Origin of the sequence: Pseudohaliea rubra DSM 19751 (assembly GCF_000764025.1) — a bacterium.
Classification (GTDB): Bacteria; Pseudomonadota; Gammaproteobacteria; order Pseudomonadales; family Halieaceae; genus Pseudohaliea; species Pseudohaliea rubra.
This window is the reverse complement of the sequence record NZ_KN234761.1, coordinates 1-57671: the sequence shown is the minus strand read 5'-3', so window position 1 is coordinate 57671 and position 57671 is coordinate 1. Positions and strand designations below refer to the sequence as shown.

Below are 57671 nucleotides of genomic sequence, written 5' to 3'. Positions count from 1 at the left end.
GCATCTCGATCCGGCGATTTCCTACGCCTCGGACGAAGCGCTGTTTCTGATGCAGATCTACGAGCCACCCCTCGGTTATCATTTCCTCAAGCGTCCCTACGAGCTTGAGCCCCTGGGCGTCGAGCGCATGCCTGCCGTGAGCTACCTGGACGCAACGGGTAAGCCACTGCCGGCAGAGCGCGTCGACGAGGCCGCCTTCACGCGCTATCACCTCACGGTCCGCGCCGACGCTCGCTACCAGCCGCACCCCGCCTTCGCTGTCGCCGAAAACGGCGGGGCGCGCTATCACTTCGACGATCCGGCCGAAGGTCGCCGCTACCGCCAGATCACGGACTTTGCGCACACCGACGCGCGACCGGTGCGCGCAGAGGACTACGCCTATGCCATCAAGCGCCTCGCAGATCCGCGGGCCGGATCGCCCATGATCGGCTTCATGGGACGGTACATCGTCGGCATGGAGACACTTTCTGCGGAGCTGGACGCAGTTTCGCGGGACGGCTGGCTGGACCTGCGTGAGTTCGATCTCGCCGGTGTGGACGTCCTCGATGAGCGCAACTACACCATCACCATCAACGGCCGCTATCCGCAGTTCGTTTACTGGCTGGCTATGCATTTCTTCTCACCGGTACCAGCTGAGGTGGACCGTTTCTACCACAATCCGGGCTTCGCCGAGAGCAACCTCACCCTCGACTGGTGGCCCGTCGGCTCCGGCCCGTTCATGATGGTCAGGAACGATCCAAACAGCGAGATCGTGCTTGAGCGCAACCCGAACTACCACGGCGACGTGTACCCGAGCGAGGGTGCGCCCGGCGACCGGGAGCGAGGTTTCCTGGAGGATGCTGGCAGGCCCATTCCCTTCATCGACCGCGCAGAGTTCCGTCTGGAAAAGGCCGTACTGCCGCTCTGGACCAAATTCCTCCAGGGCTACTACGACCGCTCCGGCGAGGTCCACGGCAATACCAACAGCGTCTTTGACCGCGCCTTCGTCGTCGGCCCCGAGGGCCTCGAGCTCGCCGATGATCTCGCCGACCACGGCATCACGCTCTCGCCGGATGTAAAGCCGGGCATTTACTACTACGGCTTCAATATGCGCGACCCGGTGCTCGGTGGCTACACGGAGGAGCGGCGCAAGCTGCGCCGCGCGCTGCAGATCGCCTTCGACGTCGAGGAGTATCTGAACATCTTCTACAAGGGCAACGGCATCGTGGCCCATTCGCCAATCCCGCCCGGTATCCCGGGGCACAAGGGAGGAGCCGAGGGCATCAACCCCTACACCCATGACTGGGTAGACGGCGAGGCCCGGCGCAAGCCGATCGAGGAAGCCCGCCAGCTCATGGTCGAGGCCGGCTACCCGAACGGGCGCGATGCGCGCACCGGTGAGCCGCTGAAGATCTTCATCGATGTACAAAGCCAGGCCATTTCCACCACCAGCATGAACTGGATCGACCGCGCTTTCTCGCGCATCGGTGTACAGGTGGAATTCCGCCCCGCGGACTGGAACCGCACCCGCGAGAAGCTGCTCACGGGCAACACCCAGATCTTCTCGCACGGCTGGCTGGCGGACTATCCGGACCCGGAGAACTTCCTGTTTCTGCTTTACGGACCGGAGAGCCCTCTCCTGTGCAACTGCGACGGCGCGAACAACGCCAGCTACGAGCGCCCGGAATACGACGAACTGTTCGAGGCCATGCGGGTAGCTCCCCCGGGGCCTGCTCGCGCGGCCATGGTCAAACGCATGGTTGAGCTCTACCGGGAGGACGCGGTCTGGCTTTTCGCTTACTACCCGAAGGATGTGTATCTGAATAACGCCTGGGTGCACAACACCAAGCGCCACGGCATTTCCAAGAACACCCTGAAGTATCTGCGCATCAATCCCGCACTGCGGGAACAGAAGCGCCGGGCATGGAACCAGCCGGTGACCTGGCCGCTCTATGCCGGCGCGGCCCTGATCACCGCCCTGCTCCTCCCCGCTGTCATCGCCTACCGGCGGCGGCAGCGGGCGACGGCGCGCTAGCGGAGTAACCGACATGTTCGCCTACATCATCCGGCGCCTGCTCTACGCGATCCCGATTCTTATCGGCGTGAACCTGCTCACCTTCGTTCTGTTCTTCGTGGTCAACTCGCCGGACGATATGGCCGTCTCCCAGCTCGGGGCCAAGTACGTCACACCGGAAGCCATCGAAAACTGGAAGGCAAAAAACGGCTACGACAAGCCACTGTTCTACAACGCCGGCGCCGACGGCCTGGAGACCGTCACCGAGACCATCTTTTTCGCTAAATCGGTACGCCTCTTCGCCTTCGACTTCGGCCGTTCTGAAAGCGGTCGCGATATCAGCACAGACGTGCGCCGGCGCATGGGGCCCAGTCTGGCCGTGGTCCTGCCTACCTTCCTTGTGGGGATCGGTGTCAATATCTGCGTAGCCCTCATGGTGGTCATGTTCCATGCCAGCCGCCTGGACCGCGCGGCGGTGATCGTGTTCGTGGCGCTGATGTCCATTTCCTACCTCTTCTACATCATCGGCGGCCAGTACCTGGTGGCCAAGACCTGGCGCCTCGTGCCCATCAGCGGCTTTCTGAGCGGTGCGGAGGTCTGGAAGTTTCTGCTGCTGCCGGTACTCGTCGGCGTGGTCGCCGGTATCGGCGCCGGTGCTCGCTGGTATCGCACACTCTTCCTCGAGGAAGCCAACCAGGACTATGTGCGCACGGCGCGGGCCAAGGGCTGCAGCGAACTCGCGGTGCTGTTCCGGCACATCCTTCCCAACGCGCTTATTCCCATCCTCACCGGGGTAGTCGTGCTCGTACCGATGCTGTTCATGGGCAGCCTGCTTATCGAGTCCTTCTTCGGTATCCCGGGGCTTGGCTCCTACATGCTCGACGCCATCAACGCCCAGGACTTCGCCATCGTTCGCAGCATGGTGTTTATCGGCTCCATTCTCTATATCGTAGGCCTGATCCTAACCGACATCTCCTATACCTGGGCCGACCCCCGGGTCCGCCTGTCCTAGGAAACGGCGAAGTCCATGAAACCCGTCATACTCTGGTCCGATGCGCTGATCTTCCTGCTTGTGGCGGCCCTGGTGCTGTTCTTCTGGCGTCTGCGCCGGGATCCGCAGACGCGGGATCGCTGGCGCCAGGTCTTTGCCTCCCGCCTCGGCATGGCCGCCTTTACGGTTATCCTCGCCTACGTCGGCGTCGCCCTCCTCGACTCACTGCATTTCCGCAGGGCGCTGCCGCCGCCGGATGGAGTCAGCACCGGGGAGGTCTTTTACGACAATCAGGTCAGCAGCGTTCTCGATACGCTTACCGCGGGCATGGGTGAGCGCTTCGAGCGCACCTACTCGGCGCCCTTCGCCCTGCGCTCCTTCGAAAAACAGACCCTCAAAGACGAGGCCGGCAACACCGTGCGCGACTTCCCGCCGCTGCGCCACGCCGGCGCGCAGCTCGCCGACCCTACAGAAAAGTGGGCCGACGTGGTCCGGCGCAGCGCGCCGGCCCTGGGCGGGGGGCTCGCCCTCGCTGTATTGCTGATCCTGCCGCAGTGGTGGCTGCTACGCGGCAGCAGCCTGCCCTGGGCCAGTAGCTGGTTGGTGCAGGGTATCCTCGCCTGCACTGCGGTGTGGCTGGTGAGCATCAGCCGCCATTACCACGTCCTCGGCACGGATCTCGGCGGCGCCGACGTGCTCTACCAGTCGCTAAAGGGGGTCCGCACCGGGGTACTGATCGGCGCCCTGTCCACCCTGATCATGCTGCCGATCGCCGTCACCCTCGGCGTCTGTGCAGGCTATTTCAAGGGCTGGGTGGATGATGCGGTGCAGTACCTGTACACCACGCTGAGCTCCATACCGGGCATTCTCCTCATTGCCGCGGCGGTGCTCCTGTTCCAGGTCTACATCGACCTGAACCCCGATGCCTTCCCGACGGGCCTTGAGAAAGCGGACGCCAAGTTCATCGCCCTATGCTTCATCCTCGGCGTTACCAGCTGGTCTACCCTCTGCCGGCTGATCCGTGCCGAGACCCTGAAGATCAGCCAACTCGGCTACGTGCAGGCCGCCCACGCGTTCGGCGTAAGCCATGGGCGCATCCTCCTTCGCCACATCCTGCCGAACACCGTGCACATCATCCTTATTACTTTCGTGCTGGACTTCAGCGCCCTGGTGCTCGCAGAGGCCGTGCTCTCCTACATCGGCGTCGGCGTGGACCCGAGCATGGGCAGCTGGGGCAATATGATCAACGGCGCGCGTTCGGAGCTCTCCCGGGAACCGGCAATCTGGTGGACCCTGAGCGGTGCCTTCCTGTTCATGTTCCTCCTCGTGCTCTCTGCCAACCTGTTCGCGGACCTGGTCCGCGACGCCTTCGACCCGCGCACGCGGCTCGGACCGGAGGCCGCATGAACACGGAAGCCGATACGCTGACCCTTGAGGGCCTTTCCGTAATATTGACGGAAACGGCCGAGGCCCTGGTCAAGGATGTCGCCATCCACCTGCGCGCCGGCGAGATCTTCGCCCTGGTCGGTGAATCCGGCAGTGGCAAATCCATTACTTCCCTCGCCGGCATGCGCCTGCTGCCGGAGGCGCTCCATATCGGCAGCGGTCGCGCCCTTATGGGCGCTACGGACCTCTTTGCCCTGCCGGAAGCGCGCATGCAGACTATTCGCGGTCGGCGCATGGCGATGATCTTCCAGAATCCCATGAGTGCCCTGAACCCGGTAAAGACCGTGTTCCGTCAGGTCGCGGAGACGCTCCGGCTGCACACGAAGCTGCGTGGAGCGGCGCTCCGCGACCGGGTCACCTCGCTCCTTGAGGAGGTGGGCATCCCGGACCCCCGGCAGCGCATGGATTTTTACCCGCACCAGCTCTCCGGTGGCCAGCAGCAGCGAATCATGATCGCCATGGCCCTGGCCTGCGAACCGGAGGTGCTCATCGCCGACGAGCCGACCACGGCCCTCGACGTGACCATCCAGAAGCAGGTCCTCGAGCTGATCCAGAAACTTGCACGCTCGCGGCGCCTCGCGGTACTGCTCATCACCCACGACATGGGCGTGGTGCGCCAGAGCGCAGACCGTGTCGGGGTCATGTATCGCGGGCGCATTATCGAGGAGGCCAGCGTTGCGGCCTTCTTCGCGGCGCCGAAGGAAGCCTACAGCCGGCGCCTGATCGACGCCCTGCCCCGTCAAGACACCTATCGGGCGCCGATCCAGGCGCCGCCGCTGCTGTCGGTGACGGAGCTCCGGGTACACTTCCCCGTGCGCGGTGGACTCCTGCGACGGGTTCAGGACGTCACCCGGGCCGTGAATGGTGTCTCCCTGACCCTGGCCCGCGGTGAGACTTTTGCCCTCGTCGGCGAATCCGGGAGCGGCAAGTCAACCCTGGGCCGGGCGATCCTCGGCCTCGAGCACGCCAGCAGCGGCGAGATCCACTTCGACGGCACCCGCATCGACGGCCTGGCACACAAGGCGAGGCAGGCCTACCGGCGGCGCATCCAGGTGATTTTCCAGAACCCCTACAGCTCCATGAACCCACGCATGGCTATCGGCGCGATCATCGCCGAGGGCATGCTCAGCCTGGGCGTGGAAACCTCCGAGCATCGGCGCGAGGCACGGGTGGCCTCGCTCCTCGAGCGCGTGCGGCTCCCGGCCGACTGTGCGCGGCGCTATCCTCATGAGCTGTCCGGCGGGCAGCTGCAGCGTGTCGCCATCGCCCGCGCTCTGGCCGTGGAGCCGGAACTGATCATCTGCGACGAACCCACCAGCGCTCTCGACGTCTCCATCCGCGCCGACGTGCTCGACCTCCTGGCTGAACTGCAGCGGGAAGACGACGTGGCCATGCTCTTCATCACCCACGATCTGTCGATCGTACCGGGGCTAGCCCACCGCGTCGGCGTCATGCGCAATGGTGAACTCGTGGAAACCGGCAGCACAGAGCAGATACTGGGGGCGCCGGAGCATCCGTATACGCAGGCACTGCTGGCCGCCGTACCCCGCGCCGGCGACTGAGAACAGCGCAACAATCGGACGCCGGACATTGCCGGCGTGGCACCGGTGTGCCGATAATGACGCCATGTTCGACGTTCTCACGCGCCAGCTCTTCGCCACCCCCCCGCGGGAAACGCTCTACCACTACACGTCGCTGGCGGGCGTGCTCGGCATCGTCGGCAGCGCCGAGCTGCGCGCCAGCGACATACGCTACATGAACGATTCCACGGAGCTGCGGCACACCCTGGACCTGCTCGGCAGACAGGTAACCCGCCGGATTCTCGCCGGCGTCGACAACCCCGCCCTGCTCAATGCCTTCCTGGAATGGCTGTCGCACCGGGTGGTCAGCGGCCCCATGCTCTTCGGCGCCTCTTTCCGCGCCAACGGTAACCTGCTCAGCCAGTGGCGCGGCTACAGTGTCCATGGCAAGGGGGTGAGCCTGGGCATGGCCCCGGCGCATATCCTGGCCTCCGCCGAGGCCCAGGACTTCCAGGTGGGGCGCTGCATTTATGCGCCGAGCGAGCAGGACCGGCTCATAGGAAACATCATCGATGCGGTGGAACAGCTCGGTGCCGCCTTTGCCGGCGAGGAGCGCGGTGAAAACCCCTGGTTGCCCCTGTTCCAACGCATCGAGGGCGACCTGCTGCGCATTGCCGCGGTGCTCAAGCACCCCGCCTTCGAAGAAGAACAGGAATGGCGCATCGTCTCACCGGTAATCACCGATGTGGCGTCGGACCGGGTGGCCTTCCGCGAGGGGAGTTCCATGCTCATCCCCTACTATCCCTTCGACCTGCGCGACGACGACGGCCGGCTGTCGCTGGAGCACTGCTACCTCGGCCCCACCGGCAACATCGACCTGTCCATGAATTCCCTGCGGCTCTACCTTGACGGCCAGGGCGCGCGGCCGCGCCGGGGAATCACCTATTGCGACATCCCCTATCGGAAGCGCTAAGGCCCCGGCTCAGCCACGCCGTGACCAGGGAAAGAGCACCGGCGTGCGTTCCAGGTAACGGCGGTAAGCCGGATCGTCGCCCCAGCGCTCCCGGCCGCGCTTCTCCAGGAGGGGCACACCGCTGACCCGGGTCAGCAGCAGGTAGACGAACAGCGGCGACACCAGCGTCACCAGCTGCCACCCCGAGAGCAGCGGCAATGCCGCCACGGCCACGCCAAGCCAGAGCAGGATTTCGCCGGCGTAGTTCGGATGGCGGGAATAGCGCCAAAGGCCCTCTTCAACAAAAATCCCGGCTCCCGCCCGACGCCTGAAGGCACGTTTCTGTGCATCAGCAACGACCTCCAGCGTAAAACCGGCCAGCCAGAGCCCGGCACCGCACAGCGTCACGGGATCGAGCGTACCGGGGGCGGCGCTGCCAAGGGCCGCCCAGGCTGCGCCGGCGGTCACCAGCACCCAGAGCCCCTGCAGCGTCCAGGTGAAGAAAAAGCGCGGTCCGTTCTGTTTGATACGGTCAAAGCGACCGTCGCCGCCATCCTGGCGCACGCGGCGGAAGAGGAAGGTGCCCAGGCGCAGGGCCCAGAGCAGGACCATGGCTGCCAGCAGCAGCCGTGCCGGCCCGCCGGGGCCCGCGAGGTAGGCAACCACCGTCAACAGCAGGTAGGTGCAGCTCCCGGTCAGGTCATAGAAATGTTCCGTGCGCGCCAGAAAGGACGGCACGAACACCAGCCACTGGATAAGGAACGCGCCGGCGGCACAGAGCGCGAACACCGGCAGGCCCAGGGTGCTCGCCCCCTGCCAGCTGCCGGCAACGGCAAGGCCTCCGGCAAGGACAAGAACGACGAGCAGGGCAGCCGCGAGGCGCATCATCGCTGCGGGCTAATCAGGAACTTCTGCCCCGTGGCCTGACGTCCATAGACCGCGAGCGCCTCGAGAGAAAGTGCCTCAGCCAGGGAAACGCGGGCCGTGTAGTGACTGGCAAAGGTACTCGTCAACTCATCGGCCACGCGCCGCTGCATACGCTGCATGCGCTCGCCGCCGGCGCGTTGCAGAAAGTTCGGCAGCAGCCAGCCACCCAACGCCCAGGCGAAACCGAAATTGCGATTGAGCGTGGTGGGGGAGAAATCCAGGGCCCCATAGACGTAGACCTGCTTGAAAACGTCGGAGCCGTAGCGACTGTAGGCCCCCATCTGCTCCACGGCAACGGCTTCCATGCAGCCCAGGATCGTGCTCGCCAGACGGCCGCCGCCAATGGCATCGAAGGCCAGGGTCGCGCCCGTTTCGCGCAGCGCGGCCGTGAGGTCATCAACAAAGCTGTCGGCGCTGCTGTTGACCACGTGGCGCGCACCGAGTTCGCGCAGCAGTGCCGCCTGCTCGGCCTTGCGCACGATATTGACGAGCGGAACACCGTCGGCAAGGCAGATCCGATTGAGCATCTGGCCCAGGTTCGATGCCGCCGCGGTATGCACCAGCGCCTTGTGCCCCTCCATGGTCATGGTCTCAACCATGCCCAGGGCCGTCATCGGATTCACGAAACAGGAGGCGCCCTGCTCTGCCGTTGTACCCTCGTGCAGGGGCAGGCACTGCGATGCCTTCACGCAGCGGTACTGGCTGTAAAGTTCCCCGCCGAAGACGCCAACGGTCCTCCCGAGCAGCGCCTGCGCCGCCCCGTCGTCGCCGGCCGCAACCACCGTGCCGGCTCCCTCGTTGCCGACGGGCAGCGCCTGGCCGAGGCGACCGGCCATCATGTGCATGGCGCTCGCCGGTACATCGGCCTCGATGACGGGCAGCTCCGCCGTACCCGTGGCGCGGGCGGTGCTCATGTCAGCGGCGCCGAAGAGCAGACCCAGGTCCGACGGATTGATCGGTGCCGCCTCGACGCGCACAAGCACCTCGTCCGCTGCAGGCGTGGGCACGGGCACCTCGGCCAGGCGCACCTCAAGCACCTGGTCTTCACGCAGCAGGGACTGGATCTGCAGGGCCTTATCAGTCATGGTCTTGTCTCTCGGTTCCCGGGGAAGATCGCTGGACTTTAGCCGACTTCGCCGCGCCCGTGAAGCCGCCCTGCGCGCCGCGCCCTGCCCGGCTATACTCCGCCGTCAGCCCCGAAGGAGCGCAGGCAATGCTGCCCCACCAACTTCTGGCCACCGACAACGAACCCCTGGCCGACGCCGAGGCCCGCCGTCGGCACGTCGAGCGCGCCCTCTCCGTTCGCCCGGCCGGCGGCTGGGAGCTGGCGCTGGCCTACCGCTGCATGCAGCAGTGGTTCAGCCCCATCGTAGTCGGTGCCGAGCGGCTCCCGGAAGAGCCCTGCCTGTTCGTGGGTAATCACGGGCTCTTCGCCGTCGATGGCCTGGTCGTGCTGCCGCTCATGCTCCACGACTACGGCCGCTTCCTCAGACCCATGGGTGACAAATTCCTGTTCACGGCGCCGCGCCTCGCCGATTTCCTGGTCAGCCGCGGCGCGACCATGGGACACCCGGAGGTCTGCAGCGCTCTCATGGCCGCGCGCCAGGACATCCTCGTCTTCCCCGGCGGCGCCCACGAAGCGGTCAAGAGCAAAGCCGAGAAGTACCGGCTGCAATGGAAGGACCGGCTCGGCTTCGTACGGCTGGCGGCGCGGCACGGCTACCGCATTGTTCCCTTCGGGCTGGTCGGCCCCGACGATTTTTACGCACACCTCGTCGAGGGCGAAAGCCTCGCGGAAAGTTTCCCGGCCCGCTGGCTCTCGGCCCGGGGTCTCTTGCCAAAGGACCTGCGCCGGGACCTCGTGCCACCGCTGGCGCGGGGTAGTCTCGGCACCCTGCTGCCCCGGCCGCAGCGCTGCTATCTGGGCTTTGCTGAAGCGCTTGACCTCTCGGCGCTGCGCGGCAAACGGGTCGGCAGGGCGCGACTGGAAGCGCTGCGCGATGAGGTTGCCGGGCGCATCGAGGTACAGCTGGAAGGGCTGCTCGCTGCCCGGGAGCAGGACCGCGGCCAGGAAGGGTTGCTGCGGCGGGTGCTGAATCTCTAGTGATCCGGTGCAGTGACAGCCGGGACACTGACAAGCGCCTGCGGGGCTATTCCGCCAGGGCGCGGGCCAGCCGGTCCGGGTGACGCCAGTAGCCGCCGACTACGCGCCAGCCGTAAAGCACCGCATTGACGATGAGTGTGGCGACGAAACCCCACCAGCTCACCAGCGGGCTTACCGCGAGTCCCAGGATCAACCAGAACTGCAACGCCAGCATCACCAGGTGCACGACGATGGAGGTGCCCATCATCCAGCGCGTGTCTCCGGCGCCGCGCAGGGTGCCACCGCAGACCAGAATCACCGCGTCAGCCATCACGTAACAGGCCATACCCACCATCATCGGCTGACCGATGGCCAGGATCGGCGCGAAGTCTGCACCGGGGGTTGCGAACACCTCGAGTAGCGGCACGCGGAACAGCAGGAAGCACAGCGCCAGCACCCCGGAATAGCCGAGGCCGAGCAGCAGCCCGGCGCTGATCACCTGGGTGGCCCGGGACAGATCCCGGGCGCCGACATAGCGTCCGATCAGACTCATTACGGCGATATTCAGGCCCATGAGCGGGACAAAAGAGAGCATGTCCCAATTGAACACAATGGCCATCGCCGCCCCCTCCGCGACGCCGTAGGACTGGTACAGAAGGAGGAAGAGATTGAAGGTGCCGACGCCGATGAACACCTCCAGCCCCGACGGGAAGCCCAGGCGCAGGAAGCGGCGGAGGATGCGGGCATCGTAGCGGAAGGACTCGTAGACGCGGAACTGCGCTGCGTGCACGGCGTTGAAGTAAAAGAGCGCGTAGAGTCCGATCGTGAAAGCGCCGGCGATCACCGTGCCCAGCGCTGCGCCGGCAATCCCCAGGGCCGGCAGCCCCAGCTTGCCGAAAATGAACAGGTAGGACAGGGGAATGTTCAGGCAGACACCGGTCACATCGCAGATCATGACCACGCGCGTGCGCCCGATACCTGAGAAATAAGAGGCCAGGGCATTCTTGAGGAGAAACAGGAAGGCACCGGCGAGCAGGGTCAGAAAATAGCGCCGCTCCAATTCCGCAAGCGCAGGTTCGTGGCCCATCCACAGGAACAGGTCGCCGAGGAGAAGCGCGGCGAGCAGGATCAGCGGCTGGCTGCCCAGGGCAATCAGGGCTCCCTGGGTCACAACCCGAGGGCAGCGCTCCAGCTGACGCTGGCCGTAATACTGAGCGACAAGGGCGTTGCCGTAAGACAGGATGCCGTTAAAGAAGCAGACCGTGAGGAAGAAGGTCACACCGCCGCCAAGCGACGCGGCCACGTGGGTGGCGTCGATACGCGACAGGAAAAAGCGGTCCGCGAACATCATCAGGGCAAAGGCGCCCTGGGACACAACCATCGGCAGTGCCAGGCGAAACAGCTCCCTGAGCGTGGCAAACGAGAACACGAAACCCCCCGGTCTTCAAGAGGCCGCGTATTCTACGCCGTTGCCGCGCCGGCGCTAGTACAGCGCCGGCGCTCGGATCACTGCCGGGGCACACCCAGGGTCTCGAGGCGGGCGATCATGTCCTCCGCCGAGGTGCTCGGCCGCACGGAGCGGTCGATAAAGGCGATCTTTCCGTCGCGATCGATATAGAAAGTATGTCGCTTGGCAAAGCCCATGGTGTAGACCCCGTAGGCCCGGGCCACGTCCCCCTCCGGGTCGGACAGCAGCGGAAAGTCGGCCTCCGTCTCCTCGGCAAAAGCCGCATTCTTCTCCACCGGGTCCGTGCTCGCCATGAAGTAGCTGACATCAAAGCGGCGAAGCGCACCGCCGCTACGCGCCAGGGACTTGCACTCGACGGTGCACCCGGAAGTAAAAGCCCGCGGGAACCAGGCCAGCACCACCGGCTGCTCGCCGCGGAAATCGGCAAGGCGGTAGGTCCGGCCATCGGAGGCCTGGAGCTCGAAGTCCGGCGCCGGGTCGCCCACGGCGAGCTCCGCGCTGGCGGCGGCGGGCCGCAGCAGGACCAGCACGGCCAGGAAAATGATGGCGGCCGGCAACCGCAGGGACCTGGTCAGGGTGCCGGGTGGCGTCCCGGGCAGAGTCGTGGGTAGAGTCATGACGGTTTCCTCTCAGGGGCTGTGGGTAAGCTACGCACCGGGTCGGCTTCGGATCACGGGGTGGGGGACGGTCCTTTACCCGTCCGGCCTTTCGTTATAGCCTCCTCTGACGGTTGGCGGGTTCACCGCCCCGGCGTGGCGCAGTGTAGTGATCCGTGCCCGCGATCGACAACACAATCGACAACGGACATTCAAGGAAGGGGATAGCGAGATGAACGCGAAAACCGTACTGGGCGCACTGCTGGTATCCACCCTGGCCCTCGCTGGCTGCAGCAAGGACGACGTGGACAGCGCGACCAACAGCATGAAGGAAACCGCGGACAAGGTCGGCGAGTCCACCAAGAGCGCGATGGACAAGGCCGGCGACACGACCAGGGAAGCCATGGATGAGGCCGGTGAAGCGGCCAGGGAAACCATGGCCGAGGCCGAGGACATGGCCGGCGCTATGACGGGCGAGGCCGAGGAAGGTGCAGAGGAAGCCGGCGACGCCATGGAAGAGATGGCCGAGGATGCCAAGGCGGGTGCCGAGGAAGCCGCTGACGAGGCCGAAGCCGCGATGGATGACGCCATGAACGGCTGATCCGCCGCCGCGACGAGCCGCCGCCGGGCCCCTGCCCCGCGGCGGTTTTTTTGGCTATTCGCAAGAGACCCGGGCGAGTGCGGGATAGTCCCTTAGCGTTGCCTGGGCGGGACCCCCGACGTTTTCATCATCGCAAATTTCCGGGCCGACGGCCGGGGGATGCCCCCAGTCGCTCCCCGATACACGCTTGGTGGGGGCATCCCCCAGCCGCCGACCCTACCGCTCTGGAAGAGCAACCCGGCGGAAAGTAAGCAGGGCTTCAGGGGCGAGTGCGGGAACCTTCGCTCACAAAGCGTGTATCGGGGAGCGACTGAGCGAAGGTTCCCGCACTCGCCCCGGAACTGTGCGACATAGAGATCTCAGCCCCCGCGACAAAGACAGGCACCCCGCCCCTCACGTTGATCCGTGTCAATTTAAGTTGCCAATGTCATGTGTTAACTTTAATTGACAGTCAGAGGGAGGTACGGGCCCATGCGAATCGTTTTTGTCCATCCCAACTACCGCTCCGGCGGTGCGGAAATCGCCGGCAGCTGGCCCCCCGCGTGGGTCGCCTACCTCTCCGGACACCTGCGCAAGGCCGGCTTCAACGACATTCACTTCATCGACGCAATGACCCACAACCTTGAGGAAGACGAGGTCGTGCGGCGCCTGGTGGAACTGCAGCCGGATGTCATCGGCACCACGGCCATCACCCCGTCGATCTACATGGCCGAGCGGCTCCTCGAGCTCGCCCGGGAACATGTGCCCCAGGCCCTGCGGGTTCTCGGCGGCATCCATGCGACCTTCATGTTCAAGCAGGTCCTCTCCGAAGCGCCCTGGGTCGACGTGATCGTCCGTGGCGAAGGTGAAGAGATCTTCACCAACCTCATGGAAGCGGTGAACCGCGGCGAATACCTGCAGACCCGGGACCAGATCCGCGGTATCGCCTACCGGGATGGCAACGAGATTGTTGCAACACCGGCGGCGCCCACCATCAAGGACCTGGATGCCCTCGATCCCGACTGGTCTCTCCTTGAGTGGGACAAGTACATCTACATCCCGCTCAACACCAAGGTCGCTATTCCCAACATGGCGCGGGGCTGCCCCTTCACCTGCTCCTTCTGCTCCCAATGGAAGTTCTGGCGGGACTACCGCGTGCGTGACCCGATCAAGGTAGTGGACGAGATCGAGAAACTCGTCAACGAACAGGGCGTGGGCTTCTTCATCCTCGCGGATGAGGAGCCGACCATCAACCGCAAGAAGTTCATTCAGTTCTGCGAGGAACTTATCGCCCGGGGCCTGCCCGATAAGGTCAAGTGGGGCATCAACACCCGGGTGACGGATATTCTCCGGGACGAAGAACTCCTGCCACTGTACCGTCGCGCAGGACTGGTGCACGTCAGCCTCGGGACCGAGGCGGCCGCGCAGATGAAACTCGACCAGTTCAACAAGGAAACCAAGGTCGAGGACAACCGGCGGGCCATTGAACTGCTGCGCAACGCCGATATCTTCATCGAGGCGCAGTTCATCGTCGGCCTCGACAACGAGACCGCCGAGACCCTTGAAGAAACCTACCGCATGGCCTGGGACTGGCAGCCGGACCTGGCCAACTGGGCCATGTACACGCCCTGGCCCTTCACGCCGCTGTTCCAGGACCTCGGCGACAAGGTCGAGGTGTTCGACTTCTCCAAATACAACTTCGTGACGCCGATCATGAAGCCTGAGGCCATGGACCGGGGGGAGCTCCTCGACCGGGTCATGAACAACTATCGTCGCTTTTACATCAAGAAAGCGTTGTTCCACTATCCCTGGCGCGGCACCGGTTTTCGCCGGCGCTACCTCCTCGGCTGCCTGAAAGCCTTCGCCAAGGCCGGCTTTGCACGCACCTTCTACGACCTGGGCAAGGCGGGCTACTGGGGGCCCCAGTCCAAGAACAAGGTGGACTTCCATTTCGATACCACACGGAAGATTGCCAAGGCCCAGCTCGACGACTGGCAGTCCATGCAGGATCGCGCCGCTCAGGCGCGGGCTCGCAAACAGGCCGAGCAGACAGATGCCTATGACATGCTGGCGACAGACGCCGTAGTCGCAGACAGTGCCATCAAGGCCTGCGGCGGCGGCGACGAGCAGCTCAGCGAGGCAGAGATGGATGCGGCAGGGCGCGCTTGAGGTGGCGGCCCCCCGGGGAGCCGGCAACGCCGGCGCCGGTGGCGCCCGCATCGGTCCGAACAGCGTTCTGCAGCTTGTGCCCGTGCTGGATGCACAGCTTGGCCCCCTTGCCAGGCATCGACTGCTGGCCAGCGCGGGACTCAGGGAGCTGCCCCCGGACGATGGATTGATGCCTGAGGAGCCGGCGGCGGCGCTGCACCAGGCGCTGCGGCGTCAGTACCCGGCCCAGGCCGCAGAGCTCGCCCGGGAGGCCGGTGAGCGCACCGGCGACTACATCCTGGCGCACCGCATACCGCCCATTGCCCGGCAAGTCATCCGCAAGATGCCCTCCTGGCTCGCGGCACCGATCCTTGCCAGCTCGATTGAAAAGCATGCCTGGACCTTCGCGGGCTCGGGCCGCTTCCGGGTGGTGTCGCGACAGCCTCTGGTCTTCGAGCTGGTCGACAACCCCGTGGTGCGGGGTGAGCACGCCGACCGCCCGCTCTGCGACTGGCACGCGGCGGTGTTTCAGCGTCTCTTCAATGTGCTCGTGGACAAACACATGAAGTGCGTCGAAACCCAGTGCTGCGCCACGGGCGCAGAGAGCTGCCGCTTCACGCTCACCTGAGCAGCGCTTGCATTCCCCCGCGGGCCCCGTATGCTCGCGGAAAATCACCGCCTCGAGGTCACCGATGGGCAGTCACCGGGACGGCGCCTGGCCTTTTCGCTGGGACCTGCTGCTACGCTACCGCTACATCGAGATCATCACCCTGTGGGAAGGGCGCCTGACGACCCGCCACCTCTGCGAGACTTTCGGCATCGGGCGCCAGCAGGCCAGCAAGGACATCAACAGCTACCGGCGGGAAGTGGCCCCGGACAACATCGAGTACGACAAGCACCTCAAGGGCTACATCCCCTCCCCCACCTTCACGCCCCGGGTGACCGCCGGGCTTGCCGATGAGTACCTTCAGCTGGCGGCCCGCAACAATGAACTCGCCAACGTCTTCGAGTCACTATCCCTGGGCCTCGACAACATCGAAGTACTGGGGCTGCCCGTGCGCGATGTGCAGGCCGCCACGCTGCGTCCCATTCTGCAGGCTGCGCGGCAGCAGCGACGCATCGACGTCGACTATGTCTCCGTGAACAACCCGGACCGGGAGGGCCGCATCATCGTGCCGCACACGCTGGTCTACACGGGCCTGCGCTGGCACGTGCGCGCCTGGTGCGAAAAGAACGCCGGCTACCGGGACTTCGTACTCAGTCGCTTCCGCGGCGAGCCCGACATGATGGACAGCTCCCCCCGGGGCGCCGCCGGAGACGAAGCCTGGCAGAAACGGGTGCAGCTGCGGCTGTGTCCGGACCCCCGGCTCTCGGCGGCGCAACAGACCGTGGTCGCAACGGACTACGGCATGACGCACGGTGAACTGGTCATCGAGACCCGGGGCTGCCTTGTACCCTACGTACTGCAACGGCTGCAGCTGGACCCGGGCCGGGAGCCTGCAGCGCCGACAGCGCAGCAGGTGGTGATCAGCGACCCCACCACGATCCGCCGCTGGCTCTTTCCGGGGGAACGGGCGTGACCGATCGTCCCACGCTGCGCCAGCTCGAGTATTTCATGGCCGTCGCCCGCTGCGGCAGCCTGCGCCGCGCCGCCGACGAGCTCGCCATCAGCCAGCCGACCCTGACCGCGCAGATCGCCCGGGCGGAAGCCACCCTGGGGGTGACGCTGTTCGAGCGCACCCGCAGCGGGGCCCGCCTGACACCCACAGGCCGGCGGCTGGAACCGCATGCCCGACGGGTCCTTGAGGCCGCCGAGGAACTCGCCAGTGCCGCCGACGCCTCCCGCGGCGGTGCCGCAGGCACCTACCGCCTGGGCGTGAAGTCCACCCTCGGGCCCTATCTGCTGCCGCGGATTCTGCCCCGGCTGCATGAACGGTACGAAGACCTGAAGCTCTACGTGCGTGAGGATTCCGTGCGCCGCCTCGAAGAAGGACTGGAACGCGGAGAATACGACATGATCGTGACCGCCCTGCCGATCAACTCGCGGGACCTGCAGTCCGAAACGCTCCTGCGCGAGGACATCCGCCTGGTCATGCCGGTCGATCACCCTCTGGCACAGAAGCCACGTCTGATCGGCAGGGACCTCGCCGGGCAACAGATCCTGACCACAGAACAGGGACATCTGTTCTCGCAACTTGTGGAACAGGCCTGCGCACGCCTCGGCGCTGAGCTGCTGCGCGATTATCAGGGAACGAGCCTTGACGCGCTGCGGGTCATGGTGGTCATGGGTATGGGCCTGGCGTTCCTGCCCGCACTCTACATCGCCTCGGAAATCGACGACGACACGGGGCTTGCGGTTCGCGATATCGAGGGCGAGGGCATAGCCCGTATTCTCGTGCTCGCCTGGCGCAGCGGCTCCCCGGCACGGGCCTTCTATCGGCGCCTGGCCGCCGATATCCGGGAGCTGACCCGGGAAGAGGTAGGCGATGTGGTGCAGGTCATGGACGGCGCCTGACGGCCGCAGCAGCTGCAGCCGACGCTGCGACGTCCTCTTTCAAGAAGTCCGCGGGTGATAGCTATTTACTATATTAATTACTCAGTATTTATGTCAGGTATTAGCCTCCGCCGTGGCATAGTCAGAGCTCGACACATGCAGTGAGCATGACATCCAGTTTCCGGCCCCAGGGCCGACACAGTCCCTCCCCTCGGCGCTACCCCCCCCCCCCCCTTTTGGTAGCGCCTTTTTTTTGTTTTCGTACAGCGGCTGTCCACACATTCCTCGCGCCGCACCCGCTCCCTACCCTGTGCTGGCGGGCTCCCCACGCACGCCGCGACGGCTGATCGCCACAGCGCCAGCCTGAGGCCCGGGTGTTGGGAGCTTGCCGGGGAAACTGCGCTATCATCACGCGCTCCCGCTATTCCGGAGCAACACCATGACAGTCGCCGAAGCACCGGCCCAGGCGCTCGTTTTCGGCGCCAGCGGCTATATCGGCAGTAACCTTGTACCCTACCTGGCCCGCGCCGGCGTCCCCGTGCGTGCCGCCGCGCGCAGCTACGAGGTGCTCGCGGCCCGAGGCTGGCGCGACGTGGAGCTGGTGCAGGCCGATGCACTGCAGCCGGCGACGCTGCGCGCGGCGGTGGCGGGCGTGGATACGGCCTACTACCTGGTTCACTCCATGGCGGCGGGGAGCGCCTTCACGCGCCTAGACCTTGAGGCGGCAGCGAACTTCGCAGCCGCCGCCGCGGAGGCCGGCGTACGTCGCATTGTCTATCTGGGCGGGCTCCTGCCGGAGGAAGCGAGTGGCGCCCACCTGGCCTCCCGCCGCGAAACCGGCGAGGAGCTGCGCCGGGGCACGGTGCCGGTAACGGAATTACGTGCCGGCATTATTATCGGTGCCGGCTCCGCGGCCTTCGAGGTCATGCGTGACCTGACCCTGAACCTCCCGGTGATGCTCACGCCGCGCTGGGTGCGCGCCAAGTCGCCGCCCATCGCGCTGGACAATCTCCTCGAGTACCTCCTGCAGGTGCCGCGCTTTGAGGAAACGTCCGGTGCGATCCTCGATGCCGCCGGTCCCGATGTCCTCAGCTACACTGATATGATGCGCCTGGTCGCAGACGTGGCCGGCAAGCCGCGCCCGCGGATCATCCCCGTGCCGCTGCTCACCCCGCAGCTCTCCTCTTACTGGCTCGGGCTCACCACCGCCGTCCCCGTAGATATCGCACGGGCGCTCATAGGCGGTCTCCGGCACGACTTTCACGCCGACGACAATACACTGCGCCGCCTGATACCGCAGCGCCTCCTGGGCGTACGGGCAGCCATCGAGGCCGCCTTTGCCGCAGAGCGGCGCCACGCCGTCGCGGCGCGCTGGACCGAGGGCGTCTTTGCCCACCGGGGCTACCGCCATGACACGGCCTTCTACGCCAAGCGCGCTGGCGGCTCGGCCCTCGCCGCGGCGCCTCCGGCGGCCGTCTGGGCGCAGTTGATCCGCCTCGGCGGCCACAATCGCTACTACTACATGAACTGGCTGTGGACCCTGCGCGAACTTGTCGACTGGCTGGCCGGCGGCGCCGGCTTCAGCCGCGGCCGGCGCGATCCCGATGACCTCCGCCTCGGCGACGTCATCGACTACTGGACCGTGATCGGCATCGATCCGCCGCGGCACCTCACACTCTACTTCGGCCTGAAAGCCCCCGGAGCCGGCGTGCTGGAATTCGAGCTCAAGCCGGAGGGAGACGGCCGGACGCGGCTGTCGGTCAACGCCTACTGGCACCCCCGGGGCGTCTGGGGCCTTCTTTACTGGTATTCGCTGGTACCGGCTCACCTGTTCCTGTTCCGCGGCTGGACCCGGGTCATCGCCCGGCGCGCGGAGACCGCCGGGGCTGCCTGAGGCCTCTGTCCACAGCACTGCCTTCCGGTACACTGCCCCGCAGATGCTCCCGCTACCGAGGAGGCCCCATGGCCAGCACCTTGTTTTTTGCGCTGCATGCCCTCGCCCTGCTGGCCCTTTACGCCGCGGGCCTTGATCGACTGTTCACCTGGCTCCTCTTCCTGCTGCTCCTGGGGACCTTCGGCCTCGGTCTATACGACCTTACGCAGAGGGAGCACAGCCTTCGGCGCAACTTTCCCCTCTTTGCCCGGGCCCGCTGGCTGGCCGAGTATCTCCGTCCCTTCGTGCGCCAGTACCTGCTGGAATCGGACATGGACGGCGCACCGATCAACCGCATGTTCCGCTCCATCGTCTACCAGCGCGCCAAGGGCGATCTCGACACCATTCCCTTCGGTACCCGCGTCGACACCCACCACGAGGGCTACGAATGGATCGGGCACTCCATTGCCGCCCTTAATCTGGCGGACCTCGACAAAAACCCCCGGGTCCGCATCGGCGGCCCGGACTGCACACGGCCCTATGAAGCCTCGCTGCTCAACGTTTCCGCCATGAGCTACGGCGCGCTGTCGGCAAACGCCGTCCGGGCGCTGAACAAGGGCTCACAGCTCGGCGGTTTTTATCAGAACACCGGCGAGGGCGGGCTCTCCGACTACCACAGGGCCTACGACGGTGACCTCACCTGGCAGATCGGCACCGGCTACTTCGGCTGCCGCAACCCTGACGGCAGTTTCTCATCGGAGCGCTTCGCCGACACGGCAGCCCTAGACGCGGTGCGCATGATCGAGGTGAAACTCTCTCAGGGCGCCAAACCCGGCCATGGCGGTATCCTGCCGGCGAGCAAGAATGGTCAGATCATCGCCCGCATCCGCGGCGTCGAGCCGCACACGGAGGTGGTGTCGCCGTCCGCTCATACGGCCTTCGACTCGCCCCGGGGGCTGCTTGAATTCATCGCGCAGCTGCGCACCCTGGCCGCGGGCAAGCCCGTGGGCTTCAAGCTTTGCGTCGGCCGGGAGAGCGAGTTCATCGCCATCTGCAAGGCCATGGTGGAAACGGGTATCAAGCCGGACTTCATTACCGTAGACGGCGGCGAAGGCGGCACCGGAGCCGCGCCCCTGGAATACAGCAACTCCGTTGGCATGCCCCTCCGCGACGGGCTGGCCTTCGTGGTCGACTGTCTCATCGGCTTCGGCCTGCGCGACGACATCCGTGTCATCGCCTCCGGCAAGCTAATCACCGCCTTTCATCTCGCCAAGGCGCTGGCCCTGGGGGCGGACCTCTGCAACAGCGCCCGGGGCATGATGCTGGCCCTGGGCTGCGTGCAGTCCCTGGTCTGCAATACCAATCGCTGCCCCACGGGAGTCACCACCCAGGACCCGCGGCTGACCCGCGGCCTGGACGTGGAAGACAAGGGTGAACGCGTCGCACGCTACCAGCGCGAGACCGTTCACGCGCTCCTGGACATGGTCTCTTCGGCAGGGCTGCGCAAGCCTGGGGAGCTGAACCGGTCGCACATCTACCGACGCGTCGATGCGGAGCGCGTGGCCCGCTACGATGCCCTTTACCCTTACCCGGGCACCGGCGACTTCCTTCACCACACGGTCTCCGGCCCCTACGCGCCTTTTATCGAGGAGGCCAGCAGCGACTGCTTCCTGCCGCGCAGTTACGTGTTCGCCAGCGAGGCCTGAGCATGTCGGAGCTGCACCGGCTCAGCGCCCGGATCGCGCAGGTCTTCTCCGCGAGCTGCACCCCGGGGAGTGAGGGTGTAACCGGCCCCCTCGCGAACGGCCCGGACCCCGGGTAATGCTGTGGCGCAGTGCCGCCATTCCGGTACACTGCTGGCAAACGTATAAGAGCAACGAGGCGAGGAGCACCCATGCGCCGCATTGACCTGACCAGTGCCGGCTTCCTCCTCCTGGAGAAGCGCGAGACCCCTATGCACGTGGGCGGCATCAACCTGTTCACGCTGCCCGGCGGCGCCTCGGAGCGCGAGTTCCTCGGCGATTTGCGCGAGTTGCTCCGCGGTACCACCGCGTTCAGAAAGCCCTTCGGCGAGTACGTGGTCACCGGCAGGACCGGGCTGCACTGGGAGAAAGATGAGCACATCGACCTCGACTATCACGTGCGCCACTCGGCACTGCCGGCACCGGGTCGCTACCGGGAGCTATTCGCCCTCGCCTCCCGGCTGCACACCACCCTCCTCGACCGCACCCGACCGCTCTGGGAGCTGCACCTCATCGAAGGCCTGCAAAACCGCCAGTTCGCCGTTTACAACAAGATTCACCACGCCGCCATCGACGGCGTGGGCGCCATGCACCTGACGCGCAGTATGTGCGCTGAGGATCCGAACGAGCGCATCGACTACGGTCCCTTTTCCCTTGAGGCCTATGAGCTCTACAAAGAGCAGCGCTTCGGTTCGCGGAGCAAGCCGGCTCCGCCGAAGCAGGCAGAGTTGCGCAACGTGATCGAGGCCGTAAAGCATCAGTACGATTCCTCCATGCACCTGGTCACGGCCATGCGTCGCTTCGGCGCTGCCTTCGTCGGCCGGGGCGGCAACCTCGCCGTGCCCTGGCACAATGTCCCCAAAACCACGCTCAACACCCGCGTCTCCGGCGCCCGCCGCTTTGTCGCTCAGTCTTTCGACTTCCATCGCGTGCGCGCGGTGAGCAAGGCCATGGATGCCACGGTGAACGACGTTGTCCTGGCCATGTGCTCCGGCGCCCTGCGCCGGTATCTGCTGACCCGCGACGAGCTGCCCCGCCACTCCCTCAAGGCCATGGCGCCGGTCTCCCTGCGCGAGGAGACGGACCTCGACTCTACCAACGCCGTCGGCTTTATCACCGCAGACCTGGCCACGAACGTCTACGACCCGGAGAAGCGCCTGCGCACAATCCAGAACTCCATGCGCGCCGGCAAGGACCTGCTGCGCTCCCTGTCCCCCCGGGAGGCGGCACTGTTCATGCAGCTCACTCAGCTACCAGCCCTGCTGACCTCCGTACTCGGCCTCGCATCCCGCTACCCGGCCTTCAGCACCGTAGTCTCGAATGTCCCGGGGCCGCGGGAACGCCTCTACTGGAATGGCGCGCGCCTCGACGGCATCTACCCTGCCTCTATCGTCTTCGACGGCTTCGCCATGAATATCACCATGGTCAGCTACGTTGATAAGCTCGACTTCGGCATCGTCGCCTGCCGCCGCTCGCTGCCGCAGGTCCAGCGCATGATTGACCATCTCGAGGAGGCCCTTGTCGAGCTGGAGGTGGTCGCAGGGACCGCGCCGGCACCGGCACGCAGCCGCCGTGCCGGGGTCCCCAGGAGCGGCCGTCCGGCGCGAAGAACCGGCGCCGGTGCGGAGAGCAAGCCCAAGCTGCCAGTCGGCCGCAAGGCGGCGCCCACGCAGAAATCCGGACCTGGAAAGAAAGCGCCGGGGAAGAAAGCCCCAGGGAAGAAAGTCACACCCGGGAAAGCCGCCGCGAAGAAAAAACCGGCACCGAAAAAAACGGCGCCCGGGACAACTGCCGGCGCAGGCAACGACCTTTAGCCTCAGCGGCGCTTCGGCGCCGGCAGCATGTTCGAACGCGGGTAGCGCGGCCGCTTGCCGGTGGCCAGGTAGCGCTGGATCGCCTCCTGGGAGCGCAGGGCCGCCGATTTTTTCCGTCTTGTGACGAACTCGTTCTTCTGCAGCGGATCGATGATCCGCGCCTTCTGATTGTCGTGCCACTGGATATCAAGGACATCCTGCAGCACACGCTGCGCCCCGGCGTCGAAGATCGGCACCAGAACTTCCACCCGGAAGTCGAGATTGCGGGTCATGAGGTCAGCCGAACCGAGGAAATAACGCGGCTTGCCGCGGTTGTAGAATACGTAGACCCGCGGGTGCTCGAGGTAGCGATCGACAATGCTGATACCAGCGATATGGTCCGAGCGGCCGGGCACGCCGGGCAGAAGCGAGCACATGCCGCGGATGATCAGGCGCACTTCTACTCCGGCCTCGCTGGCCTCATAGAGCTTCAGGGACAATTGCTTGTCGACGAGATTGTTGCACTTCAGGGTGATCGCCGCGCGGTAACCCTTGCGCGCATTGCGGATCTCCGTGTCGATCATGTCGAGAATCGCGGGCCGCGTGGAATGCGGTGAGACGAGCAGCAGCCGGTACTCGGGGCGCTTGTAAGTGTACTTCAGGAAATCGAAGACATTGGCCACGTCCTCGCCGATGGTCTGGTCGTAGGTGAGCAGCGTGAAGTCCGTGTAGAGCCGTGCTGTCTTCTCGTTGAAGTTGCCGGTGCCGATATGGCTGTAGTAGCGCAGGCCACCCTGCTCCCGACGCTCAATGAGCAGCAGCTTACTGTGCACCTTGAGGCCGGGGATTCCGAAGATGACCTCGATGCCCCCCTCCGTGAGGCGCTGCGCCCAGTTGATGTTCGCCGCCTCGTCGAAGCGCGCCGCCAACTCCACCACCGCCCGTACCCGCTTGCCGTTGGCAACCGCGTTGAGCAGCGCATCCACGACCCGGGACTCGCTGGCCACCCGGTAAAGGCAGATCCTGATGGACTCGACCGCCGGATCCAGGGCCGCGGTCTTCAGCAGGTCGATCACGTAATCGAAGGGATGGTAGGGATAGTAGAGCAGAATATCCTTCTCGCGGATGTTCTCGAAGATGCTGTTAGCTGCATCGAGCTCGGGCACGCGAACCGGCGACAGCGGCTTGAGTTCAAGATATTTCGGCCCTATCCGGGGAAAGCTCATGAAGTCCTTGGAATTGTGATAGCGGCCGCCGGGGATGAGACTGTCGTACTTCCCCAGATCGAAGCGCGCCACCAGAAAATCGAGCAGGTGCCGGGGCATGCTGCCGTCGTAGACGAAACGCACCGGGTCCGCCCGCTGGCGCTGCTTCAGGCTGGTCGCCATCTTCTCGATAAGACTCTCGGTAATGCCGGCGTCGAGCTCAATTTCGGCGTCGCGGGAAAACTTGAAGCAGAAAGCGGAGGCCTCTTCGATCGACAGGATCCCGCGGAACATCTGCGGCAGACAGGCGCGGATCGCATTATCGAGGGCGATGAAAACGCGGCCGCTCTTGCCCTTTCGCCGGGGGATCTCGACAAAGCGGTTAAGCCGATCCGTGGGTACCTCGACCACCGCGTAGGTATGGCGCTTTTCCGCCACGAGATCGATGGCGAGGTACAGGGACTCGTCATTGAGCACGGGGATAGACTGACCCTCGTAGAAGAGAATCGGGTCCAGCTCCGGCAGGATTGTGCTGGTGAAATACTGCTGCACGAACTCGGCCTGGTTTGGCTCCAGCTGACGCTCGTTGACCATGTAGATCCGTCGGCGCTGCAGGGCCTTCATGACCTCGTTGTAAACGCGCTCGAAATCACGCTGGGAGGCGACCACCGAATCCTGGATCGCAGCGAGGAGGTCCTTGGCCTGCTGCCGGGTCGAACCGCGGGAGACGGAGATCAACCGACGCACCTCGGCCACGCGCACACGGAAGAACTCATCGAGGTTGTTGGAGAATATGCCGAGGTAACGCAGCCGCTGGATTTCCGGCACCGATGGATCCGCCGCCTCCTGTAGCACGCGATCATTAAAGCGGAGCCAGGACAGCTCCCGAGGCATGAAAAGCGTCTCGTCAAGGTCCGCAAGGCGCGGCTGGATGGGGCTGGTCATGGTGCTCCTGTCCTGCTGCCACCGGGCCCGTCCCGGTATCGCAGGCCAATATGACAGGAACGGCGCGGCCCTTCCACCGCGTCATCGTGACGGACCTCAACAGCCGGGCTTGAGTGCCAGCACGTCGGTGTTCAGGGTCTGCAGCACAGCCTCGGCAGTGTTGCCGAGAAGCCTGGCCTTCACACCGGAGCGCCCGACGGTGCCCATCACCACAAGCTGTGCTCCCGAACGCGCTGCCTCGGCGGTGATCACCTTGGCAACCGGGCCGCGCTTGGTGCGGAAAGTCCTTTCCGCCAGGCCGTACTGAGCGGCGAGCCGGTCGATACGCGGTTGCATCGCCTCACGCTGCTCCTTCGCATAACCATCGGCATCGACGATAGTGAGGTCCGCGAGCAGGGTCGGGAGCTCGATGGCACCAATGATACGCAGTTCGACGCCAAGGGCACCGGCGTAGGCCTGCGCACGGGCGAGCACCGCTGCGTTCAGCGCCTGCTTTACCCGCGAGCGGCTGCCCAGATCGAGAGCGGCAAGGACGGGTTTTGTCCGGCTCCATTGCTTCTCGCTGGCAATGAGCACCGGTGCCGGGCACTCACGAAGCAGGTGCCAGTCTGTTGAGGTATAGGTGAAGGTGCCGCTGCGGTTAACGGTCTTTACCACCAGCTCGTAGCTGCCGCTGGCGCAGCGCTTCCTGATCCAGTCGTGAATATCCTTCATCCAGATCACACGCAGGGACACGTCCTGGCCCGGCCTGGCGTACCTGTCGATACGCTCGCGGAGCGCCAGCTCACGTCGATCAAGAAGCTGGCGTTTGAGCATCTCCTGCTCTGCCCTGTCGCCCGTGAGCCGGCGCAGGGACGCGTAGGTAAAGGCGACCACATCGACCCGGTGGCCCAGCTTGTGCGCCAATTCAAGCCCCCGCGCCGTGGCGACGCACTTATCGTCAAGATCGGCAATGACCAGCAACTTACCCACGATGACCTCATACCCTCACTTTGCGCCGATTATAGACCGGGCACGGGTTGGAACCAGCCTCAGACCTTCACCCGCGACAGATAATCGAGCACTCGCTGTGCGGCCGGGGCCGGATGCTCCAGCGGAAACAGGTGTCCGCCGGGGCTCCGGTGCAGCTCCGCCCGCCGCTGCAGACGCCCCCAGCGAAGAAACATAGCGGCCGTAAGCGTGTCGGAATGCTCCCCGCGCAGGCCCAGGGTGGGCAGCCGCAGGCCCGCAAGCTGAGGCCAGACAAGCGGCGCACTGGCGTAGATGGCCGCCTCCCAGGCCGCGGGAAAAGCGAGTTCGACGCCGCCGGCGGCAGCGGGCCGGCAGCTTGCCGCGACGTAATCAGCGAGCGCTTCATCATCGAAGGCGCTGAAGGCGCGCTTTCCGCGATAAAAGGCGAAGGCCTCATCCCGGTCGGTGAAATGCTGCGGCCGCGCCAGGGTCCGGCGGATCATGGGCATGCGCTCAAGACGCCGCCGCGGCGCGAGGCTCGAGGCCAGCACGAAGCGCGCGGGCAGAAAAACCGGGTCCAGGAGCAGCAGCCCGCGGAAGCGCTCTGGCGCCTGTCGGGCGGCGAGGAGGCCGATGGTGCCTCCCATGGAGTGACCCAGCAGCCAGGGACGTTCGAGTCCGGTGCCTTCGAGAGCCTCCAGCAGATCACCGGCGAAGGTGGACCAGCGCAGGCGACCCGCCGGTGGCTCCGGCGCACCCCAGAGGGGCCGGTGGCGCACGGCGAACACCCGGCAGACCGTCGTCAGGCGCTGCAGAAACCGGCGGTAGCTGGCCGGCGGGTAGCCGTTGGCATGGGCAAAAAGAACCGGTATCCCCTCGCCGCCGAAATCCTCAATGCGTTCGTTCATGAGCCCTCCCTCGATTGCGGAGCAAGGGTACTCGAAGCGCAGCTGCCAGGGCAGCCCTCGAAATCACTCGCCGGCTGCGTATACTGCCGCGACAACCAGCAGACACAATACCGCTGCGACCCACCGCAAGGAGATCACCATGGCCCTGGAAACCCTCGCCGCCAGCCGCTGTTTCGATGGTGAGCAATTGCGCCTTCGCCACGCCGCCACCACTGTTGACTGCACCATGACGTTTTCCGTCTTCCTGCCGCCGCAGGCGCGCCAGGGGCCGGTACCGGTGCTCTACTGGCTCTCGGGACTGACCTGCACGGACGAGAACTTCGTCACCAAGGCCGGCGCCCAGCGTTATGCCGCCGAGGCCGGCATCGCTCTGGTCGCTGCGGACACCAGCCCCCGCGGCGACGCGGTTCCCGATGACCCGGAGGGGGCCTGGGACTTCGGCCTCGGGGCCGGCTTCTACGTCAACGCCACGGAAGCCCCCTGGCGCGACCACTACCGCATGTATGACTACGTGGTGCACGAATTGCCGGCCCTGGTGACGGCGGAGTTTCCCCTGCGCGACGGGCAGGCAGCTATTGCCGGTCATTCCATGGGCGGCCATGGTGCCCTGGTGGCAGGCCTTCGCAATCCGGATCGCTATGCGAGCATCTCGGCCTTCGCGCCCATCAGCGCGCCGTCGCAATGCCCCTGGGGCCGCAAGGCCTTAGGCCACTATCTCGGCCCGGACCCCACCCGATGGCGCGCCTGGGACGCGGAGGCCCTGCTCCGCGACGGCGCGAGCGCCCGCCCCCTGCTGGTGGATCAAGGCGGGGCCGACGGGTTTCTGGAAGAACAGTTAATGCCAGAGCGGCTGGCCGCTGCCTGTGCCGACGCCGGTGTAGAAGCGACGCTGCGTCAGCAACCGGGCTACGACCACAGCTACTATTTCATCGCCAGCTTCATAGGCGAGCACATTGCTTTTCACGCAGAACGACTCGGGGCCGCCTGATCCGCCAGCGGCAGGCTTGTCACCCCCTGCCCGGGCCGCCGCCATCGAAGCCAGCTCAGGCGGGAGGGGCGCGGGCAGGGTTCTTCTCTCACAAAGCGAATATCGTGGAGCGACTGATAGAAGAACCCTGCCCGCGCCCCGGCGCTAACTGAGAAAAGAGCCTTGCCCGCGCCCCGGACTATTCACAGGCGGGATAAAGCAGCCGGGACCAGTCCCGGGGCAGGAAAGGCCGCCAGTCGTCGACAGGCTGCGCCAGGCGCTCGGCGACGAGAAACCAGATCGCCGGGTTGAGGGTCATGCCGCAGTGGCTGCCGCGCACCTGAATGCTCTGAGCACAGGGATGCGCCGCCTCCACGGCCTGCCGCGCTGTGCGCCAGTTGCAGATGCCGTCGCCCTTGGAATAGATGGCCGTGGTCGGTACCGGGGGCGCCGTCGGCAGCAGCGCCTCCGCAATCGGCAGGTCGTCCCGGGGGTTGAGACTGGCGAACAGGCGCGCCGGGTAGGAACCGCTCCAGCGACCCTCGCCGAAGGGACTGCCGAGGGAAATCACCTGGCGAACCCGCGCCGGCACTTCCCGGGCCAGCTCCCGGGCAAAAATACCGCCGAGGCTGTGGCCGATCAGGGAGATGGGGCCGCCATAACGCGAGCCGAGGAACTCCACGCGCTCCACCAGGGCCTCCAGCACACCCTCCCGGGGCCCCAGGTTGCGGCCCTGGGCCCAGCCATGGACCGCGTAGCCCTGTCGGGCGAGGTAGCGGCGGAAAGCTGCGCTGTAGCCATCGGAGCCGAGGAACCCCGGCAGGATCATCACCGCATGGCCGTCGCCGGCAGGGGCGTTGGCAAGCAGCCCGCGGGCCAGGCGCAGTGACAGCACCTCAAGGACTACGCGATGCGCCTCGGTGAGCGCCAGCAGCGGGTGCGGCGGCGGCACCTCGGAATCGGTGAGTGGCCGGACCCGGTCCTCGACCGGTCGGGCCCCGGCAAGCGCCTGGTTCAGCCTGGACCTCCTGCACAGAGTGCGGGGCGCTTCTTGCGGGAAGCGGGTAATCGTGATGAGACGGGAGCATAGCGCACGCCGGCCGGCCGGGAAAGACGCCGGCCGGCCTGCGGCTTTCCTCAAAGGCAGGAAAAGGCCTTGTTCAAACGGTAGCGCCGGGAGGTCACATAGCGCTCCATAGCCTCGACCCGGCGCAGGGCGCCCTCCAGGCGCTCCTGGGCCCGCTCGAGGCGGACGCTGGCACTTTCGCTGTAGCGAAAAGGGCTCTGCGGTCGGAAATCATGGCGTCGCTCGTCGTACTCCATGGGCCGGTGCAGCGCCGCTTGCGCTCCCCCATCGAGGCTTTCCCCCCGCGGCCGGGGCGCCAGCAGCAGCCAGCCCGCCAGATAAGTCCAGAGGGCCAGGGTCCCAGTGAACAGGAATGCGGCGATGAACAGCAGCCGCACCACCCAGTGGGCGACGTCCCAATAGTCGGCAATGCCGGCGCAGACGCCGGCCAGGCGACTGCGCCGGGTGTTGCGGTAAAGGCCCATACCCCAGCCCTCGCGCCTGCGCGCAGCAAAGCTGCGCTGGTGACTATGACTCATGATGGAACCTCCTCACTGCGACTGCGGCCGTCCTGCTGCCGCCAGTCGGGGTGTTCGTCATCCAGGATCGACTCAAGGGTGCCGATACGCTCCGTCAGCCGGTCTACGGTTACCAGCATATCCTCGATACGCAGCCGGTCGCCTTCAGGCTGCGGCTGGAGCGGCTCACGCTGCGGTAATGCATGGTGATCCAGATTGGCGCCACCACCACCAGGAAAAGAATGGTGGGGACAAACATGAATTGCCAGAATTCCATCGGTCGGTCCTATACTCGAAAATGCTCAGAGGGTAAGCCAGGCGTACCGCCTAAGCCTGACCCCCACCCGTTCTGCCCTCGCCCGTGACTTCGCGCCGCAGCCGGGCCAATTCATCGTTCAGGCGCTCGTCTTCCTGCAACGCGTCGATCTCCGCGGCCAGGCCCGGCGACACGTCCCGGCCAAGATCCATCACATCGAGCTGGCTCTCGAGGTTGTCCATCCGCCGTTCAAAGTGCTCAAAACGCGTGAAGGCATCATCCAGCGCCTCCCGGTGCACCTGGCGCTTCACCTTGATGCGCGAATCCACGGTCGCGTTGCGCATGGCCAGGGTCTTCTGCTTGGCCTTGGCGTCGGACAGTTTTTGCTGCAGCTGGCCGATCTCCTCATTGAGGTGCGCCACGTGCTCATCAGTGGCGGCCAGCTCAGCGTCCACGGCGCTGATCTCCTCCTCCAGCTCCCGTTTCTCCTGCAGCGCCGCCCTGGCGAGGTCCTCCCGGTCCTTGCGGATGGCCAGCCTCGCCTTTTCGTCCCAGCTGTCGGCTTCACCGCGCAGCTGCTCGACGCGCCGGGCCGCCTGCTTCCGATCGGCGAGGACCCGCGCAGAGGAGGTGCGCACCTCCACCAGCGTATCCTCCATCTCCTGGATGATGAGTCGGATCATCTTCTCCGGGTCTTCCGCGCGGTCCAGCAGCGAATTGATGTTGGAGTTGATGATGTCAGTCATGCGGGAAAAAATACCCATGGTCACTCTCCTGTGCCTGCCCGGAAAAGGGCTCTCTGTGGCGAGCGGGCCGGACTATCGGCCGCATCACAGGACAATAAACAAGAGCCAGGCCAATTTATATTGTTGCGTTTTAAATCAATATCTTAAGACACCTAATTAATGAATTATTCATACACATACCAGAAATACTGGCTTTTATAGCCTTAATTAAGGCTGGAAAAACCATCCTGATAGGTCTAAAAAGCCACTATGCGCGCACCCGACAGCATCATCGGCAATTCCGAGGCCCTCGCCACCGCCCTGGATCACCTGTCGCGCCTCGCCCCCGTGAACCGGCCGGTGATCGTCGTCGGCGAACGCGGCACCGGGAAAGAACTCGCCGCAGAGCGGCTGCACTTCCTCTCGACACGCTGGGAAGCGCCGTTCATCAAGGTCAATTGCGCCGCCATGGCCGAAGCGCTCCTCGAGTCGGAGCTCTTCGGGCATGAAGCCGGTGCTTTCACCGGTGCCACGGCGATGCACCGGGGGCGTTTCGAGCGCGCCGACGGCGGCACCCTGTTCCTTGATGAGCTCGGTACCACCTCCGCCCGGCTCCAGGAGAAACTCCTGCGCCTGGTCGAATACGGAGAATTCGAACGCCTCGGCGGCCAGCGCACGCTCCGGGTGGACGTGCGGGTAGTGGCGGCGACCCACGCCGATCTGCCCGCTATGGCCGCCGCCGGTGAATTCCGCCACGACCTGCTCGACCGGCTCGCCTTCGATATCGTGTACCTGCCACCGTTGCGCGAGCGCCGCGAAGACATAGCCGGGCTCGCCGAGCATTTCGCTATCCAGATGAGTGCCGAGCTCGGCTGGCCCCTGTTCCCCGGTTTTACCGAGGCGGCACTGGCGCAGCTTGAGGCACATTCCTGGCCCGGCAACGTGCGCGAGCTCAAAAATGCCGTTGAGCGCTCAGTGTACCGCTGGGGCGACTCCGGGGCAGCGGTTGCAACGGTAGCCCTGGACCCTTTCGCCGATGCCCGTCCACGGGAGACCACAGCTGCAGTGCCCCTCCTCACGGAAGCTCCGGCAGACGCGGAGGCAGCCGCCGGCGAGGTGCCGCTGCGCGAGCGGGTCGACGCCTTCGAGCACCGTCTCCTCGCGGAGGCGCTGGCCAGCCACGGTCACCACCAGAAGCGTACCGCCGAGGCCCTGGGGCTGTCCTACGATCAGCTCCGCGGGCTCTTGCGCCGGCACGGCTTGCGTTCCCGACGCCCGCGGCGCGACACTGCCGGTCACAACTGAATCAGGAGCCCGACCATGGACCTTTCTCTCCGCGACCCCTCCCTGCTCAAGACCGGCGCCCTGGTCGACGGCGCCTGGATCGATGCGGACGACGAAGCGCACCTAACGGTCAGCAATCCCGCCACCGGCGAAACGGTGGCCAAGGTCGCCAAAGTGGGTGCCGCCGAGACCCGCCGTGCCATTGAGGCCGCTGAGCGGGCCATGGCCGACTGGCGCAAGCGCCCCGCCAAGGAGCGGGCGAAGCTGCTTCGCGCCTGGTATGACCTGCTCATGGACAATCAGGAGGACCTGGCGCGGATCATGACCGCTGAACAGGGTAAGGTCTTGGCCGAGTCTCGCGGCGAGATTGCCTACGGGGCCTCCTACATCGAGTGGTTCGGCGAACAGGCCAAGCGTATCGACGGGACCATCATTCCGGGGCCGGCCCCGGGCAAGCGCATTCTCTGCCTGCGAGAGCCCGTGGGCGTGGTCGCCGCGATCACGCCCTGGAACTTCCCCAACGCCATGATCGCCCGCAAGGTAGCCCCGGCGCTGGCGGCCGGCTGCACGGTAGTCATCAAGCCTGCCAGCGAAACACCACTGTCGGCCCTGGCCATGGCTGAGCTGGCGCTCCGTGCGGGGATTCCCGCCGGCGCCGTCAACGTGGTCGCCGGGAGCTCGTCGGATATAGGCGGTGAGCTCACCGGCAACGCGATCGTGCGCAAGCTCACCTTTACCGGCTCCACCCCCGTCGGCAAGACGCTGGTCGAACAGTGCGCAAAGACCCTCAAGCGCACCTCCATGGAGCTGGGCGGTAACGCCCCTTTCATTGTCTTCGAGGACGCAGACCTCGACGCGGCAGTGGCCGGCGCCATGGCCTCGAAGTACCGCAACAGCGGCCAGACCTGCGTCTGCACCAACCGTTTCCTGGTCCAGGACAGCATCCATGATGCCTTCGTCGAGAGGCTGGTCGCTGCCGTTGCCGAGCTGCGGGTGGGCAACGGCATGGAGGAAGGCGTTGCCCTGGGCCCGCTGGTCAATCGCAGTGCCGTGGAAGACGTGCACGCGCTGGTCTCCGCCAGTGTCGACGCCGGCGCCCGGGTCGCCCTGGGCGGAAAGCCCCACGAGCTGGGCCCCTGTTTCTATCAGCCCACGGTGCTCACGGAGGTCAGCGCAGCAATGCCCGTATTCCAGACCGAAATCTTCGGCCCTGTGTCGCCGGTTACCCGTTTCAGCGACGAGGCCGAGGCCATCCGGCTCGCCAACGACACACCCTTCGGCCTCGCCAGCTACTTTTACACCCGCGATCTCGGTCGCGCCTGGCGCGTCGCGGAGGGCCTGCAGTATGGCATCGTCGGTATCAACGAGGGGTTGATCTCCAACGAAATGGCACCCTTCGGCGGCGTCAAGGAATCGGGCTCCGGTCGCGAGGGCTCCCAGTTTGGCATCGACGATTACACGGAAATCAAGTACGTGCTCATGGGCGGACTCGGCGGCTGAGGGGGCGGCGCGGTGCTTTCCCTGCTCGCGGCTTTCTTCCTGGTCGCTATCGTCACGTCTTTCCTGTGCTCTCTGTGGGAGGCGGTGTTGCTGTCAATCACACCGGCCTACGCACAGCTGCAGCTGCAGGAAGGCGGTCGCACCGGTGCACAGCTGGAGCGCTTCAAGCGCAACATCGACCAGCCCCTGGCGGCAATCCTCACGCTGAACACCATCGCCCACACCGCCGGTGCCATCGGCGTGGGTCAACAGGCGGCGCTTATCTGGTCCGATGCCAACCCGCTCATCACTTCCCTGCTTGTCCCTGCTGCCATGACCCTGGCCGTGCTCATCCTGTCCGAGATCATTCCCAAGACACTGGGCGCAAGCTACTGGCAGCGCCTGGCGCCCTTCACGGTGCGCTCCCTGGCCTTCATCATCGCCACCCTCTATCCGCTCGTCTGGGGCTGCCAGCTGGTGACCCGGAGCCTCAACCGCAGCGAGTCCGCCTCCGTGCTGACGCGCTCGGAGTTCGTCGCCCTCGCGGAGCTGGGTGCCCAGGAGGGCATTTTCGCCCGCGGAGAGACCGCGATCATCCGCAACCTGCTGCGCTTCAAGGATGTGAGTGCCCGCAGTGTCATGACGCCGCGCATGGTCGTGCGCAGCGCCGACGAGAACCGTACCGTGGAGGCGTTCCTGGAGGAAAACCCGGGGCTGCGCTTCTCGCGCATCCTCCTTTACCGCAGCGGCCGCCCGGAAGACATCACCGGCTACGTGCTGCGCAGCGAGGCCCTGGAGCGCCAGGCCGCCGGGGAAGGCGCGCTCCACCTCGGGGCGCTGCTGCGGCCCATCCAGGTGGTACCGGAGCACTGCCCGCTGCCGGAGCTGTTCACCAGCTTCCTCGAAAACCGGGAGCATATCGCCCTGGTCATGGACGACTACGGGGGCATGGCCGGCATCGTCACCATGGAGGACGTCATTGAGACCCTCCTGGGCCTTGAGATCATGGATGAATCAGACGCGGTGGCAGACATGCAGCAGCTGGCGCGCCGCAACTGGGAGTCCCGGGCCCGGGCCCGGGGCATCCTCGAGTGGCCGGAGGGTGCGGCGGAGCCGCGGCAGCCACCGTCTGCGGACTGATCAGCGCAGCGTGCGCTCCAGGGCGGTTTCCCAGGACGCCCGGCGGCGGCGGCGCGCAGGCGCGGAAAGGCGGACCCGGAACTCCTCCCCGGCCTGCCAGCCGCGGCGGATATCCGCGGTCCCGCGCCACAGCCCGATACCGATGCCGGCAAGGTAGCTCGCGCCGGCGACGGTGGTCTCGATGAGCTGCGGGCGAAGGAGCTTGCGCCCGAGCACATCGGCCTGGATCTGCATAAGGAGGTTGTTGGCGGAGGCGCCACCGTCCACGCGCAGCGGGCGCATGCGCCGGCCCAGGTCTTTCTCCATGGCGCGGAGAATATCGGCGTTCTGCAGGGCGATAGCATCGAGGGTAGCCCGGGCGATGTGGGCCCGGGTGGTGCCCCGGGTAAGCCCGGTGATCACGCCCCGGGCCTCCGGCGCCCAGTGCGGTGCGCCAAGCCCCGTGAGGGCCGGCACGAACTCCACCCCACCGTGATCCTCGACCTTCGCCGCGAGCGCCTCCACGTCCGCCGCGCGCCGGATCAGCTTGAGGCCATCGCGCAGCCACTGAACGGCCGCCCCGCAGATGAAGGCGCCGCCCTCGAGCGCGTAAACGGGCTTGCCCCCCTCCCCCAGCTGCCAGGCCACCGTCGTCAGCAGCCCGGCGTGGGAGTGGAGCGGCTCGCCACCGGTATTCATGACGATAAAGGAGCCTGTACCGAAGGTACATTTGGCGTCACCGACGGCGAAGCAGGCCTGGCCGAACAGAGCCGCCTGCTGATCACCGGCCATGCCGGCGATGGGGATTCCGTCGGGCAGACCCCGCACACCGCGGGTATGACCGAGCAGGCCGCTGCAGGGCACGATGGCCGGCAGGATTTCCCGGGGGACTTCAAACAGCTCCGCAAGCTCGCTATCCCAATCCAGGGTCTTCAGATTCATAAGACTCGTGCGCGCCGCATTGGAGACATCGGTGACGTGCTGCTGCCCCCCGGTGAGCTGCCAGACCAGGTAGCTGTCCACCGTACCCCCGGCGACTCGGCCCGCGGCGAGCCTGCGCTTGATCCCCGGCGTGTTGCGCAGCAACCAACGGAACTTACTGGCCGAGAAGTACGGGTCCAGCACGAGGCCCGTCTTGCGGCGGACGGCCTTCTCGTGGCCGGCGGACTTCAGGGCTTCGCAGAACTCCGTGGTCCGCCGACATTGCCAGACCACCGCATTGTTGAGGGCCTCGCCGGTCTCCCGGTCCCAGAGCAGCGCAGTCTCGCGCTGATTGGTAAGCCCGACAGCGGCGATCTCGCTGGCCTTGCATACCCCCTTGCGCAGTACGCCGCGGATGCCCTTTTCCACGGAAGCCCGGATATCATCGACTCGGTGATCCACCCAGCCAGGCTTCGGATAATGCTGCGGAAACTCGTGGTTTACGCTCGCCCGCAAACGGCCCGTCGCGTCCATAAGCGCGACAGTGGTACCGGTCGTGCCCTGGTCGATGGCAAGGATATAATCCCCCACCGGTCAGGTCCCGTAACCCTCGATGGCCTTGATCTCAAGGAAATCGGTAAAGCCGTGTGCGCCCCATTCGCGACCGTTACCGGATTGCTTGTAACCACCGAACGGCACGGCGAAACCGCCCCACTGATTGTTGATATGGATGTTGCCGGCGCGGATCTGCGCCGCCACCCGACGCGCGTGTTCGATATCCTCGCTCTGCACGTAGGCGGCGAGGCCGTAGGGCGTGTCATTGGCGATGCGGATCGCCTCCGCCTCCGTGTCGTAAGGAATCATTGCCAGCACCGGCCCGAAGATCTCTTCCCGGGCAATGGTCATGTCATTGTTGACCGCGGAGAATACCGTCGGCCGGACATAGTAGCCACGCGCCAGGCCTTCGGGCTTGCCCGGACCGCCACAGACCAGGGTCGCGCCCTCTTCAATGCCGCGCTCGATGAGGCCCTGGATCTTGTCCCACTGTACCTTCGAGACCACAGGTCCGACCTGCGTACGGTCATCGGCCGGGTCACCGACCACTACACCCTCGGTTACCCGCCGGGCGATATCCTCAGCCTCGGTCAGGCGCGCGCGGGGTACCAGCATGCGTGACGGCGCGTTACACGACTGCCCGGTATTCTGATACATCTCCTCGACGCCACTGGCCACAGCTTTTTCGAAGTCCGCATCCTCAAGAATGATGTTCGGCGACTTGCCCCCGAGCTCCTGAGTCACGCGCTTGACGGAGGGCGCAGCGTTCTGTGCCACCAGGGTTCCGGCCCGGGTGGACCCGGTGAACGACATCATGTCGATCCCCGGGTGCTTCGCCAGGAAGGTGCCGACGCCGGGGCCGTCGCCGTTGACCATGTTGTAGACACCGGGGGGCACGCCGGCTTCGTCAAGAATTTCGCTGAAAATCCACGCAGACAGCGGCGCCACCTCGCTGGGCTTGAGCACCACCGTGCAGCCCACGGCCAGCGCCGGCGCCACCTTGCAGGCAATCTGGTTGACCGGCCAGTTCCAGGGCGTGATCAGGCCGCAGACGCCGATCGGCTCCTTGACCACGCGGTGCTCGCCGATGGCCTCTTCGAAGGGGTAGTCGCGCAGCACCTTCGCCGCTTCCTTGAGATGTCCGAGCCCGGTGAAGGCCTGGCTGCCACCGGCGAGGCCCTTCGGTGCGCCCATCTCCTCGCTGATCGCGGCGGCAATATCAGCGAAGCGCTTTTCGTAAACCGCAGCACAGGCCTCGAGCAGTTCCACCCGCTCTTCCCGGCTGCTTTGCGCGTAGCTGTCGAAGGCCCGGCGGGCAGCTGCCACCGCACGGTTCACGTCTGCTTCACCGCCAAGGGAAATCCGCGCGCAGCTCTCTTCCGTTGCCGGGTTGATCACCTCGAGGGGGCGGGGCTCGGCCGGGTCGACCCACTGGCCATCAATGTAGAAACGGGTGTAGTCGCGCATGGCTGTCTCCCTGTCTTTGCCAAGGGACATGAGCATAGCGGCAAACAGCGAAGGTACGCCAGCCGTGAAACGGCGCCGGCGGCGGCACGCTTCGGGACATCGTCATCAACCGAGAGCCGCAGACACGCAGAGGCGTCATCTACGAAGTCATCTACGAAGAGGTGGCGCTCCTGGGCGGGTTTTTCGTGGCCGGGGGTCTATCCCTCGCCAACGCCTTTGAGGACAGTTTCCTGCCGGTCTGGCTCAGCGTGGGCGGCGGGCTCCTGCTCATGTTTCAGCTCAAAGGGCTCACCCATCACTACCACTGGGCCTGTCCGCCCTGTAAAGCGACTTCAAAGCAGCCAGCGCCACCAGATGAAAAGAAGAAGAAAACCCAGGAGGTAGGTCAGGCCGAGGCGGGCCAGCCAGACAAAGGCCCGGCCGGGGCGCACCGCCTCAGGCAGCGGCGTGCGGAAAACGAGCAGGTAATTCAGCCAGGCGAAGAAAGGCGTCGTCAGGAAGGCCATGATCATGGCGAAGTTCATCATCGGCATGAGCGCGGTGGAGAAAAACACAAGGATTGCCACCGCCGCGAGCGCCAGCCCAAGGATCCAGCGCAGCGCCGAAAACTCGCTCGGCGCCGCCGCCTGCCGGGTGAGCCGCTGCCAGGCCTCCGCGAGAACCCGTGCATAGCCGTCGAGGGCCGTGATGGTACTGCCAAAGATGCAGAGAAAAGCGATCAGTGCGATCAGCGGCCCGGACCAGCTGCCGATCGTTGCCGCATAGAGACCGACCAACTGCCGGGCGAAGCCGATTCCCGACTCCGCGAGCTCGACCCCGGTGCCATAAAGAATCAGCGCGCCCAGGGCCAGGAACACGACCGCGAGCACCGTCGTAACGACGTAGCCGATATTGAAATCACGCAGCGCAGAAGCAGGCGTCACCGCCTGGAGTTCACGCTGGCGCTTCAGCCACTGCGAGGTGATGCTGGAAATCTCGATCGGCGCGGGCATCCAGCCCATGGTTATCACGATGAAGCCGATGGCCGCGGCGGAGAGGGCTCTCGGTGCCACGAAACCCGGCGTCGGCACGGCGGCCTTGCCCGCTGCTATCGCCACCGCGGTCAACGTTGCGGCGGTGAGCGAAATCATGATCCCCTTGGACAAGGCGCTGAGAGCCCGGAAACGCCCGGCAGCAAGCAGTCCAAGGCAGGCCAGGAGCGTCAGGCCGCTGAGCAGCTTCAGGCTTGCGGTAAACGGCAGGAAGTAACCGAGCAGGCTGGCACTGAACAGGGTCAGGGCGGCGACATTGACCATACCGCTGATCAGCGCCAGCGCTGCAAAGGCAGTGAGGTAGGGCCGACCCAGGCGCGCATAGCCCTCCACGAGGCTCTCGCCGGTGCCCATGGTGTAGTGAACCCCGGCGCGGAAAAACGGATACTTGAACAGATTGACCAGCAGCACCAGGGCTAGCAGTTGCCAGCCATAAATGGCACCGGCCTTGGTAGAGGCGACGAGGTGGGAACCGCCGACGGCAGCGGCGGCCATCATGATACCGGGGCCGAGAGAGCGCAGCAGTGGAATGCCCTCCGGCACGACAGCACCCGCCAGACTTTCAGACCTATCCATCGCCAACACAGCCTCCCCGACCGCTATACTCAGCACACTTCGCCGCCGCAGCCTGCACCAGTTTTGAGGCGAGGTAAATTTTTAGTCATACTTCTGCGATCCAGTTGGCATTGTCCAGCAGCACCAACCTGAAACACAGAGGAAGCCCTCATGACCCAGGACGCCGGTCTTGAAACCATGCAACTGTTCCGCGACATGGCCCGGCGGGCCTTCGAACAGGAAATCAGCCCCCATTTCGAGGCGTGGGAAGAAGCGCACCTCGTGCCGAGGGAGCTCTGGCGCACCCTGGGCGAGGCAGGACTGCTCTGCCCCGACGTGGACGAAGCCTACGGCGGCGCCGGCACCTCTCCCCACGTCACCCTGGCACTCATCGAGGAACTCTCGGCCATGGGCTTCGGCGGCATCGCCAGCGGCTACGGTATCCACTCGAACATCGTCGCGCCGTACCTGTCGCGCCATGGCACCGAGGCACAGAAACAGCAATGGCTGCCGCGCATGGTCACCGGCGAGGCCGTAGGCGCTCTTGCCATGACCGAGCCCGGCGCCGGCTCCGACGTGCAGGCGATCCGCACCAACGCAGTCCGCGACGGCGACGGATGGATCCTCAACGGTTCCAAGATCTTCATCACCAACGGCATTCACGCCGACCTGGTCATCGTGGCGGCGATCACGGATCCGGGCAAGGGCGCCAAGGGCACCAGCCTGTTTCTCGTAGACGCCCACTTGCCGGGCTTCGAGAAGAGCAAGAAGATCGAAAAAATCGGCCAGCACAGCTCGGACACTGCGCAGCTGTTCTTCCAGGACGTGCGCCTGCCCGCGGACGCCCTCCTCGGCGAGGAGAACCGGGGTTTCGTGATCATGATGGAGGAACTGCCCCGGGAGCGCCTGGGCATCGCCGCGCAGGCCGTGGCCGCCGCAGAGGGGGCACTGGCCCTCACCGTGGACTACGTGCAGGAGCGCAAGGCCTTTGGCCAGACCATCGGCGCCTTCCAGAATACGCGCTTCAAGCTCGCCGACGTGAAGACGGAAATCGCCCTCAACCGGGCGCTCTACGAGCAGTGCGCCGACGAATACGCCCGCGGCCAGCTGACCGCCGACAAGGCGGCAATGCTCAAGCTCGCATCCTGTGAAATGCAGTGCAGCACCGTGGACGACTGCCTGCAGCTCTTCGGCGGCTACGGTTACACTGCCGAATACCCGATCTCCCGCTTCTACACCGACGCGCGCATCCAGCGCATCTATGGCGGGTCCTCGGAAATCATGCGCGAGCTGGTGGCCCGCACTATGCTCGGCAAATAGCCGCGTCTAGGCGATCACGCCTTCGGCACGCAGCGCCGCCAACTCCTCACCCGACAGGCCGAGTAGTCCGCCGAGCACTTCCTCGTTGTGACTGCCAACGGCCCCGCCGGGCCACTCGGTGCGGCCCGGCGTTCCCTCCAGGCGCGGTAGAATTGCCGGTATCTTAAGCGGCTTGCCGTCCACTTCCACCGTTTCGAACAGACCGCGTGCCCGATAGTGCGGGTCCGCCACCATGTCGGCGACGCTGTAGATAGGCCCCACGGGGACTCGCGCCGCCTCGAGCTGCTCGATCACCTCGGCCGCAGCGAGCCCGGCACACCACGCGGCCAGGGCCGCGTCGATAGCCGCCTCGTGCTGCACCCGCCCCGCATTGTCGGCCAGCGCCGGGTTCTCGGCCATGTCCGACCGGCCGGCGACGACCATAAGGCGCTTGAAGATGGAGTCACCGTTGCCGCCGATGATCACATGGCGTCCGTCGGCGCAGCGGTAGGTATTGGTCGGTACGATGCCGGTGATGGTCGTACCGGAGGGCTCCCGGATCACGCCGGCACCATCGAATTCCGGAACGATGGCCTCCAGGAGATTGAAAATCGATTCGTAAAGCGCCACGTCGACGGTCTGTCCCGCACCGCTGCGCTGGCGCTCGATGACGGCGAGGGCAATGCCCAGGGCCGCGTGGATCGCCGAGAGGGTATCGCCGAGGGAAATATTGGGGCGAACCGGCGCCTCGCCGGGCTCCCCGTTGATATAGCGGAAGCCGCCAAAGCCTTCGGTCACCGATGCATAGCCGGGCTTGTTCGCATTAGGCCCGGTCTGCCCGTAGCCGGAGATCCGCGCGTAAATAAGCCCGGGGTTGCGCGCCTTGAGCACCTCGGGCCCGAGCCCCCACTGCTCCATGGCCCCGGGCCGGAAGTTCTCCACGAGCACATCGGCGTCGTCGAGAAGCGCCAGGGTCAGGGCCCGGCCGCGCTCGCTCTTCAGATCCAGGGTCACGGACTTTTTATTGCGCCCGAGGCTGCGGTACCAGAGCGAGGTGCCGTCCCGAACCTCGCGCCAGCCGCGAATGGGGTCACCGCCGGGAGGCTCGACCTTGATCACCTCGGCGCCGAAGTAAGCCAGGATGGTTCCCGTAAAGGGCCCCGCCAGCAGTTGCCCCAGCTCGATGACCCGAAGACCCTCCAGCGGACGCGTTCCCTCGCTCATGGACTCCCCTCCCCGTTGGTCCGCGCCGCAGTTTACCCGCCGCGCGCGGGGCTGGCGAGCCGCGTAGACCCCGGGGGTCCTGCTGGCGCCGCCCGGGGCATCTGTTAGCATAGCTGGAGCGGCGGCGAACTGCCGGCGCGCCCCTTTTAAGGCCAGAGGAGAAACCCGCCCATGCCGATGCCCCTGAAACGCATTCTCGCCGCGACAACCGTCGCCGCCACCCTCTTCACAGCACCGCTCGTCAGTGCGCGCCTCGATTCCAAGGAGCCGCTGCAGTCCTATCGGCAGTCCTACTTCGCCATCGTCGCCATGAACTTCGGCCCCATCGCCGACATGGTCAAGGGCGATATCCCCTGGGACCTCGAGATGCTACAGGGCTGGGCGAAGGATCTGGAAACTGTCACCGAGCTAAACCTCCTGCGCGGCTTCGCGCCGGGCTCCGAAAAGGGTACGACCCGCGCCAAGCCCGCGATCTGGGACAACATGGACGACTTCGAAGCCAAGCTGACGGACCTCAGCGACGCAGCCAAAGCCCTGGACAAGGCGGCCGAAGGCGGCGACCGGGCGGCCATTGCCGAGGCCGTGAAGGCCACAGGCGGCACCTGCAAGGCCTGTCACGACGACTACAAGTCCAAGGACTACCTGTACTGATTCCGGGAGGCGCCGTGGCGGGAGCCTCCCCCGGCCGCGCGGTCTTCGTCGCCGGCGCCAGCGGCTATAGCGGCCGTGCGCTGGTGCGCGAACTCTGCGCCCGGGGGCACCGCGTAGTCTGCCTGGTACGGCCGCGAAGCGGCGTCGGCGGCCGTGACAGCCCCGAAGACCTCGCCCGGGCTCTCCCGGACGCTGAGTTCCGGGTAGGCGACGTCTCGGATCCGCACAGCCTGCGCGAAGACGGTTTCGCCGGCGAGTCCTTTGACGCCGTCTTCTCCTGCCTCGCCACCCGCGGCGGCGGCGTCCGCGATGCCTGGACCGTGGAGTTCGAGGCCAACCGGGTGCTGCTGGACGCGGCGCTGACGGCCGGCGTTCCCCACTTCGTGCTGCTCTCGGCGATCTGCGTGCAGCGACCGAAGCTCGCCTTCCAGCGGGCCAAGCTGACCTTCGAGGCATTGCTCGCGGCCAGCGGCCTGCGCTACTCCATCGTCCGCCCCACCGCTTTTTTCAAGTCTCTGGCCGGCCAGCTTCCACGGGTGCTCGCCGGCAAGCCCTACCTGCTTTTCGGCAACGGCGAACTGACCGCGTGCAAGCCCATCAGCGAGCGGGACCTGGCCTGCTACCTCGTCGACTGCCTGGACGACCCGATGCGGCACGACGCCATCCTGCCCGTCGGCGGGCCCGGCCCGGCGCTCACGCCCCGGGCCATGGGGGAGCTGCTGTTCCGGCTGAGTGGCCGGCCCCCGCGCTACCGCAGCGTCCCGCCGGGGCTGTTCACCGCGGTCGGCGGCGTGCTCGGCGCGCTTGGCCGGGTAGTTCCTTCACTGGTCGACAAGGCAGAGTTCGCACGCATCGGGCACTACTACGCCACCGAATCCATGCTGCTCTGGGACGAGACGCGCGGCGCCTACGACGCCGCGGCGACGCCATCCTTCGGCGAAGATACGCTAGAGGCCTTCTACGAGCAGGCGCTGGCAAAGGGACTTGCCGGCCAGGAACTGGGCGACCACGCCCTGTTCTGACTCAGCGCGCCGCGGCTACCACCAGGACGACACCGGTTCCGGCGCCGCGGCGAAGATCGCGAGCAGCGCCAGCGCCACCAGGTCCAGGATCAGCAGAGCCCGCCAGAGCGGCGCCGCCGGCCCGGTGCCGACGCGACCGGGCGCACTACCACGGACCATCGGCACGAGGAGCTGCTCACCGCGGCGCCATTGATAGAACAATACGGCCGCCACGTGGAGGCCCACAAAGGCCAGGATGCCGTTGAACAGCCAGCCGTGGACCGCACCGAGCTTGTCAGTGACCGCCTCGTCGGCGGCGTGGTACAGCGGCCCGTCAAAGAGAATCCCGTCGCTGTTGTAGAGACCGGTCAGGGCCTGTACGAGCAGCAGCGACCACAGCAGCATCGCCGACCAGCCACCAAGGGGATTGTGCCCCGGCGTGTCACGTCGGCCCTCACGCAGATAGGCGATAATGGCGCCAGGACCGCGCAGGAAATCGGCAAAGCGCGCCTGGGGGCTGCCGAAGACGCCCCAGGCGAGGCGCGCAAGGACCAGGGTCAGCACCGTATAGCCGATCCAGGCGTGCAGCTCGAGGTGCCCCTCCTCCGCGGTCCACCAGGCCGCGGGCAGGCACAGGGCAATGAGCCAGTGAGACACGCGGACCGGAAGGTCCCAGAGGGGATAGCGGGCTTCAGCCGCTGTCATCACGGGCTGAGGCCTCTGGCGACAAGCGGCACACACTCTTCAGGCAGGTCGCTGCATTGATAGATCCACTGCCGGCCCTCAAGCACACAGCGGTGGCGCGGCCCTGCGGCCGCCGGATCTCCACCGGCATAGGCGGCATCCCCCGGGTAGAGGGTGACCGGCCGTTCCCCCTCCCGTCCGAGCACGGGCTCTACCCGGGGCACGGGCGAGCGGGCCTCGGCAGCGAGCACGCCGGCAAGATCCCGATAGCGCACAAGGTTGAGCAAGGTGATATAGGTCGGGGGCATCAGGTTGAGCGCCCCGGCGGCGTGGGCCGCCAGGGCCTCGCCAAGGCCCAGCCAGCGCGCTTCATGAATCTCGCCGTGATCGATGGTGACCTCGGCGTCGGCCGCCAGGGGCGCGGCGAAAAACCAGGTAGCGAAACGGCGCTTCTCCACCGCCGGCGTAGTCCAGTGACTCAGGGAGACCATGGTCTCCGGGTCAGCCGCGACCCCCGCCTCTTCCCAGGCCTCCCGGGCAGCCGCCAGCCGGGCAGCGCGGTCGGGATCACCCCCGGCCGCAGCGCGGTCGCCATCATCGATGGCGCCCCCGGGAAAGACCCAGAAGCCGCCCGCAAAGAGCAACGCCTTGTTGCGCTTCAGGAGCAGCGTCTCCAGCCGCCCGTCGTGCTCGCGCAAGAGGACGACGGTACTCGCCGGGCGAACCGGTACCACGTCGGACAAGGTCAGCTACCGAGCAGCTCGAGCAGCCCCGTGACCGTCGCTTCAACCCCCAGGGTAATCGACGGCTCCGGCGCCACCTTGAACAGCGGCGAGTGGTGCGAGGGCACTGGCGGCCCGCCGGCCTCCGCCGCGTCGAAGACGGCCTGCGGCGTGCCACCGACCGCGAAGTAGGTACTCGGGATGTAGGGATCGGTGACAAAGAAAGGGAAGTCCTCCGCACCCATACCCTGGCGCTTGGCCGTGTGGAAGACGTCCTCGCCAAAGCGCTCGCCCCAGGTGGCCGTGAGCCGCGCGGTGAGCGCCGGGTCGTTGAGGGTCGGCGGCGTACTCTCGTCGGAAACAATGACCTCGGGCAGAAGGTCCTCCGGCAGACCCGCCGCGCGGCCCGTATGCTCGGCGATGCGGCGGATACCATCCAGAAGCAGCTTGCGTGCGGCGGCGCTCTCGCTGCGCACCGTGAGCTGCAGGTGCGCGCGGTCGGAGATGATGTTGTGCTTGGTGCCGGCGTGGAACGCGCCGACGGTGATCACGCCAGGCTCCCGGGGGGCCAGGCTGCGGCTGACCACGGTCTGCAGCCCGAGCACGATCTGCGAGCCGACCAGGACCGGGTCGATGCCCGCGTGCGGGCTGGCCCCGTGGGCGCCGACACCGTGCACGATGATATCCACCGTGTCCGAGCCGGAGTAAGGCGCCAGCGGCGCCGACAGCTTGCCTGCAGGAATACTGGAGGCAACGTGGAAGGCCATGGCCTGGTCCGGCTTGCCAAAGCGCGCCCAGAGATCGTCTTCCATCATTACCCGGGCCCCGGCGATGAGCTCTTCCGCCGGCTGGCCGATGAGCATGAGCGTGCCGGACCACTCGTCCCTTCGGGCGCCCATCTGCCGCGCCGTACCCACCAGCGCCGTGATATGTACGTCGTGTCCGCAGGCGTGCATTACCGGTACCTCATTGCCGTTGCGGTCCACCTGCATCGCCTCCGAAGCATAGGGCAGGTCGGTCTTTTCCGGCACAGGCAGGCCGTCCATATCGGCGCGCATCATCACCGTCGGCCCCTCGCCATTCTCCAGGATGGCAACAATACCTGTGCGGCCGACGCCCTCGGTGACCACATAACCGGCATCGCGCAGCTCCGAGGCGAGCCGCGCAGCAGTCGCGGACTCCATGAAGGACAGTTCCGGGTTGCGGTGAAAGTGTTCGAAGAGCGGCGCAAGGTGCGCGTCGTAATCGGCCTGAACCGCGTCGGCAAGCTCATCAGCAATGACCGGCGCCGCGGCAAGCGGCAGAGTCAGGCAAAGGATACGGACAATGGATTTCATGCAAGCTCCCGCTGGCGTGACGTTGGAATCGGCGGCCGCTCCGCCGGACGGACAGAGCACCCTCAGCGCCCGGACATGGACACATCGAAGCCGAGGCTGCGGGCGTGCTCCCGCGCCGACTCCTGCTCTTCAGGTGCGCGGCTGGAAATCCACAGGTTCGTGGACCGGGTGCCACTGCGGCAGAACGCGAGGACCGGCCGCTCGCCGTCATCGAAGAGTCGGGCAATGGCGCCGACATCGTCCCCGGGGTAGTTGAAGGCATTGAGGGGATAGTAGTGATACTCGAGGCCCGCGGCCTCGGCGGCGGCGGCAAACTCTGCGGAGCTGGGCTGCTCGAGGGCCTCGCCATCCGGTCGATTGTTCACGATCACCCGGTAACCGGCCTCGGCCAGTGCCGGGAACTCCGCCGGGCTGATCTGTCCGGAAACGCCTACGGTGTCGGTGAGCTTGACGATCTGCATGAATACTCCTTGCTGGCTCGGGCCGCGCCGCCGACGCTGCCCTGTCGTCCTGCGGGGGCAGCATTATAGCCTGCGGCCGAGCCCGACTCTAGGGAGCCGGCACGCCGCTCACGCCCAGCCCTCCAAGGCCGTCGGCGCAGAGTTTGATACCAACGACCACGAGGAAGACGGAGATGATCCGGTAATACACCGCCGGCCGGGACAGGCGTACCAGCCAGTGGCCGATGCGCACACCGACAGGCGCCAGCGGCACCAGTACCAGAGAGTACAGGAGGTTTTCGGCGGAGAACTGCCCGAGCAGGTAATAAGGAAGCAGCTTCAGCGCATTGACTACGGCGAAAAACAGCCCTGCCGTGCCGGCGAAAACCAGGGGCGGCAGCCCCTTGGGCAACAGGTACATGGTGAGCGGCGGGCCCCCTGCGTGAATCGAGAAGCTGGTAAAACCCGCGAGACCCCCGAAGAAACCGGCGGTGCCCGGGTGATGCTCACGGCCGGTCATGGCCTGCAGCCCAAGCAGCGTGAGCACACCGAAGCTTCCGGCAACGGTCCCGACCAGCAGGCGCAGCCAGTGCTCGTTCATGACATCCAGGGTCAGATAACCGAGCACGATACCGACCGCTGCTCCGGGCAGGAGCAACCGCAGGGCCCTGCCGTCGAACTGGCCCCAGTAGGTGCGCACGACTACCGCATCCATCACGCACAGGATCGGCAAGAGGATCGCCGCAGCCTGGGCCGGTGGCATGACCAGCGCCATAAGGGGCACGGCCAGGATCGCCACGGCGCCGCCGAAGCCGCCCTTGGCGATGCCGTAAAGCAGTACGCCGGGGATGCTGACGGCATAGAAAGCCGGGTCGACGAGCACCGGTCAGTCCAGCAGGCCGAGTTCGTCGGCGAGTACTCCCGTGAGTTCTTCCCGCGGCCGTTCCGGCACCGCCAGACGCTCCCCGGTGAGCCGTTCAGCCAGACCCCGGTAGCTGGCCGACACCTGCTCGAAAAGTGCTCGCGGCAGAATCCACTCCCGGGCGAGGGCCTGCCGGGACGCCATGCGGCCCTTGTCGAGGAGCACCGCGGGATCGGGCGCACCGGACAGCAGTGCCTGACGGAAGGCCTCCTTCGAGAACTCCACCACTTCTCCCGCGCGATAGCGGGGCCCGTCCCAGATCCGGGAGGAGTCGGGGGTACCGACCTCGTCGAGGTAGATCAGCTGCGCGGTGCCCTCGGCGGTGTCCACATAGCCGAACTCGAACTTGGTATCGACGAAGACCAGGTCCAGCGCCGCGAGCTCACGCTCGATGAGCCGGAAGCCGGACGCGAGAAGCGTGGTGTAGTGGTCGACATCGCCCGGGTCCTCAAAGCCGAAGGCCGCACGGTGCTTGAGGAGCTGCGCGCGACTGATGTTGACATCGTCCGCTTCGGGCACTCCCGGGAGGCCGCGGAGCACGCCCTTCGTAGAGGGCGTCATGAGCAGCTCGGGCAGCCGCTCATGAGCGCCCAGGCCCTCCGGTAGAGCGATACCGCAGAAGCTGCGCTCACCGGCCTCGTAGGCACGCCACAGAGACCCCGTAATGTACTGCCGGGCAATCGCCTCAAGGGCCAGAGGCCGGGCCCGCTGTACCACCCAGAGAAGCGGGTGCGGAGCTTCCAGCAGGTGTGCCGGCGCAAGGCCCGCGGCGGCGAAACTTCGGAACCAGTGCGCGGCGATGGCATTGAGAGCGGCCCCTTTTCCCGGCACACCGTCCCAGCCGCCCTCGGCACGCCAGAGGCAGTCAAAGGCCGAGAGCCTGTCCGAGATCACCATGATGCCCAGGGGGGCACCCGGCACCACCCGGTAGCCGCGGTCTTCGGCGAGGCGCCGGGAGTCACGCTCCGTCAACCAGTAGACAGCCCGCACCTTGCCGCTGTGCACCGGGGCGCCGGTGCGGATGGGAAGATCATCGTTAACCGCAAGTACCTGCGCTGCGCTGTCCATGGCGGGCCTCCAGCCGGGGGGCGCATGATAGCAGACGGGGCCGGGACGCGGTTTTCGTCCCAGCTGCAGAGCTTTGTTATAGTGCCGCGCCACTGTGTTAAAGGATCTGCCATGTCCCGCTGCCGTGCCGCCCTGCTCTTTTTGTCCGGTCTGATCGCCGCTCCGGCAACCGCTTCCACGGCTCTTGAGGAAATCATCGTGGTCTCTCCACGCCTCGACAGCACCGTGCAGCAGACGCCCTTTGCGATCACCGCCGTCACTGGAGACGATCTTCAGCTCGGACGCCAGCAGATCGGCATCGACGAGGCCCTGGCGCGGGTCCCCGGAGTCTTCTTTCAGAACCGCTATAACCTCAATCAGGATCTGCGCATTGCCATCCGTGGCTTCGGCGCGCGAGCGCAGTTCGGTCAGAGTGGCATTCGCCTCGCGGTAGACGACATCCCGCTCACTACGCCGGACGGCACCAGCCAGGTGGATGATCTGGACATGGGCTCCATGGGTCGTATCGAAGTGTTGCGGGGGCCCTCGGCCGCTCTCTTCGGCACCGCCGCCGGGGGCGCCATCAACATTTACAGCGAGCAGCCGCAGGAGCAGCCCACGGTGGAGACGCGGGCCACCGTCGGCGACTACGGACAGCGGCAGCTGCAGCTCAAGGCCAGCGGTACCAGCGGCGACCTCGGCTACCTCGCGAGCGTCCGCCGCCAGGATCTGGAGGGCTTCCGCGACCATTCACAGGCCGACACAACCACCTTCAACTCCACGTTCCACTACCGCATCGATCCCACGCTGGAGCTGACGGCCGTTTTCGCCGCCCTCGACAAGGAAGCCCGTGACCCCGGTGCCCTGACCCCCGCGGAGCTAGCAGAAGGTCCGCGGGACCGCGCCCGGCAGCTGAATGTCGACTGCGGCGTGCGTGAGACGGCGGACCAGTACCGGACCGGGGTTGTCCTGCGAAAGAGTCTCGGTGAAGGCCAGTCGCTGCGCCTTCGGGGGTACCTGCTGGACCGCCAGTTCGACGCCCGGCTGCCCTGCCCCTTCGTCGATCACACGACCTTCGACCGGCGTTATATCGGTGGTGGCCTTGAATACCAGCTCGCCGGCACCGTCGCAGGACGCAGCAACCGCTTCATCGCCGGGATGGAAGTCACCGCCCAGGAAGATGACCGGGAGCGCTTCGATGCAGACCGCAGCGGCAACCGGGGCGCCCTGACCCAGCGCCAGCGCGAGGCGGTCGATAGCGTCGCCATCTACCTGCAGGATGAGCTGACGCTCAGCGAGACGGTGATGCTGCGCCTGAGCGGGCGCTACGAGGCACTGGACTTCAAGCTGAGCGATGAGTTCCTCGAGGACGGTGATAACTCCGGCGCCATACAGTTCGATGAGTTCACACCCATGGCGGGACTGCTCTGGTCGCCGACGGCCTGGGCCAACCTCTATGCCAACCTGTCCACTTCCTTTGAAACACCCAGCCTGAACCAGCTCGAGGACCCCGCCGGGCCCGGTTTCCTGGAATCCCTTGAGGCTCAGACCTCTACCAACTATGAAGTCGGGGTGAAGGGCCTTGTCGGCGGACGGCTGAGTTACGAGCTGGCGCTCTTCCGCATCGACCTCGAGGATGAACTGGTACCCTTCGAGACCGCCGGCGATGTATTTTTCCGCAATGCAGGCAGCTCCACCCGGGAGGGGCTGGAACTCGCTGCGGAAGCGCAGCTTCGCGAAGGCCTGCGCCTGACCCTGGCGTACAGCTATAACGATTTCCGCTACGATCGCTTCCGGGCGGGCGGCGAGCGTTTTGACGGCAACATGCTCCCGGGCGTACCGGAGTCGCAGCTTTTCGCTGAGCTCGCCTGGACCCACAGCGACGGCTGGTATGCCACCTGGGACCTGCTGCGCGTCGGCGAGCTCTATGCCGATGACGCCAACAGCCCCGCGGCGCAGGTAGACGGCTACACGGTCAGCAACCTGCGCCTCGGTCGCCGCTACCAGAGGGGCCGGCTGGCCGTGAGCCCCTACCTCGGCATCAACAACCTGTTCGACGAGGCCTTCTTCGCCAACGTGCGCGTGAACCAGACGTTCAACCGCTTTATCGAACCGGCGCCGGGCCGCAACTTCTACGGGGGGATCGGCCTCAGCTACCGGCTCTGAGGGAAGCCTCAGGCATCCACAGGCGCGATGCCGACGGCCTCGCGCACCCGCTCCATGAGCGGCACCGCTACGGCCCGGGCGCGCTCGGCGCCGGCCTTCAGTACCGCCTCGATGTAGCCCGGGTCGGCCAGGAGCGCCTCATAGCGTTCCCGCGCGGGGGACAATTCCTCGTTGATCAGTTCGAAGAGCTGCTTCTTGGCCTCGCCCCAGGCTATGCCCGCGGCAAACTCCCTGCGCATGCGCTCCACCTCCGCCGGCGGCGCGAAGGCGGACCAGATCTGGAATACCGTAGAGCGCTCCGGGTCCTTGGGCTCACCGGGCTCGAGCAGGTTGGTCTTGATCTTGTTGACCGCCTTGCGCAGCTTTTTCTCGCCCTCGAAGAGCGGAATGGTGTTGCCGTAGCTCTTGCTCATCTTGCGTCCGTCCAGGCCCTGGAGCACGGCGACGCTGTCGTCCACCACCGCATCAGGCAGCGTGAACAGCTCGGCAAAGTTATGATTGAAGCGCTGGCCGATATCCCGAGCCATCTCCAGATGCTGGAGCTGATCACGCCCCACGGGGACGTGGGTCGCATTGAACATGAGAATATCCGCGGCCATGAGCACCGGGTAGTTGAACAGACCCATGGTGACGCCGTAATCCGGGTCCTCCCCCGCTTCCTCGTTCGCCTGCACCGCGGCCTTATAGGCATGGGCCCGGTTCATGAGCCCCTTGGCAGCGCTGCAGCCGAGGATCCAGGTAAGCTCCGGGATCTCCGGTACGTCGGACTGGCGGTAGAACACAGCCTGTTCCGTATCCAGGCCGAGGGCGAGCCAGGTGGCGGCGATCTCCCGGGAGGAGCGCCGCACCTGCGCGGGATCCGTGCATTTGATGAGAGCGTGGTAGTCAGCCAGAAAAAAGAAGTAGTCGGCTCCGCCAGCGTTCACCGCCTCGATCGCAGGCCGGATGGCGCCGACATAGTTGCCGAGGTGCGGCGTCCCGGTCGTAGTGATGCCGGTGAGATACCGCTGCTTGCCCATGCCTTGCGCCCCCTGGAAAAAGCCGCCAATGATACCGGGTTTGCCGGCCATTGCTATCGGTCGAAATCCCGCACGCTCACGCAGTGCGCGTGAGGCGTCAGGGCCGAGAGTCCGCGCCCGGGAACAGCGGCTCCGGGGCCTCGTAGAACGCGCGCAGCACGCGGCAGAGCGCCGGGGCGTCCTCGCTGCCCGCGGTCTCACGGATCGAGTGCATGGCAAAGGTAGGCACACCCACATCCAGCGTGCGCACACCGACCTCCGCAGCCGTGAGCGGGCCAATGGTGCTGCCACAGGCCATATCCGTCCGCGTCACGAAGCTTTGTACGGGCACAGCGACCTGCTTCGCAAGCTGCCGGAACAGCGCCGAAGTCTCACTGTTGCTCGCGTAGCGCTGATTCGCATTAAGCTTGATCACCGGACCGCCGCCGAGCCGCGGCCCGTGGTTGCCGTCGTGTCGATCAGGGTAGTTCGGGTGTACCGCGTGGGCGTTATCCGCGGAGATAAGCAGGGAGCGGTCGACCAGGCAGGAGAAGGCCTCGCCGTCGCCCGCAATGCGCTGCAGCACGGAGCGAAGGAACGGGCCCTGCGCGCCGGCGGCGGACACGCTGCCTACCTCCTCATGATCATTGCACACCAGGAGACCGGGCTCGCCCTCCTCGCTGTCGAGGAGTGCGCGCAGCCCCGTGTAGCAGGACAACAGGTTATCGAGGCGCGCGCTGGTGATGAACTGCCCCTGCAGCCCGACCCGCGCCGGCGGCTGTGTGTCGTAGAGGTTGAGTTCGTAGGCGAGCACCTCGGCGGGGGCGAGGCCCCGGTCCCGGAGGTGCTCCTCGAGAAGTGCGCGCAGCGCTGGCTCCTCGCCGTCGCCGGGCAGGCAGAGCAGTGGCAGAATATCCGTTTGCGGGTTGACGCTGCGACCGCTGTTGGCCTCCCGGTCCAGGTGGATAGCGAGGCTCGGGATCACCGCGAGGGCTTCGCGCAGATCGACGAGCGCTGTCCCCAGAGTGCCATCCTGGCAACTAAAACTGACTCGACCGGCGATCGACAGGTCGCGGTCGAACCACGGATTCAACAGCGCGCCGCCGTAGACCTCAACGCCCAGCTGATAGCAGCCGTGGCGTGTAAGGTCCGGGTTCGGCTTGATCATGAGGCACGGGCTGTCCGTGTGTGCTCCCACCATGCGCAGACCCGCAGTCCGCTCCCTGCCGAGGCGGAACGCTACCAGACTGGAGCCGTTACGCGTGGTGTAGTAGCGCCCCCCGGGCGCGAGGGACCAGCTGCGGTCCTCCGGCAAGGCCGTGTAACCCGCAGCCCCGAGGGCCTCAGCCATGGCCTCCACGGCGTGAAAGGGCGTCGTCGCGCGGGAGAGGAAGGCAAACAGACCCTCGTTGAAGGCGGCGCTGCCCATGTCAGCGCTCCTCCGGGCCGAGATCGGCGATGGCGCGCAGCCGTGCAAACAGGCTGGAAGTGTCCCAGCGCCCGCCGCCCATGTGCTGCACGTCCGCGTAGAAACTGTCTACCAGGCTGGTCAGAGGCAGCCCGAGCTTGTGCCGGTTCGCCTCCTCGAGCACCAGGCCGAGATCTTTGCGCATCCAGTCGACAGCAAAACCATGCTCGTAATCGCCGGCAAGCATGGTCTCGTAGCGGTTCTCCATCTGCCAGGACTGAGCGGCCCCCTGGGCAATCACTTCTACCACCGCCGCGCCGTCAAGGCCTGCGCGCTCGGCAAAGGCCAGACCCTCGGCCAGTCCCTGAACGACACCGGCAATGCAGATCTGGTTGACCATCTTGGCCAGCTGTCCGCTGCCTGCGGGACCGAGACGCCGGGCACAGCGTGCGTAGGCGGCGAGCACGGGCTCGGCATGGGCGAAGGCATCCTCATCACCGCCGGCCATGACCGTGAGCGCGCCCTTTTCAGCGCCGGCCTGGCCGCCGGAGACCGGCGCGTCGAGGAAGGCAACGCCGCGCGCAGCCGCTGCGCCCTGCAGCTCCCGGGCGAGCCGCGCGGAAGCGGTAGTGTGATCGACCAGCAGGCTTCCCGCCGCCATGACCGGCAGCGCGCCCTGCTCCCCGAGAACCACCGCGCGCACATCGTCATCATTGCCGACGCAGACAAAGACCAGGTCCGCGCCGTCGGCGGCCTCGGCCGGCGTCGCGCCGCGAGCGCCGCCATGTTCGGCGCACCAGGCCTCAGCGCGGGCCGCCGTGCGGTTATACACGGTCACGCCGTAGCCGGCCGCGGCAAGGTGCCCCGCCATGGGATAGCCCATGACGCCCAGGCCGATAAACGCAACCTTCATGGTGTTTCCCCGCCCGATAAAACGATCATTATGCCAACCACAGGGCGTACAGCACCAGCGAGAGGCAGACCCGGTAAGCAGCAAAAGGCAGAAGGCCGATACGATCGACCCAGCGCAGGAACAGCGCGATGCAGCTGTAGGCGCAAAGGCCGGCAAGGAGCGCCGCCAGGGCCAGCGGCAGCCAGGGGACCGCTGCGGGCGCCGAGGCCAGCTGTGCGACCTTTAAAAGCCCCGCCCCGGCTATCACCGGGATCGACAGCAGGAACGAGAAACGGGCCGCCGCCGTGCGCCCCACGCCGAGGAGCATGGCCGCGGTCATGGTGATGCCGGAGCGGGAGGTGCCGGGAACGAGCGCCAGCACCTGTGCCAGGCCGATGGCCACGGCCGCGACGAGCGTGACTGTCGTGCCCCCGGCCCGCCGACTCGCCCGATGCGCAGCGACGAGCAGCAGCCCGAAGAGCAGCGTCGTGCTGGCGATGACCGGCAAGTTGCGCAGCCGCGCCTCGACAAAATCGCCGGCGAGAAAACCCGCCAGCACAACCGGCAGCGTGCCCAGGGCCAGCGCCAGTACCTCCCTCGCCGGCACCGTCAGACGCCGCTGGACCAGGGCACTGCCGGTACCCACAGCAAGCTCCGCGAGATCACGCCGGAAATAGAACAGCACCGCGGCGAGGGTGCCGACATGCACGGCCACGTCGAAAGCGAGCCCCTGATCCGGCCAGCCGAACACGAGCCCCGGAATCACCAGGTGCGCCGAACTGGAGATGGGCAGGAATTCCGTGAGCCCCTGCACCAGCGCGAGGAGCGCCGCCTGCCAGGGCTCGATCACCGGGCCCGGCCCTGTTCGGCCAGGGTCTTCCAGCGGTCGCCGCCCTGGACATAGAGGGGAGCAACGCCGGCCGCGCTGCCTGCCTCGCCCGCGGCGAGGCAGGCCCGGGCCAGCGGCACCAGGTCCTCAGCCTCCGGCAGCAGTGCGGGCGCCGAGCCCGCGAAGGCCGGCAGGCCCGCGGGCATGGCATCGGCAAAGGCCGCCCCGGAGCCGACAAGATAAAGCGGACGCCCGGAGGCAACCTCGGCGGCAAGCCTTGACACCGGGAGTGCCTCCGGCCGGCATACGGCCGGTTCGGACAGCGCCCGGGGCAGTTCATCGGTGCAATCGTACAAAGCCCAGTAGAGCTCGCCGATGCGTGCGTCGATGGTACTCAGAATGACACTGCCCGGCGCGGCCTCGCCCCGGCGCAGCGCCGTTTGCGCCTGAATAGCAAGCGTCGGCACACCGGCGATCGGGAGACCAAGGCTGAAGGCGAGACCCTGGGCCGCCGCCGCAGCGATCCGCAAACCGGTAAAGGAGCCGGGGCCGCGCCCGTAGGCGATCAGGTCGAGGCCGAGCGCCGCCAGGGGGGCACTGCCGGCGAGCTCGTGGATCATCGCAAAGAGGCGCTGCTGATGCTGCCGCGGCACCACCTCGTGACGGCTGCGGAGCTCCCCGCCGAGAGCGAGGGCGACACTGCAGGCATCAGTCGCCGTTTCCACGGCGAGCACGGCGGGGCCGTCGCTCATGGCTTGCTCCGGAGTCGCGAGTCGGTGGGCAAGTATCCCATACTTGGCTGGCACTCACCCAGGAGATCACCATGCCCACCCCCACTGCTGCCGAGCCGGTACTCGGCCTGCTCCTGGCAGGCGGCGCCGGGCACCGTGTCGGCGGTGCCGACAAGGGAATGCTTCCCTTCGGGACCAGTACCCTTGCCGGCACCGTCGCCGCACGGCTGCGCCCGCAGGTCGACCGGCTGCTGGTCGCCTGCAACCGCCATGCGACCCGCTACGCGGCCCTCGGCGACGGGGTGGTCAAGGACCGGCGACCGCTCCACCAGGGCCCGCTGGCAGGCCTCGAAGCCGCCCTCGCGGAGCTGCCCCCAAACTGGCTGCTGGCCCTCGCCCCCTGCGACGTCCCCGCCCTGCCGGTGGACCTCGTGGCGACGCTCCGCGGCGCCCTGGTCGCCCGGAGCGATGCCGTGACCTGGGCTCGCGCCGGCGGCCGCGACCACTATCTCTGCGCGCTGCTCACGGCGGAGGCAGCGCACCAGGTGGGAGCCTATCTCGATGCGGGGGGGCGAAGTGTCCGGGGCTGGTACGACACGCTGGCGGGAAGCGCCGTGGGTTTTTCCGACGAAGCCGACGCTTTCAGCAACTATAACCAGGGGCCCGGAAGCGGCAGCCGCGGAGCGGTGCTCAGCTGATACCGAGGGCGTTGAAAACGCGGGTGCGAATATCGTCAACGGAACCGACGCCCTCGACCCGGTGATAGTCGGGCGCACTCTGCCCCTCCATCTCCCGGTAGAAAGCGACGAGGGGGCTGGTCTGTTCGTGGTAGACCGCAAGACGCTTGCGTACCGTATCTTCCCGGTCGTCGTCGCGCTGCACCAGTGCGTCGCCGGTCTCATCATCGACGCCGGGGACTTTCGGTGGGTTGTGCTCCAGGTGGTAGACCCGTCCGGACGGCGGGTGCACGCGGCGCCCGGAAAGACGGCCGACGATCTCCTCGTCGTCCACGGCGATCTCTAGCACGTGGTCGAGATCGACACCGGCATCGACCATGGCCTGGGCCTGGGGAATGGTTCGCGGGAAACCGTCGAAAAGAAAACCATCCGCGCAGTCGGGCTGGGCAATGCGTTCGTTGACGAGACCGATGATGATGTCGTCCGAGACCAGGCCCCCGGCATCCATTACCGCCTTTGCGGCAAGACCGAGCTCGCTCTCGGCCTTGACCGCGGCGCGCAGCATGTCGCCGGTGGAGATCTGGGGGATCCCGAGTCGCTCGGTGATGAACTTGGCTTGCGTGCCCTTGCCGGCGCCGGGAGCACCCAGGAGTATCAGACGCATGTATTTTCCTCGTCGTTGCAGTCGCTGGGAAGACGTGGCGGCAGGTACTGGGCGCCGGCCCCGTCGAAAAGGTGCCCAACCTTACACAGCGCCTTCGACAGGCACAAGAGCGTGGCTACCCGCCTTTGGTCGAAGCGAGTGTCGCCTTGGCTGCCGCCCAGCGCTGCTCCAGGGCTTGCGCATCCAGGTTCTCAAGGCGCCCGCCCTCGGCCTGCACCGCCTCCTCCATGGCCCTGATCCGCGCCTCGAACTTTGCATTGGCGCCGCGCAGCGCCGTCTCGCTGTCCACTTTGAGCTGCCGGGCCAGATTCACGCAGGTAAACAGCAGGTCGCCGACCTCCTCGCTGATCGCTGCACCTTCGCCCGCTGTCACCGCCGCACGCAGCTCAGCGAGTTCCTCGTCGAGCTTGGCGAAGACCCCTGCAGGATTCTCCCAGTCGAAGCCGACCCGCGCGGCCCGCTTTTGCAGCTTTTGCGCTCTCGGCAGGGCCGGCAGGGCCCTGGGCACATCGGCGAGGACATGACCCTGGTCGCGGGCGCGACGCTCGTCCGCCTTGATAGCCTCCCACTGCGCCTTGACCTGCTGCTCGTCGAGGTCGCCCCGCATGACCCCCTCGATGGCGCCGGCGGCAAAGACGTGCGGATGGCGGCGCACCAGCTTGTCGGCGAGGGTGTGCACGATCCCCGGGAAGTCGAAAAGCCCGGCCTCGCGCCCGAGCTGGCCGTAGAACACAACCTGAAACAACACATCGCCGAGCTCCTCGGCCACGTGGTCGAAATCGCCCTGCTCGATCGCATCGGCGAGCTCGTAGCACTCCTCGATCGTCGAGGGGACGATGCTCTGGAAATCCTGTTTCAGGTCCCAGGGGCAGCCCGTTTCCGGGTCCCGGAGTCGCTCCATGATACGTAACAGATCGTCGAGGCCGTAACAGTCTTGGTCGGGCACGGAGGCTCCTTCAGCGGTTCAGGCGGGCGGCAGAAATCACGTTCTTCAGGCGGTTGAGGCGCTCCAGTAGCTTCGCAAGGGAGCCGAGATCGGTAATCTCCACCGTGAGGCGCATGGTCGCCGTGTGCGTATGCTTGTTCGACAGGGTGTTGATGGCCAGGACGTTGGTGCGCGCATTGGCGAAGAGCTCGGTCACATCGCGGAGCAGCCCCTGACGATCATAGGCTTCGATAGCGAGATCCACCTCAAAGCGATCGCCCTCGGCCGCGCCCCAATCGACCTCGATAATGCGCTGCGGGGCCTCTTCCTGAAACTGCATGACCCGCGGGCAATCGGCCCGGTGCACGCTGACGCCCCGCCCCTGCGTGATATAGCCGACGATCCGGTCTCCGGGCAGCGGTTTGCAGCAGCCGGCCATGTGCGTCAGCAGGTTGCCCACCCCCTGCACCTCGACCTTGCCGCCGCGACCCCGGCG

51 protein-coding genes and 1 pseudogene (1 of these 52 running past the window's edge) are annotated in these 57671 nt (G+C 66.2%); 23 read left to right on the top strand and 29 right to left on the bottom strand.

What is annotated here, in order from left to right; translation table 11 throughout:
• The 5 genes from HRUBRA_RS08045 to HRUBRA_RS08025 all read left to right on the top strand — a co-directional run.
• Nucleotides 1–2014, top strand: the 3' portion of a protein-coding gene (locus HRUBRA_RS08045; protein ID WP_236629816.1) for an ABC transporter substrate-binding protein. It extends 206 nt beyond the left edge of the window; the window shows 2014 of its 2220 coding nt (coding positions 207–2220); its start codon lies beyond the left edge, outside the window; its stop codon occupies nt 2012–2014.
• 13 nt (nt 2015–2027) lie between these two features.
• Nucleotides 2028–3005 carry an ABC transporter permease gene (locus tag HRUBRA_RS08040; protein ID WP_035516170.1) on the top strand — a complete coding sequence of 326 codons (978 nt, stop codon included), beginning with the start codon at nt 2028–2030 and terminating at the stop codon, nt 3003–3005.
• 15 nt (nt 3006–3020) lie between these two features.
• Nucleotides 3021–4391, top strand: coding sequence for an ABC transporter permease (locus HRUBRA_RS08035; protein WP_035516169.1), 1371 nt, complete (start codon nt 3021–3023; stop codon nt 4389–4391).
• On the top strand, nt 4388–5992 hold the full coding sequence (locus HRUBRA_RS08030) for an ABC transporter ATP-binding protein (RefSeq protein WP_035516168.1): 1605 nt from the start codon (nt 4388–4390) through the stop codon (nt 5990–5992). The genes HRUBRA_RS08035 and HRUBRA_RS08030 overlap by 4 nt, the downstream gene beginning before the upstream one ends.
• Before the next feature lie 64 nt (nt 5993–6056).
• A complete protein-coding gene (locus tag HRUBRA_RS08025) occupies nt 6057–6923 on the top strand; it encodes a DUF2971 domain-containing protein (RefSeq protein ID WP_035516167.1) in 867 nt (288 codons plus the stop codon).
• A 9-nt stretch (nt 6924–6932) separates the two neighbouring features.
• Here the strand turns inward: HRUBRA_RS08025 and HRUBRA_RS08020 are convergent, their stop codons facing one another.
• Together HRUBRA_RS08020 and HRUBRA_RS08015 are read right to left on the bottom strand one after the other, a co-directional pair.
• Complete coding sequence (locus HRUBRA_RS08020; RefSeq protein ID WP_035516165.1) at nt 6933–7790, bottom strand: DUF1295 domain-containing protein; 858 nt, start codon at nt 7788–7790, stop codon at nt 6933–6935.
• Entirely contained in the window at nt 7787–8914 is a 1128-nt protein-coding gene (locus tag HRUBRA_RS08015; RefSeq protein ID WP_035516164.1) for a zinc-binding dehydrogenase, read from the bottom strand. The genes HRUBRA_RS08020 and HRUBRA_RS08015 overlap by 4 nt, the downstream gene beginning before the upstream one ends.
• A 128-nt stretch (nt 8915–9042) precedes the next feature.
• Here HRUBRA_RS08015 and HRUBRA_RS08010 point away from each other — a divergent pair, with 128 nt between their 5' ends.
• The gene (locus HRUBRA_RS08010) at nt 9043–9933 is read left to right on the top strand and encodes a lysophospholipid acyltransferase family protein (protein WP_035516163.1); all 891 of its coding nucleotides are present in this window, start codon (nt 9043–9045) and stop codon (nt 9931–9933) included.
• Nucleotides 9934–9979: 46 nt separating this feature from the next.
• Here HRUBRA_RS08010 and HRUBRA_RS08005 read toward each other — a convergent pair whose 3' ends face one another.
• Complete coding sequence (locus HRUBRA_RS08005; RefSeq protein ID WP_035516162.1) at nt 9980–11341, bottom strand: MATE family efflux transporter; 1362 nt, start codon at nt 11339–11341, stop codon at nt 9980–9982.
• 77 nt (nt 11342–11418) lie between these two features.
• A complete protein-coding gene (locus HRUBRA_RS08000) occupies nt 11419–11997 on the bottom strand; it encodes a peroxiredoxin (RefSeq protein WP_084592535.1) in 579 nt (192 codons plus the stop codon).
• A gap of 211 nt (nt 11998–12208) precedes the next feature.
• Between HRUBRA_RS08000 and HRUBRA_RS07995 the strand changes: the two genes are divergently transcribed.
• From HRUBRA_RS07995 to HRUBRA_RS07960, 8 genes are all read left to right on the top strand, one after another.
• Nucleotides 12209–12577, top strand: a complete 369-nt coding sequence (locus HRUBRA_RS07995; protein ID WP_035516161.1) for a hypothetical protein — start codon at nt 12209–12211, stop codon at nt 12575–12577.
• A 471-nt stretch (nt 12578–13048) separates the two neighbouring features.
• Entirely contained in the window at nt 13049–14725 is a 1677-nt protein-coding gene (gene bchE / locus HRUBRA_RS07990; protein WP_035516159.1) for a magnesium-protoporphyrin IX monomethyl ester anaerobic oxidative cyclase, read from the top strand.
• Entirely contained in the window at nt 14706–15332 is a 627-nt protein-coding gene (gene bchJ, locus HRUBRA_RS07985) for a bacteriochlorophyll 4-vinyl reductase (RefSeq protein ID WP_084592534.1), read from the top strand. Before bchE ends, bchJ begins: the two co-directional genes overlap by 20 nt.
• Before the next feature lie 64 nt (nt 15333–15396).
• Nucleotides 15397–16284, top strand: a complete 888-nt coding sequence (locus tag HRUBRA_RS07980; RefSeq protein WP_035516157.1) for a helix-turn-helix transcriptional regulator — start codon at nt 15397–15399, stop codon at nt 16282–16284.
• Nucleotides 16281–17219, top strand: coding sequence for a hydrogen peroxide-inducible genes activator (locus tag HRUBRA_RS07975; protein WP_035516156.1), 939 nt, complete (start codon nt 16281–16283; stop codon nt 17217–17219). The genes HRUBRA_RS07980 and HRUBRA_RS07975 overlap by 4 nt, the downstream gene beginning before the upstream one ends.
• A gap of 418 nt (nt 17220–17637) precedes the next feature.
• The gene (locus tag HRUBRA_RS07970) at nt 17638–19092 is read left to right on the top strand and encodes a DUF2867 domain-containing protein (RefSeq protein WP_035516154.1); all 1455 of its coding nucleotides are present in this window, start codon (nt 17638–17640) and stop codon (nt 19090–19092) included.
• 68 nt (nt 19093–19160) lie between these two features.
• Nucleotides 19161–20777: an FMN-binding glutamate synthase family protein gene (locus tag HRUBRA_RS07965; protein WP_052094527.1), complete on the top strand. Its 1617-nt coding sequence runs from the start codon at nt 19161–19163 to the stop codon at nt 20775–20777.
• A 188-nt stretch (nt 20778–20965) separates the two neighbouring features.
• On the top strand, nt 20966–22627 hold the full coding sequence (locus tag HRUBRA_RS07960) for a WS/DGAT/MGAT family O-acyltransferase (RefSeq protein ID WP_084592533.1): 1662 nt from the start codon (nt 20966–20968) through the stop codon (nt 22625–22627).
• A gap of 2 nt (nt 22628–22629) precedes the next feature.
• Here the strand turns inward: HRUBRA_RS07960 and ppk1 are convergent, their stop codons facing one another.
• The 3 genes from ppk1 to HRUBRA_RS07945 all read right to left on the bottom strand — a co-directional run bounded on the left by ppk1 (nt 22630) and on the right by HRUBRA_RS07945 (nt 26615).
• Complete coding sequence (ppk1, locus tag HRUBRA_RS07955) at nt 22630–24756, bottom strand: polyphosphate kinase 1 (RefSeq protein WP_035516153.1); 2127 nt, start codon at nt 24754–24756, stop codon at nt 22630–22632.
• Between the two features lie 96 nt (nt 24757–24852).
• A complete protein-coding gene (locus tag HRUBRA_RS07950) occupies nt 24853–25728 on the bottom strand; it encodes a universal stress protein (RefSeq protein ID WP_035516152.1) in 876 nt (291 codons plus the stop codon).
• A gap of 59 nt (nt 25729–25787) precedes the next feature.
• Nucleotides 25788–26615, bottom strand: a complete 828-nt coding sequence (locus HRUBRA_RS07945; protein ID WP_035516151.1) for an alpha/beta fold hydrolase — start codon at nt 26613–26615, stop codon at nt 25788–25790.
• A gap of 145 nt (nt 26616–26760) precedes the next feature.
• Between HRUBRA_RS07945 and fghA the strand changes: the two genes are divergently transcribed.
• Nucleotides 26761–27603 (top strand): S-formylglutathione hydrolase, encoded by an 843-nt coding sequence (gene fghA / locus HRUBRA_RS07940; protein ID WP_322786725.1) that lies wholly within the window; start codon nt 26761–26763, stop codon nt 27601–27603.
• Nucleotides 27604–27781: 178 nt separating this feature from the next.
• Here the strand turns inward: fghA and HRUBRA_RS07935 are convergent, their stop codons facing one another.
• The 4 genes and pseudogenes from HRUBRA_RS07935 to pspA all read right to left on the bottom strand — a co-directional run bounded on the left by HRUBRA_RS07935 (nt 27782) and on the right by pspA (nt 30186).
• The gene (locus HRUBRA_RS07935; protein ID WP_035516148.1) at nt 27782–28534 is read right to left on the bottom strand and encodes an alpha/beta hydrolase; all 753 of its coding nucleotides are present in this window, start codon (nt 28532–28534) and stop codon (nt 27782–27784) included.
• A gap of 185 nt (nt 28535–28719) precedes the next feature.
• Nucleotides 28720–29187, bottom strand: a complete 468-nt coding sequence (locus HRUBRA_RS07930) for a PspC domain-containing protein (protein ID WP_035516146.1) — start codon at nt 29185–29187, stop codon at nt 28720–28722.
• Nucleotides 29184–29371, bottom strand: a pseudogene (locus HRUBRA_RS14965) (envelope stress response membrane protein PspB). Before HRUBRA_RS14965 ends, HRUBRA_RS07930 begins: the two are co-directional and overlap by 4 nt.
• A 122-nt stretch (nt 29372–29493) precedes the next feature.
• Nucleotides 29494–30186, bottom strand: a complete 693-nt coding sequence (gene pspA, locus HRUBRA_RS07925; protein ID WP_035516142.1) for a phage shock protein PspA — start codon at nt 30184–30186, stop codon at nt 29494–29496.
• A gap of 231 nt (nt 30187–30417) precedes the next feature.
• Here pspA and pspF point away from each other — a divergent pair, with 231 nt between their 5' ends.
• The 3 genes from pspF to HRUBRA_RS07910 are packed head-to-tail and all read left to right on the top strand — an operon-like array spanning nt 30418 to nt 34050.
• Entirely contained in the window at nt 30418–31452 is a 1035-nt protein-coding gene (pspF, locus tag HRUBRA_RS07920; protein ID WP_035516141.1) for a phage shock protein operon transcriptional activator, read from the top strand.
• Nucleotides 31453–31467: 15 nt separating this feature from the next.
• Nucleotides 31468–32931 (top strand): NAD-dependent succinate-semialdehyde dehydrogenase, encoded by a 1464-nt coding sequence (locus tag HRUBRA_RS07915; RefSeq protein WP_035516140.1) that lies wholly within the window; start codon nt 31468–31470, stop codon nt 32929–32931.
• A gap of 12 nt (nt 32932–32943) precedes the next feature.
• Nucleotides 32944–34050, top strand: a complete 1107-nt coding sequence (locus tag HRUBRA_RS07910; RefSeq protein ID WP_052094526.1) for a CNNM domain-containing protein — start codon at nt 32944–32946, stop codon at nt 34048–34050.
• On the opposite strand, the gene glpK is transcribed toward HRUBRA_RS07910, so the two are convergent.
• The 3 genes from glpK to HRUBRA_RS07895 all read right to left on the bottom strand — a co-directional run bounded on the left by glpK (nt 34051) and on the right by HRUBRA_RS07895 (nt 38579).
• Nucleotides 34051–35541, bottom strand: a complete 1491-nt coding sequence (glpK, locus tag HRUBRA_RS07905; protein WP_035516139.1) for a glycerol kinase GlpK — start codon at nt 35539–35541, stop codon at nt 34051–34053. It lies immediately after the preceding gene.
• Nucleotides 35542–35544: 3 nt separating this feature from the next.
• Nucleotides 35545–36972: an aldehyde dehydrogenase family protein gene (locus HRUBRA_RS07900; protein WP_035516137.1), complete on the bottom strand. Its 1428-nt coding sequence runs from the start codon at nt 36970–36972 to the stop codon at nt 35545–35547.
• Between the two features lie 332 nt (nt 36973–37304).
• Complete coding sequence (locus HRUBRA_RS07895) at nt 37305–38579, bottom strand: NRAMP family divalent metal transporter (RefSeq protein ID WP_052094525.1); 1275 nt, start codon at nt 38577–38579, stop codon at nt 37305–37307.
• Nucleotides 38580–38729: 150 nt separating this feature from the next.
• Between HRUBRA_RS07895 and HRUBRA_RS07890 the strand changes: the two genes are divergently transcribed.
• Entirely contained in the window at nt 38730–39878 is a 1149-nt protein-coding gene (locus tag HRUBRA_RS07890) for an acyl-CoA dehydrogenase family protein (protein ID WP_035516135.1), read from the top strand.
• 6 nt (nt 39879–39884) lie between these two features.
• Here the strand turns inward: HRUBRA_RS07890 and HRUBRA_RS07885 are convergent, their stop codons facing one another.
• A complete protein-coding gene (locus tag HRUBRA_RS07885; protein ID WP_035516133.1) occupies nt 39885–41081 on the bottom strand; it encodes a CaiB/BaiF CoA transferase family protein in 1197 nt (398 codons plus the stop codon).
• Between the two features lie 171 nt (nt 41082–41252).
• Between HRUBRA_RS07885 and HRUBRA_RS07880 the strand changes: the two genes are divergently transcribed.
• Entirely contained in the window at nt 41253–41732 is a 480-nt protein-coding gene (locus tag HRUBRA_RS07880; RefSeq protein WP_236629815.1) for a c-type cytochrome, read from the top strand.
• A gap of 14 nt (nt 41733–41746) precedes the next feature.
• Complete coding sequence (locus HRUBRA_RS07875) at nt 41747–42754, top strand: NAD(P)H-binding protein (RefSeq protein ID WP_035516132.1); 1008 nt, start codon at nt 41747–41749, stop codon at nt 42752–42754.
• 15 nt (nt 42755–42769) lie between these two features.
• On the opposite strand, the gene HRUBRA_RS07870 is transcribed toward HRUBRA_RS07875, so the two are convergent.
• The 6 genes from HRUBRA_RS07870 to purC all read right to left on the bottom strand — a co-directional run bounded on the left by HRUBRA_RS07870 (nt 42770) and on the right by purC (nt 47906).
• Nucleotides 42770–43438 carry a cytochrome b/b6 domain-containing protein gene (locus HRUBRA_RS07870; RefSeq protein ID WP_035516130.1) on the bottom strand — a complete coding sequence of 223 codons (669 nt, stop codon included), beginning with the start codon at nt 43436–43438 and terminating at the stop codon, nt 42770–42772.
• Entirely contained in the window at nt 43438–44151 is a 714-nt protein-coding gene (locus HRUBRA_RS07865; protein ID WP_052094530.1) for an NUDIX domain-containing protein, read from the bottom strand. Before HRUBRA_RS07865 ends, HRUBRA_RS07870 begins: the two co-directional genes overlap by 1 nt.
• 11 nt (nt 44152–44162) lie before the next feature.
• Nucleotides 44163–45476: an amidohydrolase gene (locus tag HRUBRA_RS07860; RefSeq protein ID WP_035516127.1), complete on the bottom strand. Its 1314-nt coding sequence runs from the start codon at nt 45474–45476 to the stop codon at nt 44163–44165.
• A gap of 62 nt (nt 45477–45538) precedes the next feature.
• The gene (locus HRUBRA_RS07855) at nt 45539–45937 is read right to left on the bottom strand and encodes a protein tyrosine phosphatase family protein (RefSeq protein ID WP_035516126.1); all 399 of its coding nucleotides are present in this window, start codon (nt 45935–45937) and stop codon (nt 45539–45541) included.
• 88 nt (nt 45938–46025) lie between these two features.
• Nucleotides 46026–46799 carry a sulfite exporter TauE/SafE family protein gene (locus tag HRUBRA_RS07850; protein WP_035516124.1) on the bottom strand — a complete coding sequence of 258 codons (774 nt, stop codon included), beginning with the start codon at nt 46797–46799 and terminating at the stop codon, nt 46026–46028.
• Between the two features lie 3 nt (nt 46800–46802).
• The gene (purC, locus tag HRUBRA_RS07845) at nt 46803–47906 is read right to left on the bottom strand and encodes a phosphoribosylaminoimidazolesuccinocarboxamide synthase (protein ID WP_035516122.1); all 1104 of its coding nucleotides are present in this window, start codon (nt 47904–47906) and stop codon (nt 46803–46805) included.
• Nucleotides 47907–48017: 111 nt separating this feature from the next.
• Here purC and HRUBRA_RS07840 point away from each other — a divergent pair, with 111 nt between their 5' ends.
• The gene (locus HRUBRA_RS07840; RefSeq protein ID WP_035516121.1) at nt 48018–50051 is read left to right on the top strand and encodes a TonB-dependent receptor family protein; all 2034 of its coding nucleotides are present in this window, start codon (nt 48018–48020) and stop codon (nt 50049–50051) included.
• Nucleotides 50052–50059: 8 nt separating this feature from the next.
• On the opposite strand, the gene HRUBRA_RS07835 is transcribed toward HRUBRA_RS07840, so the two are convergent.
• The 5 genes from HRUBRA_RS07835 to tsaB all read right to left on the bottom strand — a co-directional run bounded on the left by HRUBRA_RS07835 (nt 50060) and on the right by tsaB (nt 54930).
• Complete coding sequence (locus tag HRUBRA_RS07835; RefSeq protein ID WP_035516177.1) at nt 50060–51070, bottom strand: tryptophan--tRNA ligase; 1011 nt, start codon at nt 51068–51070, stop codon at nt 50060–50062.
• Between the two features lie 97 nt (nt 51071–51167).
• Nucleotides 51168–52478: a M18 family aminopeptidase gene (locus HRUBRA_RS07830; protein ID WP_035516120.1), complete on the bottom strand. Its 1311-nt coding sequence runs from the start codon at nt 52476–52478 to the stop codon at nt 51168–51170.
• Nucleotide 52479: 1 nt separating this feature from the next.
• A complete protein-coding gene (locus HRUBRA_RS07825; protein ID WP_035516118.1) occupies nt 52480–53370 on the bottom strand; it encodes an NAD(P)-dependent oxidoreductase in 891 nt (296 codons plus the stop codon).
• A gap of 28 nt (nt 53371–53398) precedes the next feature.
• Entirely contained in the window at nt 53399–54196 is a 798-nt protein-coding gene (locus HRUBRA_RS07820) for an undecaprenyl-diphosphate phosphatase (RefSeq protein ID WP_035516175.1), read from the bottom strand.
• Nucleotides 54196–54930: a tRNA (adenosine(37)-N6)-threonylcarbamoyltransferase complex dimerization subunit type 1 TsaB gene (gene tsaB / locus HRUBRA_RS07815; RefSeq protein WP_035516117.1), complete on the bottom strand. Its 735-nt coding sequence runs from the start codon at nt 54928–54930 to the stop codon at nt 54196–54198. The genes HRUBRA_RS07820 and tsaB overlap by 1 nt, the downstream gene beginning before the upstream one ends.
• A 71-nt stretch (nt 54931–55001) precedes the next feature.
• Between tsaB and mobA the strand changes: the two genes are divergently transcribed.
• Nucleotides 55002–55607 (top strand): molybdenum cofactor guanylyltransferase MobA, encoded by a 606-nt coding sequence (gene mobA, locus HRUBRA_RS14695; RefSeq protein WP_052094523.1) that lies wholly within the window; start codon nt 55002–55004, stop codon nt 55605–55607.
• Here the strand turns inward: mobA and adk are convergent.
• From adk to HRUBRA_RS07795, 3 genes are all read right to left on the bottom strand, one after another.
• Complete coding sequence (gene adk / locus HRUBRA_RS07805; protein ID WP_035516116.1) at nt 55600–56250, bottom strand: adenylate kinase; 651 nt, start codon at nt 56248–56250, stop codon at nt 55600–55602. The genes mobA and adk overlap by 8 nt on opposite strands.
• Nucleotides 56251–56365: 115 nt before the next feature.
• Nucleotides 56366–57196, bottom strand: coding sequence for a nucleoside triphosphate pyrophosphohydrolase (gene mazG, locus HRUBRA_RS07800; RefSeq protein WP_035516115.1), 831 nt, complete (start codon nt 57194–57196; stop codon nt 56366–56368).
• Between the two features lie 10 nt (nt 57197–57206).
• Nucleotides 57207–57671, bottom strand: a 465-nt coding sequence (locus HRUBRA_RS07795; protein WP_035516113.1) for an ACT domain-containing protein, incomplete at its 5' end; no start/stop codon positions are given.

Coding starts and splice junctions, on each gene's coding strand:
- HRUBRA_RS08010 (WP_035516163.1), top strand. CDS start 9,043: ATGCTGCCCCACCAACTTCTGGCCACCGACAACGAACCCCTGGCCGAC.
- HRUBRA_RS08025 (WP_035516167.1), top strand. CDS start 6,057: ATGTTCGACGTTCTCACGCGCCAGCTCTTCGCCACCCCCCCGCGGGAA.
- HRUBRA_RS07900 (WP_035516137.1), bottom strand. CDS start 36,972: ATGCGCGACTACACCCGTTTCTACATTGATGGCCAGTGGGTCGACCCG.
- HRUBRA_RS08015 (WP_035516164.1), bottom strand. CDS start 8,914: ATGACTGATAAGGCCCTGCAGATCCAGTCCCTGCTGCGTGAAGACCAG.
- HRUBRA_RS08035 (WP_035516169.1), top strand. CDS start 3,021: ATGAAACCCGTCATACTCTGGTCCGATGCGCTGATCTTCCTGCTTGTG.
- bchJ (WP_084592534.1), top strand. CDS start 14,706: ATGCGGCAGGGCGCGCTTGAGGTGGCGGCCCCCCGGGGAGCCGGCAAC.
- HRUBRA_RS07965 (WP_052094527.1), top strand. CDS start 19,161: ATGGCCAGCACCTTGTTTTTTGCGCTGCATGCCCTCGCCCTGCTGGCC.
- HRUBRA_RS07855 (WP_035516126.1), bottom strand. CDS start 45,937: ATGCAGATCGTCAAGCTCACCGACACCGTAGGCGTTTCCGGACAGATC.
- HRUBRA_RS08000 (WP_084592535.1), bottom strand. CDS start 11,997: ATGACTCTACCCACGACTCTGCCCGGGACGCCACCCGGCACCCTGACC.
- purC (WP_035516122.1), bottom strand. CDS start 47,906: ATGGACAGCGCAGCGCAGGTACTTGCGGTTAACGATGATCTTCCCATC.
- pspA (WP_035516142.1), bottom strand. CDS start 30,186: ATGGGTATTTTTTCCCGCATGACTGACATCATCAACTCCAACATCAAT.
- HRUBRA_RS07870 (WP_035516130.1), bottom strand. CDS start 43,438: ATGACAGCGGCTGAAGCCCGCTATCCCCTCTGGGACCTTCCGGTCCGC.
- HRUBRA_RS07995 (WP_035516161.1), top strand. CDS start 12,209: ATGAACGCGAAAACCGTACTGGGCGCACTGCTGGTATCCACCCTGGCC.
- HRUBRA_RS07830 (WP_035516120.1), bottom strand. CDS start 52,478: ATGGGCAGCGCCGCCTTCAACGAGGGTCTGTTTGCCTTCCTCTCCCGC.
- bchE (WP_035516159.1), top strand. CDS start 13,049: ATGCGAATCGTTTTTGTCCATCCCAACTACCGCTCCGGCGGTGCGGAA.
- adk (WP_035516116.1), bottom strand. CDS start 56,250: ATGCGTCTGATACTCCTGGGTGCTCCCGGCGCCGGCAAGGGCACGCAA.
- HRUBRA_RS07945 (WP_035516151.1), bottom strand. CDS start 26,615: ATGAACGAACGCATTGAGGATTTCGGCGGCGAGGGGATACCGGTTCTT.
- HRUBRA_RS07960 (WP_084592533.1), top strand. CDS start 20,966: ATGCGCCGCATTGACCTGACCAGTGCCGGCTTCCTCCTCCTGGAGAAG.
- pspF (WP_035516141.1), top strand. CDS start 30,418: ATGCGCGCACCCGACAGCATCATCGGCAATTCCGAGGCCCTCGCCACC.
- HRUBRA_RS07835 (WP_035516177.1), bottom strand. CDS start 51,070: ATGGGCAAGCAGCGGTATCTCACCGGCATCACTACGACCGGGACGCCG.
- HRUBRA_RS07980 (WP_035516157.1), top strand. CDS start 15,397: ATGGGCAGTCACCGGGACGGCGCCTGGCCTTTTCGCTGGGACCTGCTG.
- HRUBRA_RS07840 (WP_035516121.1), top strand. CDS start 48,018: ATGTCCCGCTGCCGTGCCGCCCTGCTCTTTTTGTCCGGTCTGATCGCC.
- HRUBRA_RS07915 (WP_035516140.1), top strand. CDS start 31,468: ATGGACCTTTCTCTCCGCGACCCCTCCCTGCTCAAGACCGGCGCCCTG.
- tsaB (WP_035516117.1), bottom strand. CDS start 54,930: ATGAGCGACGGCCCCGCCGTGCTCGCCGTGGAAACGGCGACTGATGCC.
- HRUBRA_RS08020 (WP_035516165.1), bottom strand. CDS start 7,790: ATGATGCGCCTCGCGGCTGCCCTGCTCGTCGTTCTTGTCCTTGCCGGA.
- HRUBRA_RS07895 (WP_052094525.1), bottom strand. CDS start 38,579: ATGGATAGGTCTGAAAGTCTGGCGGGTGCTGTCGTGCCGGAGGGCATT.
- HRUBRA_RS08030 (WP_035516168.1), top strand. CDS start 4,388: ATGAACACGGAAGCCGATACGCTGACCCTTGAGGGCCTTTCCGTAATA.
- HRUBRA_RS07880 (WP_236629815.1), top strand. CDS start 41,253: ATGCCGATGCCCCTGAAACGCATTCTCGCCGCGACAACCGTCGCCGCC.
- HRUBRA_RS07890 (WP_035516135.1), top strand. CDS start 38,730: ATGACCCAGGACGCCGGTCTTGAAACCATGCAACTGTTCCGCGACATG.
- mobA (WP_052094523.1), top strand. CDS start 55,002: ATGCCCACCCCCACTGCTGCCGAGCCGGTACTCGGCCTGCTCCTGGCA.
- HRUBRA_RS07970 (WP_035516154.1), top strand. CDS start 17,638: ATGACAGTCGCCGAAGCACCGGCCCAGGCGCTCGTTTTCGGCGCCAGC.
- HRUBRA_RS07885 (WP_035516133.1), bottom strand. CDS start 41,081: ATGAGCGAGGGAACGCGTCCGCTGGAGGGTCTTCGGGTCATCGAGCTG.
- HRUBRA_RS07860 (WP_035516127.1), bottom strand. CDS start 45,476: ATGAAATCCATTGTCCGTATCCTTTGCCTGACTCTGCCGCTTGCCGCG.
- HRUBRA_RS07825 (WP_035516118.1), bottom strand. CDS start 53,370: ATGAAGGTTGCGTTTATCGGCCTGGGCGTCATGGGCTATCCCATGGCG.
- ppk1 (WP_035516153.1), bottom strand. CDS start 24,756: ATGACCAGCCCCATCCAGCCGCGCCTTGCGGACCTTGACGAGACGCTT.
- HRUBRA_RS07930 (WP_035516146.1), bottom strand. CDS start 29,187: ATGAGTCATAGTCACCAGCGCAGCTTTGCTGCGCGCAGGCGCGAGGGC.
- HRUBRA_RS08040 (WP_035516170.1), top strand. CDS start 2,028: ATGTTCGCCTACATCATCCGGCGCCTGCTCTACGCGATCCCGATTCTT.